At 32.3% G+C, this 56,671-nt stretch carries 66 protein-coding genes (2 of these 66 only partly in view); 29 read left to right on the top strand and 37 right to left on the bottom strand.

From position 1 onward, the window contains the following. A protein-coding gene (locus CCS77_RS10330; RefSeq protein WP_107917430.1) for a tyrosine-type recombinase/integrase crosses the window boundary here: on the top strand, positions 1-749 show its 3' portion. Its footprint begins 142 nt before the window's first position; 749 of the gene's 891 nt are visible here — the last part of the coding sequence; the start codon falls outside the window, past its left edge; it ends in the stop codon at positions 747-749. A gap of 37 nt (positions 750-786) precedes the next feature. Here CCS77_RS10330 and CCS77_RS10325 read toward each other — a convergent pair whose 3' ends face one another. The 19 genes from CCS77_RS10325 to CCS77_RS10230 form a co-directional block, all read right to left on the bottom strand. Continuing rightward, positions 787-1,239 (bottom strand): SET domain-containing protein, encoded by a 453-nt coding sequence (locus tag CCS77_RS10325; RefSeq protein ID WP_107917429.1) that lies wholly within the window; start codon positions 1,237-1,239, stop codon positions 787-789. A 16-nt stretch (positions 1,240-1,255) separates the two neighbouring features. Beyond that, positions 1,256-1,456, bottom strand: coding sequence for a hypothetical protein (locus CCS77_RS10320; protein WP_107917428.1), 201 nt, complete (start codon positions 1,454-1,456; stop codon positions 1,256-1,258). Positions 1,457-1,458: 2 nt separating this feature from the next. Then, positions 1,459-2,145, bottom strand: coding sequence for a hypothetical protein (locus tag CCS77_RS10315; RefSeq protein ID WP_107917427.1), 687 nt, complete (start codon positions 2,143-2,145; stop codon positions 1,459-1,461). A 1-nt stretch (position 2,146) separates the two neighbouring features. Further along, positions 2,147-2,530, bottom strand: a complete 384-nt coding sequence (locus CCS77_RS10310) for a hypothetical protein (protein WP_107917426.1) — start codon at positions 2,528-2,530, stop codon at positions 2,147-2,149. Between the two features lie 118 nt (positions 2,531-2,648). Continuing rightward, entirely contained in the window at positions 2,649-3,671 is a 1,023-nt protein-coding gene (locus tag CCS77_RS10305; RefSeq protein WP_161545290.1) for a replication initiation protein, read from the bottom strand. 587 nt (positions 3,672-4,258) lie between these two features. Further along, on the bottom strand, positions 4,259-4,855 hold the full coding sequence (locus tag CCS77_RS10300) for a hypothetical protein (RefSeq protein ID WP_107917424.1): 597 nt from the start codon (positions 4,853-4,855) through the stop codon (positions 4,259-4,261). A gap of 222 nt (positions 4,856-5,077) precedes the next feature. After that, positions 5,078-5,284 carry a hypothetical protein gene (locus CCS77_RS10295; protein ID WP_107917423.1) on the bottom strand — a complete coding sequence of 69 codons (207 nt, stop codon included), beginning with the start codon at positions 5,282-5,284 and terminating at the stop codon, positions 5,078-5,080. Positions 5,285-5,302: 18 nt separating this feature from the next. Further along, on the bottom strand, positions 5,303-5,719 hold the full coding sequence (locus CCS77_RS10290; RefSeq protein WP_107917422.1) for a hypothetical protein: 417 nt from the start codon (positions 5,717-5,719) through the stop codon (positions 5,303-5,305). 14 nt (positions 5,720-5,733) lie between these two features. Continuing rightward, complete coding sequence (locus tag CCS77_RS10285) at positions 5,734-7,338, bottom strand: class I SAM-dependent methyltransferase (protein WP_107917421.1); 1,605 nt, start codon at positions 7,336-7,338, stop codon at positions 5,734-5,736. A gap of 12 nt (positions 7,339-7,350) precedes the next feature. Then, the gene (locus CCS77_RS10280) at positions 7,351-7,593 is read right to left on the bottom strand and encodes a hypothetical protein (protein WP_103592742.1); all 243 of its coding nucleotides are present in this window, start codon (positions 7,591-7,593) and stop codon (positions 7,351-7,353) included. A gap of 12 nt (positions 7,594-7,605) precedes the next feature. After that, a complete protein-coding gene (locus CCS77_RS10275) occupies positions 7,606-7,887 on the bottom strand; it encodes a hypothetical protein (RefSeq protein WP_103592741.1) in 282 nt (93 codons plus the stop codon). Between the two features lie 183 nt (positions 7,888-8,070). Continuing rightward, positions 8,071-8,748 carry a hypothetical protein gene (locus CCS77_RS10270; protein WP_107917420.1) on the bottom strand — a complete coding sequence of 226 codons (678 nt, stop codon included), beginning with the start codon at positions 8,746-8,748 and terminating at the stop codon, positions 8,071-8,073. A gap of 355 nt (positions 8,749-9,103) precedes the next feature. After that, positions 9,104-10,204: an RNA-guided endonuclease InsQ/TnpB family protein gene (locus tag CCS77_RS10260; RefSeq protein ID WP_107917418.1), complete on the bottom strand. Its 1,101-nt coding sequence runs from the start codon at positions 10,202-10,204 to the stop codon at positions 9,104-9,106. 8 nt (positions 10,205-10,212) lie between these two features. Continuing rightward, complete coding sequence (locus CCS77_RS10255) at positions 10,213-10,401, bottom strand: hypothetical protein (protein ID WP_107917417.1); 189 nt, start codon at positions 10,399-10,401, stop codon at positions 10,213-10,215. Beyond that, positions 10,398-10,805 carry a YopX family protein gene (locus CCS77_RS10250; protein WP_107917416.1) on the bottom strand — a complete coding sequence of 136 codons (408 nt, stop codon included), beginning with the start codon at positions 10,803-10,805 and terminating at the stop codon, positions 10,398-10,400. Before CCS77_RS10250 ends, CCS77_RS10255 begins: the two co-directional genes overlap by 4 nt. A gap of 10 nt (positions 10,806-10,815) precedes the next feature. Next, the gene (locus tag CCS77_RS10245; RefSeq protein ID WP_107917415.1) at positions 10,816-11,040 is read right to left on the bottom strand and encodes a hypothetical protein; all 225 of its coding nucleotides are present in this window, start codon (positions 11,038-11,040) and stop codon (positions 10,816-10,818) included. Between the two features lie 24 nt (positions 11,041-11,064). Next, positions 11,065-11,355 (bottom strand): hypothetical protein, encoded by a 291-nt coding sequence (locus CCS77_RS10240; protein ID WP_107917414.1) that lies wholly within the window; start codon positions 11,353-11,355, stop codon positions 11,065-11,067. A gap of 11 nt (positions 11,356-11,366) precedes the next feature. After that, complete coding sequence (locus CCS77_RS10235) at positions 11,367-11,588, bottom strand: hypothetical protein (RefSeq protein ID WP_107917413.1); 222 nt, start codon at positions 11,586-11,588, stop codon at positions 11,367-11,369. 351 nt (positions 11,589-11,939) lie between these two features. Next, positions 11,940-13,631, bottom strand: coding sequence for an AAA family ATPase (locus tag CCS77_RS10230; protein ID WP_161545289.1), 1,692 nt, complete (start codon positions 13,629-13,631; stop codon positions 11,940-11,942). Between the two features lie 691 nt (positions 13,632-14,322). Between CCS77_RS10230 and CCS77_RS10225 the strand changes: the two genes are divergently transcribed. Together CCS77_RS10225 and CCS77_RS10220 are read left to right on the top strand one after the other, a co-directional pair. Continuing rightward, positions 14,323-16,269 (top strand): hypothetical protein, encoded by a 1,947-nt coding sequence (locus CCS77_RS10225; RefSeq protein ID WP_107917411.1) that lies wholly within the window; start codon positions 14,323-14,325, stop codon positions 16,267-16,269. Positions 16,270-16,271: 2 nt separating this feature from the next. After that, positions 16,272-18,419 carry a VWA domain-containing protein gene (locus CCS77_RS10220; protein WP_107917410.1) on the top strand — a complete coding sequence of 716 codons (2,148 nt, stop codon included), beginning with the start codon at positions 16,272-16,274 and terminating at the stop codon, positions 18,417-18,419. A gap of 6 nt (positions 18,420-18,425) precedes the next feature. On the opposite strand, the gene CCS77_RS10215 is transcribed toward CCS77_RS10220, so the two are convergent. After that, complete coding sequence (locus CCS77_RS10215) at positions 18,426-18,899, bottom strand: thermonuclease family protein (protein ID WP_107917409.1); 474 nt, start codon at positions 18,897-18,899, stop codon at positions 18,426-18,428. A gap of 130 nt (positions 18,900-19,029) precedes the next feature. Then, complete coding sequence (locus CCS77_RS10210) at positions 19,030-19,752, bottom strand: tyrosine-type recombinase/integrase (RefSeq protein WP_107917408.1); 723 nt, start codon at positions 19,750-19,752, stop codon at positions 19,030-19,032. 134 nt (positions 19,753-19,886) lie between these two features. Between CCS77_RS10210 and CCS77_RS10205 the strand changes: the two genes are divergently transcribed. Further along, positions 19,887-20,174: a DUF6378 domain-containing protein gene (locus CCS77_RS10205; RefSeq protein WP_103642921.1), complete on the top strand. Its 288-nt coding sequence runs from the start codon at positions 19,887-19,889 to the stop codon at positions 20,172-20,174. Positions 20,175-20,245: 71 nt separating this feature from the next. Continuing rightward, a complete protein-coding gene (locus tag CCS77_RS10200; RefSeq protein WP_107917407.1) occupies positions 20,246-20,866 on the top strand; it encodes a hypothetical protein in 621 nt (206 codons plus the stop codon). Positions 20,867-20,913: 47 nt separating this feature from the next. On the opposite strand, the gene CCS77_RS10195 is transcribed toward CCS77_RS10200, so the two are convergent. Next, positions 20,914-21,348 carry a hypothetical protein gene (locus CCS77_RS10195; protein ID WP_152025751.1) on the bottom strand — a complete coding sequence of 145 codons (435 nt, stop codon included), beginning with the start codon at positions 21,346-21,348 and terminating at the stop codon, positions 20,914-20,916. Next, positions 21,320-21,634 (bottom strand): hypothetical protein, encoded by a 315-nt coding sequence (locus CCS77_RS10190; protein ID WP_107917405.1) that lies wholly within the window; start codon positions 21,632-21,634, stop codon positions 21,320-21,322. Before CCS77_RS10190 ends, CCS77_RS10195 begins: the two co-directional genes overlap by 29 nt. A 167-nt stretch (positions 21,635-21,801) precedes the next feature. Here CCS77_RS10190 and CCS77_RS10185 point away from each other — a divergent pair, with 167 nt between their 5' ends. The 6 genes from CCS77_RS10185 to CCS77_RS10165 all read left to right on the top strand — a co-directional run bounded on the left by CCS77_RS10185 (position 21,802) and on the right by CCS77_RS10165 (position 25,882). Then, positions 21,802-22,320 (top strand): hypothetical protein, encoded by a 519-nt coding sequence (locus tag CCS77_RS10185; protein ID WP_107917404.1) that lies wholly within the window; start codon positions 21,802-21,804, stop codon positions 22,318-22,320. Next, positions 22,320-23,906: a hypothetical protein gene (locus tag CCS77_RS10180; protein ID WP_107917403.1), complete on the top strand. Its 1,587-nt coding sequence runs from the start codon at positions 22,320-22,322 to the stop codon at positions 23,904-23,906. The genes CCS77_RS10185 and CCS77_RS10180 overlap by 1 nt, the downstream gene beginning before the upstream one ends. Positions 23,907-24,507: 601 nt before the next feature. Beyond that, on the top strand, positions 24,508-24,678 hold the full coding sequence (locus tag CCS77_RS10425) for a hypothetical protein (protein ID WP_161545288.1): 171 nt from the start codon (positions 24,508-24,510) through the stop codon (positions 24,676-24,678). Positions 24,679-24,689: 11 nt separating this feature from the next. Beyond that, positions 24,690-25,049, top strand: coding sequence for a hypothetical protein (locus tag CCS77_RS10175; RefSeq protein ID WP_107917402.1), 360 nt, complete (start codon positions 24,690-24,692; stop codon positions 25,047-25,049). Between the two features lie 9 nt (positions 25,050-25,058). Further along, positions 25,059-25,412: a hypothetical protein gene (locus tag CCS77_RS10170; protein WP_107917401.1), complete on the top strand. Its 354-nt coding sequence runs from the start codon at positions 25,059-25,061 to the stop codon at positions 25,410-25,412. Between the two features lie 110 nt (positions 25,413-25,522). After that, a complete protein-coding gene (locus tag CCS77_RS10165) occupies positions 25,523-25,882 on the top strand; it encodes a hypothetical protein (RefSeq protein WP_107917400.1) in 360 nt (119 codons plus the stop codon). Positions 25,883-26,013: 131 nt separating this feature from the next. Here CCS77_RS10165 and CCS77_RS10160 read toward each other — a convergent pair whose 3' ends face one another. The 8 genes from CCS77_RS10160 to CCS77_RS10125 form a co-directional block, all read right to left on the bottom strand. Continuing rightward, positions 26,014-26,619, bottom strand: coding sequence for a transglycosylase SLT domain-containing protein (locus CCS77_RS10160; protein ID WP_107917399.1), 606 nt, complete (start codon positions 26,617-26,619; stop codon positions 26,014-26,016). Then, the gene (locus CCS77_RS10155) at positions 26,616-27,311 is read right to left on the bottom strand and encodes a hypothetical protein (protein ID WP_107917398.1); all 696 of its coding nucleotides are present in this window, start codon (positions 27,309-27,311) and stop codon (positions 26,616-26,618) included. The genes CCS77_RS10160 and CCS77_RS10155 overlap by 4 nt, the downstream gene beginning before the upstream one ends. Continuing rightward, positions 27,311-27,886 (bottom strand): hypothetical protein, encoded by a 576-nt coding sequence (locus tag CCS77_RS10150; RefSeq protein WP_107917397.1) that lies wholly within the window; start codon positions 27,884-27,886, stop codon positions 27,311-27,313. The genes CCS77_RS10155 and CCS77_RS10150 overlap by 1 nt, the downstream gene beginning before the upstream one ends. Positions 27,887-27,903: 17 nt before the next feature. Continuing rightward, positions 27,904-28,710, bottom strand: a complete 807-nt coding sequence (locus tag CCS77_RS10145) for a hypothetical protein (RefSeq protein WP_107917396.1) — start codon at positions 28,708-28,710, stop codon at positions 27,904-27,906. Between the two features lie 84 nt (positions 28,711-28,794). After that, positions 28,795-29,124 (bottom strand): hypothetical protein, encoded by a 330-nt coding sequence (locus CCS77_RS10140; RefSeq protein ID WP_107917395.1) that lies wholly within the window; start codon positions 29,122-29,124, stop codon positions 28,795-28,797. Further along, positions 29,121-29,525, bottom strand: a complete 405-nt coding sequence (locus tag CCS77_RS10135) for a hypothetical protein (RefSeq protein ID WP_107917394.1) — start codon at positions 29,523-29,525, stop codon at positions 29,121-29,123. Before CCS77_RS10135 ends, CCS77_RS10140 begins: the two co-directional genes overlap by 4 nt. Positions 29,526-29,534: 9 nt before the next feature. Further along, on the bottom strand, positions 29,535-30,272 hold the full coding sequence (locus CCS77_RS10130; RefSeq protein WP_103642881.1) for a hypothetical protein: 738 nt from the start codon (positions 30,270-30,272) through the stop codon (positions 29,535-29,537). A gap of 2 nt (positions 30,273-30,274) precedes the next feature. Continuing rightward, on the bottom strand, positions 30,275-31,213 hold the full coding sequence (locus tag CCS77_RS10125) for a hypothetical protein (RefSeq protein ID WP_107917393.1): 939 nt from the start codon (positions 31,211-31,213) through the stop codon (positions 30,275-30,277). Between the two features lie 163 nt (positions 31,214-31,376). On the opposite strand from CCS77_RS10125, the gene CCS77_RS10120 reads away from it, so the two are divergent. The 11 genes from CCS77_RS10120 to CCS77_RS10070 all read left to right on the top strand — a co-directional run bounded on the left by CCS77_RS10120 (position 31,377) and on the right by CCS77_RS10070 (position 41,509). Beyond that, on the top strand, positions 31,377-31,826 hold the full coding sequence (locus CCS77_RS10120) for a hypothetical protein (RefSeq protein WP_107917392.1): 450 nt from the start codon (positions 31,377-31,379) through the stop codon (positions 31,824-31,826). Between the two features lie 68 nt (positions 31,827-31,894). Then, positions 31,895-32,686, top strand: a complete 792-nt coding sequence (locus tag CCS77_RS10115) for a hypothetical protein (RefSeq protein WP_107917391.1) — start codon at positions 31,895-31,897, stop codon at positions 32,684-32,686. Then, complete coding sequence (locus CCS77_RS10110; protein ID WP_107917390.1) at positions 32,683-34,110, top strand: hypothetical protein; 1,428 nt, start codon at positions 32,683-32,685, stop codon at positions 34,108-34,110. Before CCS77_RS10115 ends, CCS77_RS10110 begins: the two co-directional genes overlap by 4 nt. Next, entirely contained in the window at positions 34,107-34,754 is a 648-nt protein-coding gene (locus CCS77_RS10105) for a hypothetical protein (protein ID WP_107917389.1), read from the top strand. The genes CCS77_RS10110 and CCS77_RS10105 overlap by 4 nt, the downstream gene beginning before the upstream one ends. A 239-nt stretch (positions 34,755-34,993) precedes the next feature. Beyond that, positions 34,994-35,446: a hypothetical protein gene (locus tag CCS77_RS10100; RefSeq protein ID WP_152025750.1), complete on the top strand. Its 453-nt coding sequence runs from the start codon at positions 34,994-34,996 to the stop codon at positions 35,444-35,446. After that, a complete protein-coding gene (locus CCS77_RS10095) occupies positions 35,430-35,816 on the top strand; it encodes a hypothetical protein (RefSeq protein WP_107917387.1) in 387 nt (128 codons plus the stop codon). The genes CCS77_RS10100 and CCS77_RS10095 overlap by 17 nt, the downstream gene beginning before the upstream one ends. Continuing rightward, positions 35,813-36,733, top strand: a complete 921-nt coding sequence (locus CCS77_RS10090) for a hypothetical protein (protein WP_107917386.1) — start codon at positions 35,813-35,815, stop codon at positions 36,731-36,733. Before CCS77_RS10095 ends, CCS77_RS10090 begins: the two co-directional genes overlap by 4 nt. A gap of 12 nt (positions 36,734-36,745) precedes the next feature. Continuing rightward, positions 36,746-37,093, top strand: a complete 348-nt coding sequence (locus CCS77_RS10085; protein ID WP_103592882.1) for a lipoprotein — start codon at positions 36,746-36,748, stop codon at positions 37,091-37,093. Continuing rightward, a complete protein-coding gene (locus CCS77_RS10080; protein WP_103642888.1) occupies positions 37,083-38,396 on the top strand; it encodes a hypothetical protein in 1,314 nt (437 codons plus the stop codon). Before CCS77_RS10085 ends, CCS77_RS10080 begins: the two co-directional genes overlap by 11 nt. Continuing rightward, positions 38,393-41,179, top strand: coding sequence for a hypothetical protein (locus tag CCS77_RS10075; RefSeq protein WP_107917385.1), 2,787 nt, complete (start codon positions 38,393-38,395; stop codon positions 41,177-41,179). The genes CCS77_RS10080 and CCS77_RS10075 overlap by 4 nt, the downstream gene beginning before the upstream one ends. A 141-nt stretch (positions 41,180-41,320) precedes the next feature. Further along, positions 41,321-41,509 (top strand): hypothetical protein, encoded by a 189-nt coding sequence (locus tag CCS77_RS10070; RefSeq protein ID WP_107917384.1) that lies wholly within the window; start codon positions 41,321-41,323, stop codon positions 41,507-41,509. A gap of 71 nt (positions 41,510-41,580) precedes the next feature. On the opposite strand, the gene CCS77_RS10065 is transcribed toward CCS77_RS10070, so the two are convergent. After that, positions 41,581-42,249, bottom strand: coding sequence for a hypothetical protein (locus tag CCS77_RS10065; protein WP_107917383.1), 669 nt, complete (start codon positions 42,247-42,249; stop codon positions 41,581-41,583). A 24-nt stretch (positions 42,250-42,273) separates the two neighbouring features. Next, positions 42,274-42,522, bottom strand: a complete 249-nt coding sequence (locus CCS77_RS10060; protein ID WP_107917382.1) for a hypothetical protein — start codon at positions 42,520-42,522, stop codon at positions 42,274-42,276. 175 nt (positions 42,523-42,697) lie between these two features. Here CCS77_RS10060 and CCS77_RS10055 point away from each other — a divergent pair, with 175 nt between their 5' ends. The 7 genes from CCS77_RS10055 (at position 42,698) to CCS77_RS10025 (ending at position 48,837) form a co-directional block, all read left to right on the top strand. Beyond that, a complete protein-coding gene (locus tag CCS77_RS10055) occupies positions 42,698-43,429 on the top strand; it encodes a hypothetical protein (protein ID WP_107917381.1) in 732 nt (243 codons plus the stop codon). Next, a complete protein-coding gene (locus CCS77_RS10050; protein WP_107917380.1) occupies positions 43,405-44,979 on the top strand; it encodes a hypothetical protein in 1,575 nt (524 codons plus the stop codon). The genes CCS77_RS10055 and CCS77_RS10050 overlap by 25 nt, the downstream gene beginning before the upstream one ends. 115 nt (positions 44,980-45,094) lie before the next feature. Continuing rightward, positions 45,095-45,394, top strand: a complete 300-nt coding sequence (locus CCS77_RS10045; protein WP_152025748.1) for a hypothetical protein — start codon at positions 45,095-45,097, stop codon at positions 45,392-45,394. 9 nt (positions 45,395-45,403) lie between these two features. After that, positions 45,404-46,960, top strand: a complete 1,557-nt coding sequence (locus tag CCS77_RS10040; RefSeq protein ID WP_107917378.1) for a hypothetical protein — start codon at positions 45,404-45,406, stop codon at positions 46,958-46,960. Then, positions 46,936-47,685, top strand: a complete 750-nt coding sequence (locus CCS77_RS10035) for a hypothetical protein (protein WP_107917377.1) — start codon at positions 46,936-46,938, stop codon at positions 47,683-47,685. Before CCS77_RS10040 ends, CCS77_RS10035 begins: the two co-directional genes overlap by 25 nt. Positions 47,686-47,702: 17 nt before the next feature. Next, the gene (locus CCS77_RS10030) at positions 47,703-48,446 is read left to right on the top strand and encodes a hypothetical protein (RefSeq protein ID WP_107917376.1); all 744 of its coding nucleotides are present in this window, start codon (positions 47,703-47,705) and stop codon (positions 48,444-48,446) included. Next, positions 48,430-48,837: a hypothetical protein gene (locus CCS77_RS10025; protein ID WP_107917375.1), complete on the top strand. Its 408-nt coding sequence runs from the start codon at positions 48,430-48,432 to the stop codon at positions 48,835-48,837. The genes CCS77_RS10030 and CCS77_RS10025 overlap by 17 nt, the downstream gene beginning before the upstream one ends. Positions 48,838-48,844: 7 nt before the next feature. On the opposite strand, the gene CCS77_RS10020 is transcribed toward CCS77_RS10025, so the two are convergent. The 4 genes in view from CCS77_RS10020 to CCS77_RS10005 are tightly spaced (at most 12 nt apart) and all read right to left on the bottom strand, a layout consistent with a single transcriptional unit that may run on beyond the window. Beyond that, positions 48,845-50,587, bottom strand: a complete 1,743-nt coding sequence (locus CCS77_RS10020; RefSeq protein ID WP_107917374.1) for a hypothetical protein — start codon at positions 50,585-50,587, stop codon at positions 48,845-48,847. A gap of 12 nt (positions 50,588-50,599) precedes the next feature. Continuing rightward, positions 50,600-53,329, bottom strand: a complete 2,730-nt coding sequence (locus CCS77_RS10015; RefSeq protein ID WP_107917373.1) for a YfbR-like 5'-deoxynucleotidase — start codon at positions 53,327-53,329, stop codon at positions 50,600-50,602. 12 nt (positions 53,330-53,341) lie between these two features. Further along, entirely contained in the window at positions 53,342-55,030 is a 1,689-nt protein-coding gene (locus CCS77_RS10010) for a DEAD/DEAH box helicase (RefSeq protein WP_107917372.1), read from the bottom strand. Further along, positions 55,027-56,671, bottom strand: the 3' portion of a protein-coding gene (locus tag CCS77_RS10005; protein WP_107917371.1) for a DHH family phosphoesterase. Its footprint extends 347 nt past the window's final position; 1,645 of the gene's 1,992 nt are visible here — the last part of the coding sequence; its start codon lies beyond the right edge, outside the window; it ends in the stop codon at positions 55,027-55,029. The genes CCS77_RS10010 and CCS77_RS10005 overlap by 4 nt, the downstream gene beginning before the upstream one ends.

Here is a 56,671-nt window from a genome sequence, read left to right as displayed (position 1 = left end):
GCTATGAAAGCAATGAAATACCTTCGTTTGACGCAATAGATAAAAAGTGTATAACTGGCTATTTAGAGTGGCTAGATGATATTTATAGAAAAAAACAAGAAAATAAACCCCTAGAGGAAATAAAAAAACTTTCCAACTTAACAAAAATAGCCCATATTGCAACGCTTAAATTTTTCTTTAGATACATATCACCTAATCAGAGTGAAGCACTAAGGATAGAGAATGTCCTATCAGAGTATAAGTTTAAAGCCAATAACAACGGCAAACAAATAGACATATATATGAACGAAAATGAACGTAAGGCTATTTTAAGCCAAGCCGAAAGAGAGCTTATTAAAAATCCTGAGCGAAAAAATAAAAAAGAATATAGAAATTCGCTACTGGTAAAGCTTGTCTTAAAAAGCGGACTTAGATTAAATGAAGCTTTACCTCTAAAATTTTGTGACTTTCAAGAGAGCGGCGAGAAAGAATTTTATGCTGTAAGCATAAAGAAAAAAGAAAATGAGTATGAAAAAATTTGCATCGCAAAGAGTATTGTTGAAGAAGATTTTGAAATACTATCAACCTTCTATAACCCCGAAGACTATATTTTTAGTAGCGGCAAAGGGGACAAGCCGATGGCTGTGGAGTCTGGTTACAATATTTTAAATAAAGCATACCAAAAATGCGAGATAGACAATATTCGTAGCAGAAAGAAAAAGGTCAAGGAATTTAATAATATACAAGGCAGCCAAGGGAAGACTGCCTAAGTTAAGGTGTTTTCGTTCTAGGAGTTGAAATTATATCTTATTTTTTTAACAAAAAGTTCTTTTCTTTATTTTCAAGATAGGTCTGTTTCAGAGGTTCTTTATTATAGTCTATAAGAATTTCATCACCTTCGCGTATATCTTTAATCGTTTCAATGCGGATAGGATTATACTTTACTTCTACGTTTGGATCACTAGAGTGATTAATATAGCTATATTTTGTTCTAAAGGCTCTAACTAAGAGCGTATTTGTATCAAGAGCATTCCATTCCATAAAAATATAGTCTTGGTATTTTCCTAAATTTATAGTCTTAGCCATCCCGTCGTAGTGATCCCAGCTTATAACTTGACCATCCAAAAAACACAAAATCGTGCCGCTGTCTAAATTTTTATCAGCAAAAAGTCCAAAGCCATCTATTCTACTTTTGGCAATATGGGTAAATTTTATGTTGTCAATAACATTTTTGTTTATAAAATTAAAATCAGTCGTCATCTGCTTTTTATCTTTTCTATGCGCTCAACATTATTTTTATAATAGATTTTTCTTTATCGCCTTTTAGATCGTCTAGTGTTAGCCTAATATATTCGCCACCACTAAATTCTTTATAAGCAATCTCTACCACTGGTTCTCGAAAAATAAATTCTATTGTAGCATCATCGTCATACATGCTAAGCAATGCTTTTAATTGCGCTATTGTTAATGTTCTCATTTTTATTCCTCATCAATCATAATCTTTACGCCTGGTCTAAAAATAATGGCCTTTGCACCATTTTTTTTAGCAAAATTCTCTACAACATTATTTAGATCTTTTATAGAGATAGAATTTATTATAACAACTGGCTCTTGTCCAGTTTCCTTTTCAACTCTACTTTTATCAAGTTCGGAGTGTATTAATGGCGAAATAACATACATGCCATAAATGGCAAATAGCCATAAAAAGGTAGGCAAAGTCGAAACTATAAAATTTATCTTTTTTTTAGCCAAAAATTCAGCTTTCTCATTATCATAAGCTTCGGATTTTTGCCTTTCATTTATTTTTTTACTAGGACCTTTTATAGTCAAAAATAGCAATGAAATTAGAACTAGGCAAAATAATAATGTTGAAATTTGAGATTTAAAAATGCCGTGATAGAGAGCATAGCTAAATTCATAATAACTTTTCACAAAATAACCATCAGGAAGCTGATTGTAAAAGTTAGTGTCAAATGCAACAAACGCTCCTGGAAGAAATACTGAAATTAATGTAATAAATGAAATTTGATAATAAAATCTTAAAAAATTTTCCATATCATTTTTGCCTTTTAAAAATATAAAAATTGATTGAATAATCGCCAATCCCAGCAAGACAAGAGATAATACTATAAAAACACCTAACGCATTTAATACCAACTCGTTCATTTTATCTATCTCCCAAAATTTCTTTTAATTCCTCAATAGTTTTATGCCTTAATAAAAACTCCAACAGCTCATCGCCACCAAAGAAACAAGGTTCATCTGCTTTTTCAGCATTTATTATACATTGCCTTAGCTCATTCACAATAGGGTCTAAATCATTGTTTATGATTTCAATATCGACCGAGCTATTATCAATAGATATTCTTGCTGCCGAATGTCCATTTTTATCTATGGCAGATAATGGCATAACCTTAACGCAAAGATCATCTAAAAACTTTTTATTTGTAATATTAATACAAAAATCATTGGTGTAATTCCAATAATCATTCATTGTTTCAATCTTATTCACATCAAAGTTAATTTGCTCTGCTTGCGGTGTTTTATACATAGAATTTCCTCGCTCAGTAACTTTTTAATTAAAAAAGTCCCAAAAAAGTGGGACACTTTTGCCACTAAGGCATTAAAATTTGTTTTTTTCTTGGGACACTTTTTATTCATCAAAGCTTCTATATAAATTTTAATGAGTTGATCATGTGCTGCAAGCTTTCAAATTTTAAGTCAAAAATTTTATTATTTTCTTGATTGATCGCTTTCGCATGAATTTTATCATCATCACCTTTCCAAACATCTTGTAACTTGCACGAGTCATATCCACCATCAAATTTATTTTTCATGCTGAAATGCCTGCCAAAATAAGGAGTTAGCTCTGTAACAATCTCACCAGTCAAAGGATTTACTTTTGGAGCTTCCTCTGGCTCTGGTTCGGTATGTTTTTTTAAACTTTTTAAATCTTTAATTTTCTCACTAAGCTCGCTTCGATCTTTCTCAGGCGTAAAATAAAATTCGATGCCTATAACCTTGCCACCACGACCACGTCCGTTAGGATCCTTGATTTTTTTATAAGTTAAATTTTCAAAAATATTTCGATTGTTATTAAAAAGATCACGCTCTCCCGATAACTCTTTAATGCAAGGCTTTAAAATTCTTTCATCAATTTTACCTTGGGCATACTCACTAGGTATCTGCATTATTTCGCAAAAATCATCCCATCTATTTCTAAAAAGTGTTACTACTCCGCTATTCCTAAATTGTTTTAAAAGCCGATAAAGAGTTTTTGCATACTTCGAGCTAATATTGATGAATTCTAGTAGTTCAAAACGCGTAAAACCAAGCTGATAATTTGTTATGAGTTCATAAAAGTCTTGTTGTGCTGTAATTTCTATGGTATTTGTTTTGTAATCAAAAACAAGCTTTTCAAAGCATACAAAGGCATAAGCTTTTGTTGCTGTTGTATATTTGATATTATAATTTAGTATTTTGTCAGATAGCCCTTTAAACATTTCAAGCATCTTATTAGTGCTTTCTTTTTCATTACGTAAGTCACTAAAAAATTCATATATATCGATCTTAACGCTTCTATCATCTGCTAGTTTAGATAAGATCTTAACAACCATATCCATCTCTCGCTCAGTTAGTTTTGGCATGGGTAAAAAGTTAAAATCGTTAGAATATTGAACCATTTCACGCATTAAAGACCTTTCTAAAAACATAATGGGATTATAATATTAAAAACCTTACGTGTCAATACATGGGCTTTAATATAGAAAATTTGTAGTTTTAATATAAATAATCTATTTTTGGGTAGAAATTTTGGGTCTTTAATATAAGTCTTTATTTACCTTGGTAGAAAATTTGGGTCTTTAATGTAGAAAATTTGTAGTCATGATAGTTTTAATGTAGTAATATCTTAATATTATATTTTGATTTAAAGACCCGATAGGCCGAACGATGTAGTTAAAATTACGGAAAATTTGAAGTTTTAAGTATTGTAGAAAATTTGTAGTCTTAATAAAAAATATCTTTTTTAAGGTAGAAAAAAAGGGTCTTTAATGTAGTAAATTTGGGTCTAAAATATAGAAAAAATGGGTCTTTAATGTAGTAAATTTGGGTCTAAAACAATTCTCTAGGCCTGCTTGCACCGAAGCCAGAAGCCCCTATAAAAGATAAGAAAAGAATTTTATAAAAAGATAAAAATCGCGTGCGCGTGCGCAAAAAAACTTTTATGTTTTTTTATTAAATTAATGGCCGTATTAAGCGTAGAGAAAAAACCAAGATACTACTCTATTTCTTCACTCATCTCTACTTCTGTATCTTTAGCAAATTTCCAGGCAGAAACAAAAACCAGATTGTCATCAGCATATTTTTCCAAAAGATGTTTAGCACAAAAATATGCAGTATTTCCTTCGGATAGAAGTTCTCTTACTTCATCTGAGTATTTTTCATATTTGCCACTCATGGTTTTATTTGGATTATCCGTCGCTTGCTCTAAAGCATTTACAACTAAAGTTCTGCTAAAAGTCTGAAACTCTGGATAAATTTGACAAAGTTTTTTATAGATCTGATTATTTGATAGACCTTCCTGCTGAAACTTTGCAATGCTTTTTAAATGCTTATAAAAAACTCTATTCAAATTTGTTCGCAGTTCATCAGGGCTTTTTAGATCGGCTTTAAAACCATTTTTTTCAAAATTATTATCTAGCTTATTTTTAATCTCAATATAGGTCTTTTCATCGATATAGCACTTTTCAAATGCTCTCTTTAATGCCTTATTTTTTTTAGCATATTTTGATCTAATAACATTTTTTAACCCGACTAGCTCAATAAACTCATCGCTTAAAATTTCATCTAATATTCCAATTTTCTTAAGTGGCATCTTACCTCCATTTCTCAATTTTGTTTTGAAATTTTATCTTTCATATACAAAATACTATATTAATTTTAGGAGCTACCTTGCGGCTATCTCTTAAAATTAATATACTTATCATAATTTTATATAATTTTTAAATAATCTTATATAATTTTATTATAACTTTAATAATTATATTGTTTTTTAAATAAAAAACAAGTATTTAACTATAATTTTATTTTTTCTTATTTATTTTTCAATATTTTTAAATGCTCCACCTGATGCGAAGCAAAATAATACGCCATACATCAAAAAAGCCCATATACAAAAGCTTGCAAAAAGAGGCTCTTCAAAGTCAAGTAAATAGCCAAAGCTAAATGCTAAAAAACCAGTCATAACAAGCAAAATTCCTAAAAGCACTCCTAGTGTAGGGGCAAAACTATTTCTTTCAAACATTTTATTCTCCTTTTTATTTTAAAAAAACTTATGTTTAATCTCGTCAGCACATTTCCAAATATTATCTAGTAGATCCTCTGCGCTCTCATATATTAAAAAATCAAAATCCAATTCTCTTTTTAAGCTGGCCACCAAATCAAATACTTGACAAAATTTCTTGTTTATAAAACTATCGATAGTATTATGAAGCTCAACGTTTGCTATATTATCAAAATGTCTAGCCAATAAACGTCCCAAAACTCCAACAATATCTGTCATGGCCTTATTTATATCATTACTATTTTCGTGATATTCCCACTCGTCAGGCTCTCTCCAACCGCTGCCTATATATTGGCCTTTTCTTACTTTATAGTCAAAATAATACAAGGGTATTGTTATACCCTTGACTACTTTATTTATCAAAATCTCAGCTCTATCTTTTGTAAGCGTTTTCATAAAAGCCCCCTATTTCATGCTACAAGCATTTTAATGCTGCTCATAGGTATCTCGACAAGTTTTCCAAAATATTGTCTTGCCTCAGCTTCTTTCATATTCAATTCAGAGCCTGCTTCAGCTGGACTTCTTAACCAGCCTAATAATCTGCCTGCCTCTATGTTGATGGCTTTTATAAGTTCTTGATCAATTTTTATGTGCATATTGCCATTTTTATAAATTTTATATTCAACCAAGATGTCGCCGTCAGTAGAATAAATATAATTTTTTTCACCTGAACATATAGGGTATTCCCTATACCCTCTTTTAAATTCTTGATTATTTACCGCAAAGCCCAAATTTCTTGCTAAGACTTGAATGTCGTTTAGAAAATCTACAGCACTATAAGACAAAAAGCAAGCTCCATAATAGTTTGTTTCCACAAATCTCTTTTGTGACAAAACTAGCCTATAATCAAGGCTTGCTCTAGCGTCTTTCTCTTTTCTTAAAAAATCTTTTAATTCATCTGATCTCATATATTTCCATTTGTCAGACGTAAATTTTATATTAGATTTATAAGCTCTAAGATTATCTTTTTCTGCCAAAAAAAGATAAAAGTCTAATAACTGCTCCGAAAAACTACCACTTGCATTTTTTAAAAACCAAATTGTTATGGCGTATATGTTCCCAATGTTAAAATCAATATTCCTACGAGAACTTAATTTTTCTAAAATAGTATTGCGATAGTTGGCAATAAATTTAGACGTTATAGGCTCATACCTATTAAATAGCTCTTGCCAATATAGATTTTTTAGTCCCTCTATTCTTGATCTTATACTTTTCCTAAGAGTTTCTTTTTTGAAGCCTATCTCTTCTAAAATCTCACTATCAAGAGAAGCAATAGCCTGAAAATTAGACATTAGCTTTTGCATATCCGCCTGGTATAGCTCAACCAGGCTTTCAAGATGATTTTTTGAATTTATCAGCTCTTTTTTGATACGCTCACGCTGTGCTTCTTGATTAAATTTAGATGTAGTATTAAATTTAAAATTTTCATCCAAAAATAGATCAAACGCTGAAACGTTATCACTGTATCTCTCATTTTCAATTTTTACAAAAACTACTTCTACCTTGGCGCGTGCGCCTCTTTCAGCATTTAAAAAATCAAATGATCCTAGAGAGTAAATTTTATTCTCTAGTTTTCTAGCCTTTAAAACTTGATTTATGATTACACTTTGTTTATATCTTTCAGGGATAACGAAATATATCCCTTTTTCAGTATTTGCTTCTTTTATTATTTTTTCGCACCAGGCTTCATATTCGCTATAAGGTGGATTACAAAAGATAAAATCCATCTCTTTGTCTATTAGGGTGTTTTGCCAAAGGTCACACCCTAAAGGGATAATATCCTTATCTTGTTTATTCCGCAGTATTTCACTTTTCTCAATGGAGTAACATAGCGTATTTTTGCCATAAGTTAATGCCTTTAATACTCTGCCATCACCAGCACCTATGTCTAGTATGCTGTAACCACCATAGGTTTGTGCATTGATGTGTTTTTTTACACAATTTATAATTTCGTCCGTAGTCGGATACCACTCAAAATCTTGGTCGTTTTCTTTTAAAATTTTCACTGTTGTCATAGTTTTTCCTTTTTATCCAAGCACTATATAGCTTGTTGGATTATTTTTAATTTCACTCGCATAGCTTTCATTTCCACAAAAATTGAACCAGTCAATCAAATCTTGATCAATATTAGTTGCTGTAAAATAGCACTCGTGATAGTTATTGCCCTCGTCATCGCTTGATAAAAGAATATTTGCTTTTCCATAACCATTTTTTGATAGTTTTTTCAAGTCTTTGATTAGCTGATTGACTGTTAATAGATTTTCTCTCATTTTACGCTCCTGCTAGTATCTTTCATTGATATTTACGACTTCTATGTCATAGCAACCAAATGTTTCAAAATCTATGTGGTCGCCATTTTTGTCTTTGTGGTAAATGCCATACTCACCTTGAACTCGGTAGTCCATACACGGCGCATATCCGCTATATAGCTCGTAACCTCGCTTTTCTACTTCATCTCTTAAGGCTTTATATGCCTTTTTCTCCGTAGAGTAGTAGCCTATTACGTTCAGGCTATCTTTAGACAGCCAAGCATCTCCAAGTGCTGCTATATAGATAGGTTTCATTCTTTATCCTTTCTAAATTTAATTTATAGAATTATAATAAAATATAGTTTAACTTTTACTTAAATATAAAAAGAAAAGACGAATTACCAGTATAAAAATAAGTAAAAAAAGCATCTATAAAAAGGTAGATTTAAAGTGGTTTTATTGGGAGCAAGATCAGCAAACACCGATCTTTTAAAAAATCTATTCTAAGCCAAGAACAAAGTTAGAATTTTTATTTGAAAAATCTAGTTTTTTCTCCTCTTTTAGGCGTGTATTCTCTATCTCTCTCTTTTGTGCATAAATAAAATCTGAAATTTCTCTTGCTACTGCTTCCTCACGAGCCTTTTTATATTCATAGATTATCTCATTTAGGGCTTGATACGATAAAGAGTTAATAAATTGATCTAAGCTAATTTGTTCATTTTTAATATAGGCATTAATAGCTTGTGCTTTTTCACAGTTACCTTCTTTTATTAGTCTAACAGCAGTTTCTTTAATATTAATATTGCTTAATGCCAAATCCACAAAGTGCGTGGTCATATCTTGTTCTAATTCTTCAAAGAAAGCATCATCTTTGCTTATATTATTTATTTTCTTTTGAAATGTTTTATCTATTGCCTTGCTGTTTTGTATAACCATAAAAATAACAAACAAGCTAGTAAAAGATGCGCATAAATACCAAAAATCAAAATTTATATTGACCACATTTTTTAGGCACAAGAGAGCGATCAGGATAAAACAAGAAGCTATTGATGTAATTTTAACTATAAGATCACTAATAGACAAGTTATCTGTTGCTTTTTTTATACGTCTTTTAAAAATTTCATCTTCTGCCTCTTGCGCATATTCAATAAATTCGTCTTTCATAATAGCAAGCATCTCTTATCCTTTTTTTATAAAAATTATTTCAAATTTTTTCAATATCTCTTTTGTTAAAAGTAAATGTCATATCGCGACATCCACGAGAAAGAAAAAAAGACAACTTTATCTTTTAATATATTATAACTTTCATTTTTTCTTAAATACAAAACGTTTTCATCGTCCATCCTGCTCTTAAATAGTATCTTTTTGCTTTTTCTATCCCTGGCCGTATATCTTAAAAATTTAGTTTCCATTTATACAAGTCCTTTATTTTCGTATTTATTACCCAAAACCTCAATTTCACAAATATCAGCAGACATAAATATGACATACTCCCCACGCATAAATGCAGGGGTTTCTAGCATCAACAAATTTAGCCTACATTCGTAGGTCTTACAAATTCTCCACTAAGAGTTGATGCCCCAACTCTAAAAATATTTAAACTAGCGTTATAATCTCTGTCTATTTTTGTATTGCAATTAGGACAATCAAATATTCTATCTTTTAGACTTAAATCATTTTTGATATATCCACAACAACTACAAGTCTTAGAACTAGGATAAAATTTATCAATCTTAACAACATTTGTCTTAGTTGATAGAATATTGATAAATTCATTAAAAGCCAAATCATTTATCTTTCTGCCCCAAATTTTAACCATAGCTTTCAAATTTAGGTCTTCAATAAAGACATTATCATATTTTTTAGCTAAATCACTTGCGAGTTTAAAAAAATAATCTTTTCTTTGATTAGCTAGTTTTATATGAAATTTGGCTAATTCTAATTTAGCTTTGGATCTATTATTTGAACCAATTTTTTTTAAGCTAAGCTTTCTTTGTTTAGTTTTTAGCTCTTTTAGAGATTTGAGATAAATTAGAGGTGAATTTATAGTTGTGCTATCGCTAAGCGTTAGAAATGTTTTAAGTCCAAAGTCTATACCCACGCTTTTACCTGTTGTGATATGATTTTTGTCTTTTGTTTCTAAACTAACACAGATATAAAAAGAACCTAGATTATCTCTTTTAATGGTTAAGGTCTTAATTTTATCATCAGCATTTATAGTTTGATTTTTGCTGAATTTAAAATCATAGCCATTAAGACAAATAACATTATCTTTTAGCTTATAGCCCACACTTCCTTTTAGAGTGAAAGATTTGTATTTAATACGCTTTTTAAAGCTAGGTAGTTCGCCTTGTTTTTTGAAGAATTTTTTATAAGCATTGTCTATTCTTTCGGTTATTTGCTGAATTGCTTGCGAACCTAAGTTATTCCATTTTTTATATTTATCTAGCTTCTTTAATTTAGTTAAGTGTTTTTGAAGTTTAACTTTGTTTAGGCTTTTATGATAAAGCTTATAGTGTCTTTTATGCAAGGCTATACAATGATTATAAATACTACAAGCTATATTTATAAGTTCATCTATATGCTTTGTCTTTTTAGACTTATAAAGCTTATATTTGTATGCTAGCAACATAGTTTTTTTCACCTTTGTTTTTGCTTAGGGCACTCGCTAATATATTGCATAAGCTCAAACTGCTCGTTTTTACCTTCTAGATCTTTTTCTGATACTATAATCTCTTGAACTGATCCGTCCCAGTTAAGACCTAGTCTATCGACATTAACTACTTTGTTGTAGTCTTTAATATAAGCTCTATATTTTAACGATCTCATTTAATAGCTCTATTCTCGTGGATGTTTCCTATGACTTCGCTTCTATCAGCTAGTCCAACATCTAACTCTTCAGGGATAGCTCCATCAAAAGCCACATCAAAACCTACTCTTAGATTGCTCAAAAAAACTTTTCCTATATTTCCATTTGAAAAATGAAGAATATCTCCATCATAAATTTTTTTATTGTTTTTATCTTTTAAGCCAGTGTCCTGCATAAGGATTACGTCTTTTATGTCGTAAGGGACAAAAGTGAATTCCGTAGGTTTTCTCTGCACAGTAGCTAATGTATATACCATAGATACTTCAAAGGTATCTAGGTAAAAGTCTAACTTAGCTACATCTTTCATAACGTATTCTTCTAAATCTGGATCATAGACCCAAGCTCTAAATCTAACATCTCTCATTTTATGCCCTTTATTTTGCTTTTGTTTTAAAAGGCTCTTTTGAAAGATTGTCTTTCATATAAGCCCTTATATCAAAGGGCATACTATCCATAAAAGCATCTATACTTTTTTTATCTTCCAAATTTGCTACCAAATATGACAGAACCTCTATCCAGTCCTCTTGCGTAATATCGCTACCCTCTTTTAGCAAAAACATATCTAGTTCTTTTCTAAATTTATCTCCAGCTTGTGTCATTGTCTTGTTCTCCTATTTATTTTTTTAAAACCATTCAACTCTTAACCAGTTGCTTTTTACTGCATAATTAAAGTTTTTGGCACCGCTAATAAGCTTCCTCATTGCTTCTTGTTTATAATCCTTTAGCGCTAAAATTTGCTCTTCGCTAACGTTTAATAAGGCATCACAATCTATTTCATCATAATCTTCAAAGCGATTGTAGCCTACTTTGCATTTATTTAGCATTTCGCTAAATCCTTCACGATCGTAATCAAAATCCAAACACGCATCATACTCGATATTAAAATCTTTTACTAAAAAAGCTCTAAAACCCATTTTGTATCCTTCTATAATGTCTTTAAAATGTAATCATATTTCCCATTGTTCCAAAACTCTACAATGGTGATTTGTTTATTTTTATATAATTCCATTAAGCTGTTATCTGATACAAAGCTTTCAACGGCAGCTATATCAACATACTTTCTCCCACTAAAAAGAACAGTAGCATCATCTTTGCTCTCTAGCTCTCTAATAAGAGCTAAAGCTTCTTGTCCTCTTAAATCTTTCATTTTGTATCCTTTATTGTTTTAATATAAATAATTATAATATAAAATATTTTAAAATTAACTTAAATTATATAGTATTATAGATAATATTTAGATATTTAAATATTATTAGCAAAGGAATAAACCAATTTTGAAAATATTGACACCTGATCTAAGAATTTATCTAATTTCTAACAAAATTTAACTAAATTGCTTAAAATCGCTTAAGAATTTATCTAATTTCCAACAAATTTATCGAATTTCTAACAAAATTTATCTAATTTCCAACAAATTTATCGAATTTCTAACATCGCCCTAAAAATATAAAAAAAAGAAATATTAAAAAATATTTCTCTCAGATACCTCTTTGGGTATTTAATCTTGATCATACGCTGTATCAAAAAGCGTAGGTTCTTTTAATGTCGGATATATATACTTGTCTTTTTTATCCGAGTAAAATTTGATCTCTTTTGGACGCTTAAAATTTATAAGTAGATCGTTCCCAAAAGGAGATATGTCAATTCCAAAATTTTCACTTAAATTTGGATTTTCCTCTAAGAGTTTCTTTTTGAGCTTAGTAAGTGTTGGTGCAGAAGCTATTTTGTCATATTGCCTCATCTTTATAAATTCCGACAGAAGAATGCTTTTGCTTTGCACGGTGAAAAGGAAGCGTATTAGATCTTGAATAATTGGATTAGATATTTGATCAATAAGATACAGCCTATCGCTATAATCAAGAAGCGATTGTTGCTTGAGCATATTAGAATACTCTGGCCTGAGATAAATTATTATATTCTTTTTAACGTTTTTACTATTGTCGCTTTCTCGCTCTAAAATGTCTGTCCTTAGTATTTGCATGTTTCTTCTTTCAAATACTATATTTTCATTGTCTTTCTCGCCGTTCAATACAATCTTAATGTTATACATAAAATTTCCAAGTTCATAGAGTTTTTCTTTAAGCCATTTATATGATCTTGGGTTTTTGCCCATTTTTTTCAAAAATTTGTATGGTTCTAATATTGCACTAAGCTGAACTTCTTCTCCATCTAGTTTTGTATTTTTTAATTTGAAACTAAAATCCCTAAGGATATAATCTAGTATAGTTCTGTGCTGTTGAGTGAGAATTTGATTTTTGATTGTAGTTTCAATATATCCACTTTCTAGTTTCTGAACAAAAGTTATTGACTTGTTATTTTTCATGAAAACGTCATAAATATTAGAGCCTATTATTCTTTCAGCTCCTAAAAATAGTATCGCTCTACACTCATTTACTGAAATATAACCCTTGTTAAATTTAATAAGTTCTGTTTGCTGCAAGGTAGTTTTTATAGGTGTTTCGCTTTTTTGGATGTTCTTTTTGTCAAAGTCCGTGATTGGCAAAATTTGAACATCTTGCTCGATAAAAGAATTTCTAATACCAAGATTTTCTTTGTCAATTTCAATATGTCTAAAACCAGTATTCTCAGTCGGGCTTATAATTTTATATACTGCACGTGGTGAATTTTTGATACTGCTTGCGCCTCTTATGTCCGTATTTCCCTTATTTGAGTGATGAATGATTAAAAATGCTGTATGGCATTCGTCACACAAATTTTTAAATTCGTTCATAATGAAATTTACTGCGCCGTTATCGTTTTCGTCTGGGGCTTTTGTGCTGCCATAAATATTTTTACACATTTCTGAGAAAAAGACAGAAAAAGTATCGATTATTATGAGGTCAAAAAAATGTATGCTAAGCTCTTTTTTTAGATCTTCAAAAAAATCTTTTTTGGGCTTGCTATATGTTACAGAAATTTTGTTTTTCTCAAATTCATAAAACGATGAAATAACATCGCATCTTTTATTGAAAGAGTCTTTGTTATCCTCAAGGCTAACATATAAAATACGCTCACCGTTATTTATTAGCTCAGCAGCACATCTTAGCGCTAAAAAAGATTTTCCACTTCCTGGCTCACCATACAAAAGAGTAATCTGTGATCTTGGCATAGGTAAAAAATTTTGACATAAAAGCGGTTTCTCTGGAAAATCATTTAAATCTTCTCCTACTTTTTCTATATTTAAAGCCATATTTGTCCTTTTATTAAATGATCCGATACTATACATAATAAATCTTTTATTTTGTATAAAATTAGTAAAAAAAAATGTATTTTTTTAACTTATATATGATACTTATTAACTTATATATGATACTTATTAACTTATATATGATACTTTACTAAAGAATTAACTTGTATATAACACTTTTTAACTTATATATGATATTTTTTAACTTATATATGATATTTTTCTAAAATTTATTGCCAATTTTATCGCTAATGTTAGAAATTAGATAAAAAATAAAAAAGTAGATATAGTAATTCTTTTTATAAGAAATATTTTTTTGGGTATAAAAAATAATTTTGTTGTATTGTTTTAATAAAAAATATACAAGTTGCTCATAGCTTGGTTATTAATAAAATTAACTCTAATACAGTAGGTTTTAACTTACGTATGATACTCTTTAACTTATATACGATATTTTTAAGTAATATGCGATGTAGAACTATAAATTTAACTTATATATGATATTTTTTAACTCGTATATGATATTTTTTTCTTTTTTTACTTGTATCTGCTAAAAATAGCCCTGCTTTCCAATAATTGTTAGAAATTAGGAAAAAAATAAAAAATAAAAATAGTAACTTTATTTATAAAAAATATTTTTTTAAAATGAAAAAAATGATTTTGTTGTATTATTTCAATAAAAAAGGATAGTGATATGGCAGAGCTTAAGTTAAAAGATTTAAATGACTACACCTTAAAGAAAATAAGTTTAAATAAGAATAGCAATCTAATAGGTATTCCTATTTGCGTAGAGTTTATAGAAAATCCTAGTCGTCCAGACACTAGGACTTTTACAGCCTTTTATGGCCTCAATCCAGCAAAATCAACCAGCGTAAGCGAGCTATATTTTGATTTAACGCTAGATGAAAATAATAATATTTCATCGCAACTAAAAGACGAGATTAGAGAATATCTGCAAAGATCAAAAGATAATATCAACTCTATCATACAAAAGAAAAATCCAAATTTATTTGACCAGGTCAATGTTATTTGTTCTAACAAAATTTCATCAAGCAATGGTGTAAGCAAAGCAATTATTAGAAATTTACTTAATTCAGAAGCCAAAAGCTTACTAATAACTGGATTAGCAGGTTATGGCAAGACAGCAGGGCTAAAAAGCGTATTTAAAGACATGCAAGGACTTTCTTTGCAAGATTTTGCCAATAAATACAATATCAGTGAAGAACAAGCTAAGAGTATAAAAAACTTCAAGCTTGAATTTATCCCTATAAACAACGAAATAAACTATGAAGATCTAATGGGACGTATGATCTTATCTCAAAACCCAAAAACTGGTGAGATGCAAACTAGCTATGAAAATGGTGCATTACTTAGCGCAATCAAAAGAAATATGTTCTTAGGTGAAAAGATTTCCATTGGTTTTGATGAACTTGCAGACAATGAAAGACTTTTTGCAAATTTCAAAGCCTTTTTAATGCCTGACATAAACAATAATTATGTTGCTACTGCGACAATGGCAAGAGATTTTTTATCTGTTAGCTCCCAAGATATAGCCTTTAGACTAAAAGACAATAAAGTTGTTGAACGAAATTTTTTTATCTTTGAGGTAGCCAAAAAATGCGATAGTATCTTTACTTGTAACGATGAAGCAATAGAGATGGATAATAAAGGGGGCTTAATAGTAGATGTAAATAAGCTTAATAACTATCAGGCTAATTGTTTTCTCAAATCAATTACTAGCGATGCGGTAGAAAAACAATTCTTCGATAAATCAATAAAAGACGAGAATAAAAAAAGTTTAGATCGCTCTGCTTTTATAAAAACAAAGATTAACACAATGAAAGAAAGCCCAGTGCCACTTTTATTAATTAGCGAAGAAGTTGCTAATAAAATTCGTGCAAATGACGCTCTTAGCAAGTTGGAGCTAAGTTCGGCCTTGCCTTATTCAGTAAGTAAAGAAACATTTAAGGTATTCGCTACTGGCAATGAAATAAATCAAGACGTAAGCAAGGCGGCACTTGATCGCTTTGAAAATATTAAAATTTTTAATATATCGTTTGACGAGCTATACCAAAATTTAGCAGTTTCAAAAATAGGCGTAAATTCAAAACTCTTTAATGAGCTAGATAATATCACGATAGACGGCAGTGCAAGGTTGGCTTTTGGTAAAGCAGTAGTTGATTTTGCAAGACTGATTTTTGAAATGCAGCGAAGTGGTGAGTTAATGATGCCAGAATATGACGGCAATAAAGAGCCAGCATATAAAGCTGGTTATTTGTCATCTCCTACATTAAATCCACGCTTGATCACTAATATAGTCAATCAATCAGAAACACCAAAAGATATTTTAGATAACTATTCACGATATGCAGAACAAATTTTAGGCATAGAAGGGTTGCCAGCTGAGTTTGAAATGAGCGAAATTGCGATGTTTGATGAAGCTCTAAAGAACAAACTCGCACCAGAAATTAATAAAATTTGTAAAAAATATGGCATTAAGAACAACATAGAGGACGATAGTCAAAACCTTTTGCTTCAGGCACTGCCAAGCATAGAGATCAAGAATTCCCAAGTAACACAGATGCCAGCACTACAAGCCAATACTGAAGACGAGAATATAACAGCAAAAATGAAGTTATAACAATGAACGAGCAATTTAAAAACCGAAATGAGCTTATTTTACTTGATGGAGTAGCAAAAGAAATTGCTAAGCAGGTCATTTCGATAAATGCAGATAGGCGTGTCAGCAATGCAGCAATAAAAGCAATGCCAATCAACACATTTGTTTTTAACCCTGCCCTGCTTTCATACGATCTCCAAAAACAGATAGAAGAACTTGATTTAAACCACTCTTTTGCTACTTTTAATGCAGAAAACGGATCGTATGAAATTTTTGTTTCTACGCTCACAAAAAAACAAGCTGACGAACTAATAAACAAAGAGGGCAGTGTAAAAATCAATGGTGACATCTTGAATTTGTCTGATGATTTTAATGGCCTTACTAAAAAGCTTGCGACTGATTTCTATAAGCACGAGCTAGCACATACTAAAATATCGTCGCTTCAAAAGCTAAGCGAAGTAGATAAAGACATACCCTTTTCGTTAATTAATGTCCTTGAAGACGTTAGGGTCAATAGTTTTTGGAATTTTGATAAAAAATATGAGCTTTTATTTAATAAAATTTATAAGGTAAATCCAGAGCTATTTCAATCTACAAAGACTGGCTATGATATATTATTTCCTATTTGTGTAACGCTCAATGATCCTAAATATACGTATTTATCACCAGATACAGAATTTTGCAAATATATCTTTGACAAAACTCAAAAAGCAAACAATATATTTGAAATTTGCCAAATAGCAAAAGAATTTTTAGAAGAGATGGAAAAACGACATCCCAAACAAGATCAAAAACAAGGCACTGGCATAAAATTAAAAGGAAGCACAGATCAGGCAGAAGACCAGCAGCAAAAACAGCCTGAAAAAAGCCTTGGGGATAACAGTTTTGACATAGATGAAAGCGAAGATGAAGATATTTCTAATGACTATGGTTATTTAGAGGATGATGATTTTTCCAATTCTTATCAAACTATACAAGATCCACAAGATAATTCCAAAGAAGAAAATAATGGGCATGGTGAAGATAATGAGCCTAGTAAAAACAAACTACTTGGGGACAAAGGCGACTTAATAGATGCTCTAAGCGACGAAGAAAAAGAGGCAATACGCCGACTTATACGCAGAATAAAAAGCGAAGCTATTAAAATAACTGACAATGGGGCAATTATTAATACTTTAGATGATGAAGAATTTATCCAACGTGTTGCTGCGGTTTATGGTAGAAAAAGAAATTTTGAAAATAATGATTTAGAAAAAATGCTACAAAAACCACTTGCTGCTATCAAAAATGGCGATATTACGCTAAATTTACCACTGATCAATAAATATTTTAACCAAGCAAAAAAAGAATTGAGTAAATTTTTCCCAAAAACAGCAGATGAAGCTAGCTCTAGGCTAAGCAAAAAACTAAATAACAAAAAGATAGCCTCACTGCCATTTAATCCAACATTAAGAGGCTTATTTAAAGAGCCTTTGAAAAAGAAGAAAGAGCCAGTGAAGCTTACATTTTTTCTTGATCTTAGTGGTTCTATGCGCGGTAAGCCAATTTTTAACTCTAAACACCTATTGGCAGTAGTTAAAAAATTACAAGATGAGCAATATATAGACGCAAGTCTAGTGCTACATAAAGGTGGTCTTGTTGATAACTGCACCATTATAAAATTTAAGGACTTTAATCAAAAGCCACTTGAAATAATTTCAGCACTAGAGGCCAGTCATGACGAGGGTATAATAAATGCAATAGATCACAGCCTAAAGACTATCAGAAAAGACTTAAAGCAATCAAGGGCCGTATTTTTCTTAACAGATGCAAATTTATTCGATAATCCAAAAGATATAAAAAAAGCAATGGCAAAAATAGATAATAAGAATATTATTGGTCTATATGCTGGCGATAGCAACAATGCAGAGCTTAGCCGATATTTTTCTAACTTTATCTCAGCAAAGAAAGAAAGCAGCGAAAGCCTAAATAATACGCTAGAAATATTGGTAAAAGCAGTTACTGAAATTGCCAACCCTGATCTAACTACAAAAAGGGCAATAGAAAGGATTGCTAAAAACCCTGAAATTTATAGCTCTTATGCGCTTGAAGGTCAAAGTAAAGCAAGAACAAGAACCAATCAAAGTGCTGAAAATGAGAGTATAGGCTCAAATCCTAAGATTAAAGCCTAGATGCCTTTATTCTTGATGACTTTTTCTAAATTCCCAAGCAGGCGTTAGATTATTCATTGACCAAATACCTATTTTTTTATTCTTTGCCCTACTCTCAGCATCAAAATACTTTTGTTCTTTGGCGTATTTTATATAAACCCAGGCCAAACCTCTCTCAACCTGCTCTAAATTAACCTCTATACCATTGCAATAGACCACACCAACCTTTCGGCCATATCGGTCTGTATCTTGCACAACTACGTTAGCATTTGTGCCATAGCACATAGAGTTTAGGGATTTTTTTGATACATTTCCAAAATCTTGGCTCTTTTCTGGCGCATCTATGCTAGCAAGCCTAATCCTAACTTGTTCTTTTGAACTTGTTAAGATAGTAAGTGTATCGCCGTCAGCAACTTTTATTACTTTGCCACTGATCTCCTCTGCATGAAGCCATAGTGCGCTAAAAAGCATTAGGCTAGATAGTAAAAATTTAGTGTTCATTTTATGCTCCTTCTGGTGGTGCTATTAGTGTTTGCTCTTTGTAATTCATTTTATTGCTTTCATAGTATGTATTAAGATACTATTTTTCATCAGTAAAGAACATCAAAAAGCTTAATAATACATAAAAATACTAATCAACGAAAGGCGTTCTTCTTAGAGTATAAGGTATCAAATTGTCTATCTTTAGCTCTTTGCCTATCTCTAGCAGGTTATATCTTAGGATCGTAGTTCCCATTAGATGTTTTTCTTTTGAAACAAATATGTAGTCATTTAAAAGATCTCTATATGGCAGCAATATCTCAAATTCTTTTTCTACAAAATAAGCCTTTATTTTTGCCTTTTTGCCATTTGCATTTATTATAAAGGTGTCTTTTTCCAAAACAAAGTCACCAAATTTTAGCTCCAGGATTTCTCCAGTTTTTAAATTTTTACAAGCAAGCAGCAGTTTAACCGCTAAAGAGTTTCTTGCATTTTCTCTTACAAAAGCGGTTTTTTCTAATAAAGATGGTAAAAATTTTAACAATCTCTTAAATTCAGCATTTGACAACCCGCCATTAATTACATTGCCGACATAATCTCTGCTAATAAAGGCATATTTTTTTAAATCCTCTTTACCAATAAATGATAGAAATTTTTTAAGGGATTGAACAGCTAAAAGCTGTGTATTGTTTGCAAAATTTTCTTGTAAATAATCGACATAAGATTTGATAACGTCAGCATTAATATCTTTTTCTGAAATACCATTTTTTTCACAAAAATTAAAAAATTTAAATATATTTATCATGTTTGTATAGACAGATGTTTCTTTTAACCCTTGGGTCTTAAGATGTTCTCTAAATTCTTGATCTCTCATCACATTGGCCTCTTGTTTAATTTATATAATTATAAATAAAAAAGGCTTAATTTAAGATTAAATACAGCATATTTTTATCTTATATTAATAATAAAAATACTATAATTATATAAATTAAATTAAAAGGTGCAACAATGAAAAATATAGATGAAATTTTAGCAGAGCGAGAGAACACACACGGCAATTTTCAGGCTTTTAGTGAGATCAACCAAAGTCTTAAAGGTGTTTTACATAATTGTAATTCTTGGGGGAATTTGAGCGCCAGCCAAAAAGAAGCTCTTGAAATGATCATGTATAAAATAGGCAGAATTATGAATGGAGATGCAAACTACGTAGATCACTGGACAGATGTAGCAGGCTATGCAACTCTTATTAAAAACGAACTAATGCAAGCACAAGAGGCTGGCGAAAAAAGAAAATAATTATATTTTGTATAAAAAATCTTTTTTTAGCACTTTCATGTTATAATAAACCAAATTTTATGGAGCAGAAAATGAAAAACAAAACCCTTCTGGCATCATTATTTTTGGTTGTAGCATTGGCAGGATGTTCAACAAAAGGTGCTATTTCAAAAAACGACCTAGAAACTCGTGGCTGCGAAGCTTTTAACTTTGATAGTTTATTATTATCAAAGGCTCACTCAGTAGAATTTGTTGATTTTAGATCGGCTGATGAACGTAATTTTCAAAATGGCCTATGGACGACAAAAGAATACTGCGATATGTCAAGATTATCCCTAACAGAACTTATAGTAAAATATGGCGAGAAAACAAGTCATACTAACATTGTGACTGTTGGCAAGGGCAAGCTTATAAAACAAGACGATTTAACTCCAACTAGAGTTGAGATACAAGGCTCAAAACTTCAGTATCAAAGACAAGAAGGCAAAAGCACGTTTAACTTTGTTGCTGCTAATGGCAAAGATGTCATAAATTTCAAAGAAGGCGAGCATATAAAACTCGATGGTGTAGGTTATAGATTTTATAACAGAAGAGAGTATAAAAATGCTAAAGAGCTTTGGCAAATAGAAGTCATTGATGACGCTGGAGCTATAAGCACAATGGATCTAAATCAAAACAAATTTATGTTTGGATCATATAAGATTATTTTTTAGTTTTAGCAGGATATGCAGGTTAGAATAATCTATAACCTGCATATTAATTATGGTTCTATGCTCTTTAAAACATTACAAAAAATTTCAAGTATTTTTTCATTATCATCTTGCAGTAATATATAGTCGGTTTTCTTGTCTTCTAACGCAAAGAATTCGAGCAATTTCCTTGTAAGTTCTTTTGAAAGGTCTTCTTTGCTTTTTAATTTATCATATCTAAACCTAAAATCTTCAATTTTTTTTCCAAGTGCATCTCGAAAACATACAGCTATTGAATATTCTTTATATATTTTTTCTTTTTTTGTTTCTTCTTCTGACAATGGAAATCTCTCAATTACAACACATATTTCACTTGCAGGTATATTTACTTTTATTTCCTTATAATCAAACAACAACTTATAGTCAAGCAATAACTTGTCATAAACTAATATTGGCTTCACTTCTTCTCCTTTTGGATTAATATGTATTTGGATATTTTTTATCATACCATTCATAAAATTTAGCGTAATTAATATCACAACCAATCTCTGCTCCAGCTGCTGCAATATGTAATCCAAGTAGCTTTAGCAATGCTTCAGTTTCTTCGATTTTGGCTGGGTTTATTGGCAAAGTTTCAATATTTTTCACCTGATCAGCAAAGTCGTCTAATGCTTGCACCATCTCTTGCTTTTTACTCTCATCAAAAATATCAGATGAAGCCATATAGTCTTTTACTGAGATAATTGAATACTTTGCCTTTTCAATTAAATGCCTATTCGGGTGATCACTCATCATCGCTCCTTATCCGAACCAAAATTTTAGAAAATGATAGGACATTTTATGCAAAATTTCAAGTATCTGGCAAGAAAAAAATAAAAAATATTATATTTTGTTAAATTACTAATTTTTACCCCAAATTTGATATAATGATTAAATCTTAAAATAAAAGGCTACAACAGATGATTTCTAGGCTGTCTAAAATAACTTTAGCTGCTCTTTGGCTCTCAACATCATTGATTGCTGAAGAACTACCAAATACAGTAACGTCTATGATTGAATACAAAACCCCAGAATATGACAATAGAGAGCCTGATAATGGCCAACCAAAACAAATATTACCAGGGCAGGGCGCTTATGTCTATTGTGGTGGAACAAATGGCGGAAATTGCTCGCAGGATATACTTGATAGTTATGGCGTCTATAACAATCGTGTCCAAGAAAATTTGCAGCGGTTAAAGAAACGCTGGAGTGGTATTTTATCTGACTATAAGGAAGTCAAACAAAAACATACTCCGCTTACTGAATTTACAATAGAGCAAGATCTAATGCTTACAGAGAATTTGACTGAAATTTATAAGAACTCTTATGAGGTTGATAAATACAATAGATTGCTTGAAAAAGAGATGGAGATGAAAAAGATATTATCTAATATGGCGATCCTAAATAATGAGCTAGACGTTATGGAGATTAAAAAATAATGGCAGGCGATAGAACTGGTGCATATTCAGAAGTAGAGTCACTCAAAAAGGGCAAACATAAAATTGCCAAGGATTATAGGCGAAACGAACTACTGCTATCGCTAGTTTTTGCCTTTATAATATGCTTCTTGTTTAATTATAATGAGCTATTTTCAAAAGATACCTTCTTTTTTAGTATCTTTGATTACGCGAAGGCTATAAATGGTGAATATAAAGGTGGCTTAAACTATTGGCTATTTTTGCCATTCATGCTATTAACTTATTTTGTAGCCTATCTATTTGTTGATGGCAAATTATTGGAGCGCTTCAAAAATATAAAAATTGTAAAATTTATATTTGATCTACCATTTAAGATCATAGGTTATATTTTTTATATCCCAAAAGACTTATATAACACTATGGGCTATGAAGCTTTTTATCTTAGGAAATTGGAAAAAAATTTTTTCTATCAGGTAGTTGAAAAAGAAGATGGCTACAAGAGGGTTGATAAGCTTACAATTTTCAATGATAGAAAATATCTATTTGGCAATGAGTATAATAGAATTTTCTCGCTCTTTCGCTCAAAAGAACATTTCGATGATCTATTCTTGATAATAGAAGGCTATCTATACAAATCTCACTTGTTCGATAAAGTGATATATAAAAACGATGAAGACATCTTCCCAGAGAGCTATATTAACAAAATTAATAGCGATCCAAAGAACAAAGGCAATACGATCCCAGAAAATAGAAACTATAAGTATTTTCAAACCTACATGCTTAGAGAGAACAAAGACGGCGTGCTAGAAGATAGTGTAGTGCTTTCATTAAATGCTATTAGAATATATATGGAAGACAAAAAAAGCCGCTTCAGAGATTTCTTAGAGAATGAAGCTTTTGATTTTAGAACAGCTGTATCAAGCCCTAAAAAAGAATTTGCCAAAAGATTTTATGCTCTAGCAAAAGACGTTCATTTTAGAGAAAAGATTACTAAGAGTTTAGATAAAGAAGAAGCACAGAGGGTATTAAAAACGCTTGACGCTACGGCATCTAAGTCAAGTGGTGGTCGCACTCGTGGCAACAACAATAAAAAGATTAGCATTTTTCAAGATAAAAAGACGCTTGGCTATCTCATTGAAATGTTAATGGCCGACTTCACTCTAATACTATTTAAAATAGTCATCAACCAGTTTATGAATGTTCCAGCTGGTATGATGGTTGTTAAGATAGAGGACTATGACACTAGAATGATCATAGAATATTACAAACAACTTTCTACAATAGAGATAGTTGAGAAAAAGAATGATGGCCAGTCTAAGCTATTTAAGTCAGATAACTACGTAAATTTATTCTTATTAATGTTTGCATACTTTATCAACGATAAAGAAAACAATGTGTTCTCAGAACTCTATTTTAGATTTAACACGGCTGAATACAATAAGCCATTAAGTTTTAGCGAACTTAAGAAGCTAATAGACAACGAGAGCGAAGAGGGTGTTCTTAAAAAACAAGAAGAGTATGACAACATACAAAAAGCAAGAAGCTCAAAGAGCATTGAGATCATTGAGCAAAACAAAAATGATTTAGACGTGAGCGCGGCATCTTAAACAATAGTGCAGGGGATAGATATTGGTCTATCCTTAATTTATATTATTTATAAAATTATCCCAATTAATTCTTACTGATCACAAAAAAAACTTTCTTTTTAAATCAGACGTGTTTTGACCTTCCAAAAAAATTTGAAAAAAATCTTTTTTTTGCTTGCCAATATACACCACCACATCTTTTAATATTTTATATGTTTATTTATGTTTATAACAATATTTTTAAATAATTTAATATATATCTTATTTTAATTATAGTAATTATATTTTATTTTATTTTTTAATAATTTATAAAAATATTTAATAAGTTTATAAATATATAATTATTTATTTTATATATTTAATTATGTTTAAAACATATAAATTATTATAATAATTTTAAATAAAGTTATTGTTTTTATATTTATTATTATTTAATTAATAGTTTTTTTATTTTATTTAATATAAAAACAAATATAATTTATATATATTTAAATAAAAAATCCTATATTTATACTATTTTTTACAAAAAAACATATATTTATCTTAAATAGTAGATAATTTAAGTTATTATTAATTTTAAACATATTACAATCGCAATAAAAGTTTAAGAAATGGGTAAAAAATGACTGACTTAGAAAAATATCAAAAACGCATAAGCGAACTGGAGTCAAAAGGCAAAGTTGTTACTCAGGCAACAAAACTAAAAAGAATAATAGCTCAAAATTTAGAGCCAAAAGCAAAGATGCCAAAAAATCCGTTTATTAAATTTTTAAACATTTTTGGTGTTTTATAAAAGGAAAGAAAATGAGAACTAAAAGCAAAACATATTCTGATCTGACTGAGATCAGGGATACCTTATTAATGATAGATGGGGTAAAACTTTATAAGATCAATAAAAGATACTTTGAGGCATTTTCTGAGTGTCTTGATAATATAGAGCAGCTAAAAATCACTGATTATAAGACTGATGAGGCCCTTTGCGACGAGGCGGCCAAGCTGGCTAATGAAATTAGGGTCTATTTTATAGATCATTTATATTTTGATGTAATAGGTGATCCTGCAAAGGCCATGAATATACAAAACGACTTTGCAAAATTTATCATCCCTAAGATGAATAGATTTGTAAATTTCTTCTACAATGAAGTTTGTTTAAAGGCAGCATAGGAGGATATGATGCAAAATTGTATGATTTGGGTAAAAAATCCAACTGGTGTTTTTTGTGGCGTGGAAGTCAAAGAAGATCAGGGTGTAGTTAAGATGGGTAAAATACTTACCTCTGGGTTTAAAATGTATAGAAAGGCGAGAGAGCTTATCTCGCTTGGAACACTTGAAAGAATTGGTAAAGACATAAATGATTGTTTTTGCTATTACGATGATAATTCAGATGATCTTGTTGTGAAAAAAACAAAGAAATTTAATGAAACATGCAGGAGAGATCCTGATATTAATCACTATTATTTCATAGACAACACATGGTATGTAAAAAAAGGATTTTTGTTTAAACAAATAAAAGATCTTCTGCACTAGCAAAAATAAGAGAAAAGAGCCAACCACAGCTCTTTTCTATATGTCACCCCCAGTGTGGGGACAAGAATTATCCAATATAAACACTTAAAGACAAGTAAAAAGGGGAAATAATGAATGATTTAGATAGAGTTATGGCAACATTGCCACGTTATGAGCTAGAAGCAATGGGGCTAATTAATAATAATGTTATTAGTAATGAAGCAGAGGAATTTTACATCTCATATAGTAATTCACGATTTTCGGTTTCAGATTATGGTTGCGACACAACAGCGTTATATGTTAATGAAACTGGTCAATTTCTTATCCTAAGAGGGGACCATCGTGATGGCTATGCAGGTCTAAATTTCAATGAAGCCATTGAGTATTTTTATAACCATATCGAAGATGCTCACAAATACTCCGATCATGGAAGAATATATATATTTGATGAAGAGGCAAATAGCTTAAACTGCGTAGCAGGCGGTTATTGATTGAAAGAGGCATAGAGAGGCCGACCAAGATCTCACTATGCCTACAACAGTGAAAAAAACTTATATTCATCCTTATCGGAATGAAACGTTTCAATAGTATTTTATAAGCACTTAAAAGCTAATAAAATAGGCTACTTTATACTTTTGTAATTTTCTAAAAATCTTGCCAAATAGGTTCTAGGAGATCTGTTTAAGTGAGATATGCTAACACCTCTATTGTAGCACTCTAAGATATTTGAGATATGAGTTTTGCTTTTTAGCATTGTATAGCAGCCACGTATGATATCAGCGCCAAAAAGCATATTCTTTTTGTAGTCCAAATAAAGCTCTTTTTCATTAGCTCCATAGCCCTTAATTGTCCTGGTATTTAATTGCATAATGCCAAAATCGTAGTCTAACACTTGTAAAAAATCATAGTTGTTTTGAATTATGTCATATGCAAATTCAGCCTCAACAACATTAATTGGATATATGGCCAAATATGGCTCATTGGCCTTGCACTTTATTTTTAATCCATCAAAGGCCAGCTTAGCCCTAGCTGTATTTCTTGTTTTTAAAAGAATAGGGTAGGGGTTAAAATCGCTTTCTGTTTTGACATAGGCTAGAATTATCTTTCTATCAATATTAAATTTGGAGTCCAAAAATTGCGCTTGATTATAAACCTCTTGGACAAAAGCAGGATTTTTGCCAAACAAGAGAGTTGCAACAAAAAATAGCCCCAATAGCCACTTGATCATTGTTTAGCCTTAAATTTACTCAATAGATCACCAACTTGGGCAGTGTCGGCTTTGAGCTGCTTTAGGCAGTAGTCAAATTCTTTGATATTTTCTGCAATCTCTCTCTTCTCTTGCTCATCATTTGCTTCACGAAATTTATTTTTTAAAAAATCTAAGGCAATATCTAGCATGTATATGGAGTTGATGCTATCCACATTCTCATTCATTGCTTCAAAGACATCATCTATATTGTATGGATAATTTATCAAGAACTGAATATCTTCAGGCTTCGTAGTATAGGAAATTTCACGCAGTATTTTTAGCACAAAGTCCTTAAAATGCTTTTCAAAAACATCATCTCCCTCAGTAACTCCAAAAATTTCTTCAGTTCGTTTGGTATCTAAAATTATTTTAGAGTATTCATATTGCAAATATAATACGCTGACTATCTCAGCTGGCAAAAACAATGGCTTAGAGTGGCCAGTTTTATTATCTATTGATCGCATAAAAACATCAATGGCCATAAGCGTTGCTATGTGACGACTTTGTAAAAATCGCTTTATAGCAATAGCTTCTCTTACCTCATTGCCGTCTATTACATCAGGGTTATCAGAGCTTTTGATTGTGCTATTGTAAGCATCTTCTATTGCCTGGGGCGAATTAATCTTTTTTATTATGCTTTCAATATATGAATATGGCTCAATATCTTGCATTAATCTACCTGCTCAGGCTCTTCATCAGCCTCCAAGTATTCTCCAAAAGGAACGCTTTGTGACTGCATAGCATAATATTCAAGCTGTTGCATATATTTTACACGTTTATATTTCTCCCAATCAGGTAGTTTCTCTATGTATTTATGAAACAGCAGTAACTGAATAAGAGTATTCTTTTCACCATATCCTTCAAAGTTTGTCTGTAAAATTTCATCGCCTTCTGCATCAAGATCCACAAAGTAATATTTTTTGTCATCCCAAGTTTTTAGTATAAATTTACGAGTAGGGAATTCTTTTTTTGCTCGATCTATGTTCTTTAAAAAATCGCCATCAGGGTTATCATAGACGATAAAGACACCTTCATACTCTCTGGTGACAATCTCGCTCTTGGTCTTATTTTTATCCCACTGGAGCTTAGCAAGCTCCCAGTTGTATTCTAAGTTATCTAAATAGACGGGGCAATAACCTTTAAGTCCATATTTTTGTTTGTATAGATCCCAATTATGCTCTACTTCATCGTAGTCGTTATCAAGTCCATCACCCCAATCCATGTTGGCAAAAATATTATCGCTCATCTTATTCTCCTTAACTCTTATTTTTTATCATAAACAGAAGTGTGAGGCACTCCACGGATACCGCTTTCAGTCAAGATCACATCCCTATAAACTTTTAGTTTTGAAATATCAATCTTTTCTTGCTCGGCACTCACCTTAGCATTTTCATCATAGTATTTATTCATGATTTTTAATTTTTCATCATTACTTTTTCCACGTCCCTCGCTTAGTATCAGCATAGATTTTACAAATGACGAGTCTGGATGAACTGGCGTAAAATAGACTTTTACATTCATCTGTTTTACTAGCTCAGGCAATTCATAAGCTAGATGTCTTCTGCAAAACGGACATTCTGGATCAGTTAAAACAATGGCATATTGCTTGCTATCTTTGTGGTTAAATTCAAGCACATATTCTTCTGGGATAGCACCGACTACCTTTTCTAACTTGGCATTTGCAGCCTCATCTTCAAGATTTTCCTTTTTGTTGTTTTTTGTTACTTCTACGATATAGTCTTTGATCTCTAAGCTTGTTTCGTCATCAGCAACAAATAATGCACCAAGACCATTAATCATCTTGCCATCTTGTGCTACAAATGCTGGTATATTTGTTCCATCGGCTGTTGTAACGGTAAGCAATATAGTGCCAGCATTTTTTAGTTGAGTGAAATTTCCAAGATTAACATTGTCTGGAAACTCCTTTAAGAGTTTTGTGAAATTCTTTTTAAATTCTGTTTTGTTGGCAATATTTAAAGCATCTATCTCTTTGCTTATATTGTTCTCATCTATTGCAAATGCACAAGTGCCAAATGCAAGCAGACTGCCTAGTAATATCTCTTTTTTCATCTTTTTTCTTGTCCTTTTAGGTGGTTTTAAAAAAATTCTAACATTTAAAAAAGCATTTTTCAATACATTTTGTTATGCAAAATTTTATTTTTTTACATCAAATATTTTTTGTTCAGCGTTGAGTATTTTTAAACTATTATTAAGAAGTTGAAAATCTAGTGTCTTTGTCGCATCATTGGTTTGTTTTTGATAAAAAGCAGCTTCTTTTTGCTTAAAAAGTAGATCTGGCTCAGTTCTGGTTGCAGTTCCTTGCGTGATGGCTAAAATACCCAACATATTACGAGATACGATGGTGTTATCAAATAACGATAGTTTAGGATCTCTGTAACTTCTCCCTTTTGGGTCAGTAACATCTTTGGCATATAGACTGCTACAAATGGCAGCTCCGCATAAAATAATAAGTGCCTTTTTCATTTTTTAACCCTTTTGTCTTTTTTCTTTTTAGGCTCTTTCTCTGCAAAAAATAACTCTGAGAAAAGAGCATCTAACATTAAAATATGCTTGTGTTCTTTATATACTCGCTTGGTATTTTTTGAAAGAAAACTAAAAATAGTTTTATCAGCTTCTTTTGAAATTTTAAATATGAAATTTAGTTTATCTTGCCTATATAACCAGTAGATAAGACCGTAAGCTCCAAGCAAGACATACAATACTACTTGTTCGCCAAATATAAAAATTATCAGAGCAGACACTAGCATTATGATCATGATCTTAAAGGATAAAATATACTGAAAAAAGCTAACCTTTCTATTTAGCTGTATATTGTATAAAAAATTTTCTACCACATCGCTGGTATTTTTATTGTTTTCTTGCATAGCGAAATCCTAATTTTTGAATATGCCAGACCAGATAGACTGCATTTGCTTCCAGAAATCAAATGAGCCATTTTCTAGTTGTAAAACAACGAATAATGAAGCAATTTTGCTATGTAGCCAACCCAAAAGAACCATGCCCACTATAAAGACAATACAAAACCACGCCTTTTCAGCATAATTCCATGTCTTACCCTGTTGGGATTGCCGCATCATCATAAATACTGGCAAGAGAAGACAAAATGGCGGATAGATAAATAGGGCTACCCATATAACAACAGTCATCATATTAATGATCACAATACTGGCCGCGACTACTTTTGTCTGTCCAGTGGATGTTGTATTGTTTGCAAGATTATTATATGTATTGACACCCTTATCGCCAAGTTTCCCCCATATTGTCCAAAAGCCACTACCATTTTGAACAACTGGTTCAGAAAAAGAACCATTTGCTGGGTTAAAGTAACCATAAAATAGGGCGGTGCCATATTTAATACTATAATTGGCTAGTGGGGCTTTTGTGCCAACAGACACATTTACCAACCAAGCAAATGCCGTAATAAATAGCAAAAGCGAAAACTGAATACCAAAGACTTTTGAAAAAATCTCTATATAGCTCTTACCAGTTTGGTTTATCTTGCCAAACTCTTTTATATACGCAACAACTGGGTAAAGCAAGATAACCATAGAGATTAAGCCCGCGATTAAAGCTGTAAATATTATGGGGGTATTTATTACATCTAATTGCATTTTTAGTTTCCTGGACGATATTCGTATGTAAAGCTCTCAGCATTAAATTTGCTCTGATTTATTTCTAGTATTGCAAAAACACCTTGTGCATCTTTGCCAATCTTTTTAATCTTAATATATGGGTATAAATTTTCGCCTTCTACAACAATGATCTCTTCACCTTTAACAGTTTTTACCACTGCGTCATCAAAGAAATTTAATTTTGCATATTTACTAAATGGGTAGAATTTCTCTATTCTATATGTTACTGGTGTGCCTATGCTTTCTACTATAAACTTTATAGACAAGAAGTCGCTTTTGTTCTTAGGGATAGTAAAAGAGATGTTAGAAATTTTTGCATCAGTGCCAGCTATCCTATATTGGTTTTGCGCTTCTTGTTTGAAATTATTAGCAATCACCGAAGGCACTTCAGCGTCCAAGATAAACTGCATTTCTTGTTCATTGTTAAAAAAAGATGCGGTTCTACGTTTCCAACTAAGCTCGTCTTGACTAAGATCTTTTTCACTGCTAGCGCTAGAGCTATTGTTACCCATATCTTTTTGAATATTTGCTACTATTTGCTCTTTTTGCTTATCAAGAGCTTCTTGCCCATCACTAGAAGATTTATCGTTGATCTCATTTTTAGGATAGTCCTCTGGTATGTTCTTTGAAATCCCAGTTTCATTAGCTTCAGTGCTACTTTTTTTAACTGGTAGTTCATCAGAAGAAGCTTTTTCTTGGGTTTGTGGAGTTTGTTGTGCTTGTTGTGGTTTTTGCTCTTGCTCTTGATTTTCTTCCACTGAATTTAATTTCATTTGTGCAAAGATACCAAATGCAATAACAGCAATAATCACTATCCATAGTGTTTTTCCGCCTTTTTTCTTTTTCTTTTTAGGGGCAGATATCTCTATGCCTTCGCTCATTCCACTGAAGTCAATTTTATCTATATTACCTTTTGCCATTGTCCAACTCTCGTTTTGAAATTTAATCTTTGGGAGCGATTGTAGCATTTTTAAAATTAAAAAACGAAAAAATTAAAATAAAAGTTAAAAAAATGTTTTTTCTATATCTTTTAAACATTTTGTGTTATAATGGCGCCGATTTAAACTCAAACTAGGAGGAAAAATGGGAAAAATCAGTTCGTTTATCAAACGTAATAATAATTTTTTTATGTTTGGTTTTGCAGTTTTAATGCTATGCGTTTTTGCACCAAATGCGCTTGCAGATGCTGGAGAGGGCTTAAAAGAGCTTAACACAGCTGGCGAAGAAGGCAGAACGACCTTCGTGAACGCAATTAAGGGGTGGAAATGGGTATTTGGTATCCTACCATTCGCCATTGCCATAGGTATTGCTTACAAGGTAAAAGACTATCTTGAGCAAAAGGACGAACAAGCAGGGGGCCAGACGGAACCGAAAGCCTCACGCTACGCTAAGATAGTTGCAGCGTTCATTGCTGGAATTATTATTATGTTCATTCTGTATGGCATTTTTGGTCTTGTTTTTGCAGGGCAAACAGAATTCTCAGCTGGTTGGAGAATATTTGTAACAGATTTCTGGAAACTTATTTTCCAATAATCCGTTCAAAAAAGAGAGAATTTCGTATTCTCTCTTTTAATATTAATTTAAGAAATAAGAAGAAAAAGATGATTAGAAAAAACATTGCGGCAAGTATTTTGTTGGTAGCTACTTTTTGTTATGCTAATTTAGATAAGCAAACCTACATAAATATAGCAGAAGGTGTTCTTGCTAAGAACAATATAGTTTCAGAAAATATTTCTATTGTTGATGTCAAACCTCTAACCCAAAACAATACTATTTTACAAATTGCTTATAAAAATACAACTACTAATGATCTCTCTATCGTATATGCCATTAGCGATGATGCCATAATAATTGGCGGTGATCTACTACAAAATGGTATTAAAAACGATACTTTTGATGAAAGTATATTGCTTAAAAGAAAATTAAATATCATTTCATCAGAGGTGCTAAAAGAGCTTTCAAAATTTGCTATTGCACTGACAGACGGAGCAAATGAGCAAAAAGAGAATTTGTTTATAGTCCTAAGCCCTAACAGCAAAGAATTCAACTTTTTATTTATTCAAGATGGCTACAAGGATCTAATAAAGAAATATAAAATTTCTCTAATCTTTGTAAATGCAGATGATAGCTTATCGCTAAGAACAGCACAGTTACTAAGAAGCAAGCTAAGTGCAAAAGAGATAAAAGAGATAATTTCTTCTAGCAGTTTGGATAAATTAAGTCCTGAAAAAATCCAAATCCTACAAGATACAAAAAAACTTTTAGATAACACAAAAACTTTAAATGGTGATGAAAAAAACGGAATTGAACCTATTTATTTCATAAAAGACGAAAGGGTTAATCCTATTTTTTTACTTGATACTAATAATACAAAACAGCAGGAAAAGAAATGAAAACTAAGCTTAGTATGATGGCATCTATTGCAATATTATTTGCCACATTTTCACAATCGCAGGCATACTTTAACGATGACCGCTTTGGAATAGCGGAGCAGCCAAGAATGGTTGAGCCAGTTAATGCTTATAGCTACTACAAAGAGGGCGTGAGTGATGTTGTATCTCAGCTAAAGAAAGAGATCAATGATAGTGCAAAGTCTAACTATGTTTCATCTGAGTTAAACAATAAAATTTTGGTAGTAAAAGAGGTTACTCCTGGCACTACAATAGAGCAGGTTGTATTCTTCAAATCGATTGGGAAAAAAATGAGTAATATTCAACCAGTGGTCTTAAAGAATATGGATACTGGCAAGGTATATGTTCTTTTTTCATTTTTTAGCCAAGAACAGCCAGCGCATGAGTTAAATGAAAAATTAAATAATTTTAATGTCGGAAGCACCATACTTCACAATAAAGAGAATAGATTTGGTTTTTATAACTACCTGCAAGAAAAAATCAATCCACAAGATGATCAGTTTATGTCAAATCCAGTTAGAGTTGTAACAATAGAGAAGATAAGATATATAAATCAATGTGAAACTCCTATTGTTAATAGCGGTAAAACTGATACTCTTAACTATAAAGTAGAAGAAATAAAACCAGCAGTAGCACCAAGGCCAAAAGCTAAACATCCAGCCAGGGTTGCCCCAGCTAGCACTAGAGCGGCACAAATGCCAAAAGCAGTTGCTCAAAAACCAAAACCTACCCAAGAGGAACTTGATAGAAGATGCCTTGGTAGTGTTGTCAAGACAATCAAGCAAAAAGCGTTATTTAATTTAGAAACATTGCAATTTAAACATAAAAATAAAATTTATGGTGTTGGAGATACCTTTGTTCATGGTGGATGTCAATTTAAAATCAAAGAGGTGTGGAGAGAGGATCTTAACTTCTTTATTAAATTTGCAGATGTCAGCAACGAGGCTTTAAATGCTAAAATAGCATTTCCACAAGGTGGCAATTTTTTAACACAAGACAAATTGTTCTTTGACCCAGCAAAGGCGGAAGAGGGTAAGACCATTATAAAAGCTACTCCTAAAGCCTCTAATGACAATGGTCAAGAAACTACACCTATTAAAGTAGTTGTAGAGCAAAGTCAGCCATCAGCTCCAACTGAACAATCTAGTCAAACCCAAGCGCAATCTGCTTCTAACTCTCATACTAATAGCGCAAAATGTGATTTTAGACCATTATCTGGCATTAGAACGCAGCTCATCAAAAAAGCTGATGGATCATATAAGACAGAACCAATATATAATTTTTATAAAGGCAAAGTATTGCCAGTTGATTACTACGAGCAAAATGGATACATAGTAGTTTTTAATCCACAATCACAAGCAATGATTATTGAAAAAGAGAATTTTGCGAGAAGTTGTAAGCTATGAAGACACTTTATATACTAATTAGCGAGTCACTTATCGGCACACACAGTAACCACAACCTTAAAGAGTGTGTGCAAAGCTTTTGTATTAATATCCCAATAAATGTAAAGCAAAGCAGTGATCAAAAAGATAGCTATATAAACAACACTTCACTTAAAGACAATGATGTTTTTATTGATGTGATGAATTGCTATAAAGAGAATAACTCTAATGGAGTTAAAGTCTATTTTATAATTGGCTTTGATGCAGACATCCAAGGTGAGTATATGGCGAACGTCTTTAAAGACGAGCTTTTAGAGGCTGGCATCGATGAAAAAATGATTTTTAGAATGCCATTTGCTGATGGTGGATATGTGGCCTTACAAGACTTTAAATCAGTCCAAGCATACATTGACTACAAAGGCTTGGAAGCTGATTTTTTAAATTTTGTTAAAAGATACAATACAAAAAACGAGGCAAATTTGCCGCTTATGAATTTTAGAAAAATTTTGGCAATAAAAGAGCTTTCACAAAACGCAGATGAAGACTTTAGCGTTGAGAACAACGACGGCAATAGCACATTTACATTTATAGTAAATACGCTGAGCAAGAATGCTACAAGCTCGAAAAAAATAGAAAAAATAAATAATGTGATTGAGGCAATATGATTAACAATTACTACTTTAGAGATATATACTCAAATACCATAGCGTATATTCCGCTTTGGAAGACCAATAATGCTATAAACATGACCTTAATGCACGAAGACAATATATGGACTTTAGAAACAAAAAACAGCAATATAGTTCTTAATAAGCTAGAGAAGCTAAAAGGCATACATAAATTTTTATTTTTTGCGGGGGATGTTTTTGCCCTAATTGCTTTAACGCTATTCTTCTCATGGGGTATGTTTTTTGGAGCAGGGATATTATCTCAGTTTGTGCTTTTTATGTCTGTAACAGCAATACTTTATATTGCGACCTATAAGCTAGGTTTGAATAAGGGCTTATTTTTTATTGGGATGTTTTTAAATTTACTGGTAACTGTATTTTTAGTTTTTAAAACCTATGGCATTGATGGTGTTTTTACCACATTCGCTTTTTACTGCGCTCTATGGGTGGTTTTAGCGATCGTAGTCCCAAAATTAATAGAGAAATACGAGCTTTATAAAAATCCAGAAGATCAAATCATGTGGTTTAGCTTGGATAGCAATCAGGGGCTTATGATGTTTTGCTATAAAAGCGATCAGATTAGTGAAGAAAAGGCTTTTAAACTAAGAAAGCAACGTGGCTTTGGAGAAAATACTAAAGGCAAACAAAACAAAAAGGGCAAAAGGCAATATGATGAAGACGATGAATAAAATTCTAACACTGATGATCTTGGCAACCTCTGCTTTACACGCAGAACAAATTGCAGAGAAACAAATCACTACTGAGTATGTCCTCCCAGCAGGCGAGTTTAAAAAAGTAAAAAATTTTGAAGATCTAAAGAAATACAAAGGATCTAAAAGCGTTGTTTATAATCAAACTGTAACTTCAGATGACGTAATCAGGGGTAAAAATATAGTTTTGGTGGGCAACAATATTGGGATTGATCCAGAAAAAACACACAATGAAATTTTGGAGCTTTTGCTTGAAAATTCAAAAAAGATAAAAAACATAGATAGCAATAAAATTAACTTCTTGATAAATACATTAAAAATTCAAGAGATACAAGAGAGTGCAAAATGAAAAGCCTTAAAACACTAATCGCCATAGCTGTTGCTACACAACTTTATGCTGTCGATAGCGATAAGATGTTCAATACGCAACAACAACAGCAGCAACAACAATATGATCAAAATGGAAATCCGATCCAGGCAATCAATCCTGCAATTCCAGTAGAAACAATTCAGGACAACCTTCGTTATGCAAACCCTCAAATACTAAAAGATAGATTTGAGCTAAATATAAACGATAACTTTGCCAAAGGTGTTGTCGATAAAAAAGATAGATATTCTAAAATTTTAACTGAAACGCTTGATCTAAATTTATTAATCGATGCAAGCGTTAAGCAACTTAAAAATACGGACGTGATCTATATTCACCCACACTTCATAACCACCATAACTCTTCCAGAAGGAACAGAAATAGTATATGTGAAGTCGTCTTCTGATATGGATACTTTCAATTTCTCTAACAACTTGCTTTTCTTGCAACCAAGCAAGGATTTTGTTAATGGTAATATGCTAATCACATTTAGAAACAATAAAAATACCTTTTACACTAATATTATTATTCAAAAATATACTCAGCAAGTCTATAAAGACGGATCTTTCAATAAATATGTGATCGACGACAACTATTTGTCACTAAACTACCGATATGTATGGAACATCAAATATAACCCATTGGATGTCATTAAAAAATACTTCCAGCTTAATGGTGATAAAATTGTATCTGCCTTTAAAAAAGATGGAGATTATGATGTAATCTTACTCAACGGCACTACTTTTTATATAACAAGAGATGCGGCCTTTGGACAAATAGACTACAAAGATGTAAGGTTTAATGTTTCTCAAAGTTATAGCTATGGCGATAGAAGTTTAAAAAATCAGAAGGTAAATTCCCTTAATGGCTTTTATCCAAGCACTGAATTTAGAAAGTAAAAAGGACTAAAAATGAAAAAAAGAATATTTCTTATAGCTGGCGCAATACTACTTCTCACTGGTTGTTCTCCAAAGACCTATGAGCAAAATATGGTTTATGGCAAGGGTATTAATAGCGGCTATATGTTTGACAACATAGATAGAGATAGAGAGCTAATCCATAAGATCGAAAGAGGCAATGCGGATTTCTTTAGTCAAAAACTTAGATATGGCGAGAATAAAATCGCTGAAATTTTAACAGCCAAAAAGAATTTTCAAGCAAAAGGCGGTGCTTTAGAGGAGCAAGAGTTGCCTGCTAAGCAAGGACTTAAAAATAACGTATTTGGTGATATAGCAAGGGATTTTAAATATGCAAAGTAAATTTATATACACACTTATTGCTACTAGCATAGTAACAGCACAAGTTTTAATTGCGGATGAAACTGGATCATCTGTTAATCAGGGGCTAGAATATGAAAGCTATAAAAATACTGGCCAAGGTTTAAATGAAAGCCGATCATACGAGCAAAGCTCTCTAATTGACCTCAATAACCAAAAAAAAGACGAAGGGCAATTTAACTACCCTGAAGTAGTATATGAGCATTTTAAAGCCTATCAAAAAATGCCAAGAAACAATGCTATAAACAATCAGCAAGCCGCACCTATTGCTGCTGGGTATGATTTCTATGGTCAAGAAATGGCCGCTCAAACAGAACGAGCATCTCAAAGGGCAGCTGCTATACAAAACGAAAAAGAACAGAGCATAAAGCCTGATATTAAATTTGTGCAAGGCTATTGTTCTTTAAGAAACGAAGTTGAAATAGCAAGAATTGCAGGCTATGCTACCTTAAGTTGTGATTTTATGGATTATGGACAAGGTCTGCTATCAGTCACGCTTACACCTGACTTTTTTTCACAAGCTCTTATAGCAACACCGCTATATGTAGAGATAAATGGTAAGAAGATGCAAGTTCAGCAAGGTGTTGTCTTGAACGGATTAAGAACATCTATCAACATAGCAACTAGCGTTAATGACTACATGATACAAAAAATTATGGCCGCTGGAGCTATCTCTTCGGCGACTGTTGCAACAAAATATGCACAAGATTACCTAGACGCACTTAAAAGTAGTAGAACAAGTCAAAGCTCAAATGTTCAATCAAGTGGTGGTGGTATTGTTGTAACACAAGATACGAAAACAGAAAAACCAAAGACTGGTGACTATATAGCAGGTGCAGTAGTTGAACTTGTTAGCTCACTAGCGAGCGTGATCGGAAATGCCTATTTAGATAGGGTAAGTTATAGCTTTAAGATCAACAAAGATACCTTGATGTTTGCCGATATGCAGGTTGATTTCAACTCCAGGGGTATGCGTGGTGTTAATTATGCTCCTAATAATTTAATCCAAACTGATGAACCACGTTTCACTGGAAATACATCTGCTTATTCAAATGGAACAAGTAGAAGTGTAGCTAAACAAGTGCCTTTAAATCCTTACGATGGCGGTATCCAGACACAACAAGATATAAATATAGCTCCACAAGGCTATTATCCACCAATACCACCACAACAGCAATATAATATGCCACCATATCCAGCAACACCGCAATATGGTCCGCAACAATATTATTATTACAATGGGCAACAACAGCCTTTATATATCAATCAAGGATCAAATAGATGATGTTGGTAAAAAGAGTATTTCTATTCTTTGCGCTCACGGCTTCATGTATATGTGTAGCTAACGCCAAACAAGCTACATGTGGGTCGGGTCGTGGAGTTGGCGCGCCTTTTAATTTTGAGTATTCATATAATGAAAATTCAAGCAAACAAAAACAAGCTACATTTAATGCAATCAACTGCCCTCAATTATCCCCAAGAGTTGCCGATAAATATGATGTTGTTTTAGATAATATTGATTTTAAATCAGGAACATACGTTTGCCAATATAATTTAAAAGAGGGCAAATCACAAGAAGAGATACAATCAGATGCAAAAAATTTAGGAGTAACTGTTTCAAACGTTGTTATGCAACAAAGTGGTTTTAGAATTCCATATAGTTTTGCTGAGTGTGTAAATGATGATCTAAAATTTATTAATGAGCAAAAAAATAACATCTCGACAATTACAGCTGCAACCATCAATGATGGTTCAGCAGAAGCTAGATATATTGGCTCTTCAAGAACAAAGTTATCTGAAATTCAAAAGGGCTTTTTCTATGACACAAAAACAAGTGTAATTTCTGAACTCGTAGTGGATTATAGTGGATTATATAAAATATTAAAAGACCTTGAAGCTAAAAAAGATGATTATTCAGTAAAACCTATTGTCTTTCAGACCAATAAAAGTGGAAATGACACCACTATTTCGGAATTTATTGTTGGTGCATTGACACTTAATGAAGACGTTTTTAAATCTTCTAATGCAATAGATCAAGCATCTGGTAAGGCTAATTTTCAAGATAACGCTATTATTACAAAAGACACAGAAGAAAAATTTAAAATGTCAGAAGCCCTTGGTTTTGTTGCTGAATGGATTGGTATTTCTATTGATCAAGAAAACGTAAAAATTGTATCTCCATTAGACAAAATAATGGATGGAAAACTATGGGGATTTTATATTTCGTTTATTGAAAATATTAGAAAAGCTGAAAGGGAGATTGTCTTATTTTTATTCTTCATTGGTTTTTGTATATATGCGTCGCCAAAAGTTATACAATTTGGCTTTAATCATTTTGGAGATAATGATAGTAGGCAAGATATTGGTTGGAAAAAAATGATGATAGCACCAGCTACTGCTGCCATCTTTTTTCTTGCTCCAGTGATACCAACAAATTTAACTATCAATGGTAGTTATTTGCACACAAGAACAGATAATGATGTAGGCATTGTTTTAAATAGTGGCTCACGAACTACTGGCGGCGCAAATAATTCAGATGAAAAATTGGATTCAACGACTTTAATACAAACAGCAATTCAATATTTTGTTAAGCAAGGAACATTGATGGCAAATAAATTTGCCGATTATGCCTTATACCCTTATCTAATCTATTTACAATCAGTAAATAATATGTCGGTGGGTAACGTAGTTGATTCTTATGCGGAAAAGCTTGATGAAACAAGGCGTAATTTTTTGATTTTGCAAAAAGAGGTTGAGTTTTATTCTGCTTTTTGTAAAACAATTTATGGTGCGGAGTCAAATACTGCTTACGATGGTATTATTATGCCAGAGGCTCTTTCTGGAACTCTAAAAACAGAGAGAGAGGCCCTAACCCAGAAATCTTATACTAATGGACAACAAACAGCATTGAAAAATAACAATATTACTACTATATCAGTAGATGCTTGTGCAGCTTTAGAGCAAAGTATAAGTAAAATTTCATCTAATACCATTGCTGATTACTATTTTACAAAGACAGCGATAAGCTCTTTAAAAGATATAAAAAATGCAAAAACATCAACGCAGACTATGCACAATGTTTCTCAAAGAATGGCAAATATGCAGGTGACAAATGGTTGGATCAACACTGTTCTTGTCCCATCATCTTTTACTCTATATAAAACGTCATTGTTGGGACAAACATTAGAAGAGAGAAAGGACGCCGCAGTTGCTTATCAAAATGCCGCAAGCGTAAATAACAACTCCATTACTACAAATAGCCCGAGTGATGACGTGAAGGCACAAGAGGCCAAAAATGATACAAGAGGTTTTTCTAAGCAAAACTTAATAGAAGCATTAACCCCATCTACTTTGTATTTTATGCTACCAAAATTTACTGATCTATATAATGGCATAGATAAGTTTTTTGGTGGATTTGTTGATATCTTAATGACTATTTGCACTACCTTGCTTGTTACGACAACTGGAGCGATGGGTATTCTTCTTTCAAAAGTGCTTGGAGTAGCTGTATCAATAGGAAAAGCTTTCTTGGTTTATACAACTTCAGTATTTTTATATAACTGGCTACTTGAAATCATTACTTTTTCAGCGATTGCTTTGATGATTATATATAGAATAGCTTTTTACTTTATTGAAGTTCTTACGTTTTTTATCGCATCCCCAGCAGTTGTTATTTGGGCAGTTATTTCTAAAAGGTTTGATGCAATAATGCACTATATTGGAAGAGGTGCTGTATTGTCTATCACACCTATTTTAATAGTGTTATCAACTTACCTATATATATTTGGTCAAGAAATTTTAAACATGATATATGCCCTTATAGTTGGAATAATTCAAACAACTTTTGTAACACCAGATGCCACTGTTGGGCAAACGATTACAGTTTTAGCATTTGTATCTATGGGCGATGCAATCATGAAAGCAGTATATGTAATAATGGGCTTTGTATGTATCATTAAATTCAATTCTTGGTTCTATCAAATGATAGGTATAAAAGAGGGTGCGATGGCAGATATGGCTCAAACAATTACAGACAAGACAAGCTCATTATACTCACCAATTAGATAAATTTCATAGCTCTAGTATTATATAAAATTACATATAATACTAGAGTTTTAATATATGGATATAAGAAAAATATAAAAAGTATTATAAAAAATATCTCTTTTTGATACAATAAGTTTTGCTAAAAAGCGGAAAGGTGTGAAAATGTTCAGAAGATTACAATTTGTTATAAGACAAAAAAGCTATAGGATATTTAGAGAAATACCATTTATTTTTTCTGCATTATCAGAAGAGGAAGGATTAGCAGAGCGATATCGTTTGCCTATTACTAGGTTAGATATTGGTCTGGCTATCGTTGGAATTATTTTACTTTTATCTTATGGTTTTAAATAGATGCAAAAAGTTATAGCATGTAAGAATTTTATTCTTACATGCTAATTCTGTTTTCAAATATCTATTTTTAATTATTTTATTTTTTCTAAAAGCCACCAGCTTGAATAACCACCGTGGATATATCGCATGTGCTTATAGTCATAAAGAACTGAATTCCACTTCTCATCGCCATTTTTCATTTTGTCGTTATACTCTTTCGTTTTTTCTTTGTCGCCTAAGTATTTATACATATCGCGCAGATCTCTACATATATAGGCACTTTTTAATTCATTGCAGCCATATTCAAGCATTTTTACATCTGCTTTTGACTCAGAAAGGGCTTTTGCATAATCAGAATAAAAAGTTTTTATAGTTTTATTATCAATATCATTTCTAACATAGTATGATAATTTTTGTTGAATTAAATCAATGGCTGGTATATTGCAAGCTGGAGCAAATTTTTTATCGTAGCAGTATTCTGGGATAGTTTTTTCGTAGAATTTTACAACCTTTTTAAGGTCTTTACTCTCTAAAGCTTCTAGTTTTTCTAGCGAAAGACAACCTAAATCATTACCTTTGTCAAAACACCAATATTTTGCATTGTCAGTGCTAATTGGTCTAGTATTTATTTCTATAAGCTTTTTATCAGCGCTATAATCATAATTTGGCTTTTCTTTACTGCTTCCTCCAAAGCCCCAAGCATATACGCTACTTGTGGCCAACACGCTGGCTAAGACTGAAGCTAAAATTTGCTTTTTCATCTTAATGGATCTCCTTTATGGTTTTTAGATTATAAATATTTTATCTGGGCTATCTCTATGAACCAACAAAACTGGCATACCTTTTTCATTGGTTTTTAGAGTGTAGTTGTCTAAATTCGTCTTTTTGGCCAATCTTCTTATTTTTAAGACTTTAAGCCAAAGCTCCATGGCATTTATTGCCTTAAAAGCAAGCTTTACTATAAAAATAATAACAATTACGCTTACTACGAAAGAAGTGATCATCTCTCTCGTAAGTTCTGGTTGTTCTATCACTTAAATACTCCTTAATTTTTATGTCCCTCAATTATACACTAAAAGTTTTTTTAAAAAAATAGTTTTTTTACTTTTTTGACACAAAAAAATAAAAATTAGTATGTTTTAAGTATAAAAAATCTTTTTTAATCTAATTTTTGTTATAATTAACGAAAATTTTTATAAGGCCGAAAAAATGAAAACAAAAATGTTGCTATTTTCAGTATGCTTCGCCAGTGCTAGCATACTAAATGCTGCTGAAAGTCCTGCTTTAAAGGACATCACTGAAATACAAAATTTCTACTACCAAAAGGGCTACAACGATGCTAGCGAGAAATTTTATAAAGCTGGCTATGAAAAAGCAGTGCTTGATCTAATCAGACAAACTCAGAAGTATAGATCAATAATTGATAGCTATGAGGCTGGTAAATACTACATGGAAAGCAATAAGATTACTTTCCCAAGAGTATATAGAACAAGAAATGCCGAGGGACAATATATTATCCAGATGGAAGCTCCAGAAGTAAAAGAAAGACTTTCAATAGAGGATATATTTATTTTACCTGAGATCGAACAAGCATCTCAGACAAACTACAATACTATAAATGGCAACAACAATGGTGTCGTCGCACCTTATAGCCCAAGCGAGATAGGAGCTGGTTCGCAAACTCAACAGCCATTATATAATTCAATATTGCCAGTGGCTGATAATTCAATAGAAGCTACAAGCCCTATATCTATTATGAAAGAAAGCTCTCAAACTTTCCCAAAAACTGAGAGAATAAAGAGAGTGCTTGACGCTTCAGGTATGAAATATGCCGAAACTCCAAGTGGATATAAGACATATTTTAAGAACGAAACAGATTATAAAACTTTTTGTAAAAGCATTTCGGGGGACGAAAGATGTTCAAATCTACTTCAAAAATAATTTTATCGGTTGCACTACTCACAACCCTTTCATCAGCTAGTATGTCAGATTGGGCAAATATGGGTAGTAGCACTATTGATAAGATAGGCAATATTGGCGGCTCAACAAGCGACATGGTAGGTAATATATTAAATGGCGTTGGTGGGCTAGGTGGCCTAGGTAGTGGCGGTATTACCAACACTATAACAAATTTACTCAATAATAGTCTAAGAAGCCAAACCACGAAATATGGCGTTGATCACCTAAAGGCTACTTGCTCTTTACCTGATTTTAATGTTGGCAATTCTGGCATTTGCGGTAGCGCAGCAGGGGCTTTGACAAGTGGAGTAAATAAGCTCTTAGGAATTTTAAATAACGGCCTTGATCTTGGAGTTTGCACCGTGTCAGCTGACTTGAACGTTTGCCAAGATAACTTCTTAACCGAATTTTGTAAGATGTTTGATGAAAAAGTTGATGAAGTAATAGGTGATGGCAAAGAAGAATTTGGTAAAATGACTGATGAAGCCAAGAATAAAGTAAAAGATGCGGTAAGAAATAGGGTTCAAGATCCATTAAATAATATTCTTACTGGATCAGACAAGTATTTCCCTATTACTGGCGGAGATATCCACACTGGTAGCGATAATACAAAATCTGACAACAAATGCTTCTTAGGCTCTGGCACCAAGAACAGAAATCAAAAAAATGCTTATGGTGAATATACTAATGAGAGCATGGATAATTTTTCTCTTATCTATTCAAATTTTATCGATGCTAAAACTGGAGAGAGTTCGGCCGCAGCTGATGTAATTGCTCAGTGTATGAAGCAGTTTCCGCTAACTGGGCTAAAAAATCTTGATGATAATAATGTAAAGCGCAAGTTGCAATACTATTATGATATATGCTCGCCTGCTAATCAGACAAGACCTACGGAGTCAGAAATTTTTGACAATAGGGTTAAAACTGCACAGCAATTATCTAAAGCAACATCGCCATCTTTTGCAAAATCAACAACAATAGAAAGTGAAATTACAAGCGATTTAGTAGCGAATACAAACTGCTACAAAGAAACATCACTTGAAAATGCTAAAAGATGTCAGCAAAGATATTTTGCTAGTCAATCAGGAAAAACTGGAAGCACAACAGCACAAAGCTTAGAGGCTAACTATGTTAAAACAGCTGAGGAAGAGGGTGCTATGATGCTAAGTGCGCTAGAAACAATCTATCCAGACAAGATTAAAGATACATCACAAAACGCGCTCAATAGATTATTGCCTTCAAAGCGTGGTTATTTTATTGCAGAAGCACAAAAGCAAGATATGAAAAATTCTCTAGTAATGTCTTACATGACCAAAATCACTGAAGCTAAAAAAGAGCTAGCAAGAATATCTTTTGCAAAAATAAAAGAGTGTTCTACACCATTTTATGCGACAGCTGCTTTGGCTGAAATAACTAATTCAGTAAAAGATGCAAGACAAGAGGCTAGTAACGTCGTAAATCAAATCTTAAATAGTGGTAGCACTGGCACTGGCACTGGCGATGTAGGTGGCGTATCAGTTCCTGGAATTTAATATGAAAAAGATTGTTCTAGTAAGTATTTTTTTGGCGAATTCATTGTTTGGTGCTTGCACTATTAATAACTATAATAGTGCAGCAACATGCGCCCAGGTGCAAACAGCATTAGAAATGGCAGTAAAACAAACAGAACAATACTTTAAGACCACAAGAAAAACAAACATAGAAACTCCAACTAGAATTCTATCAACCAAGATGGAACAATATTCAAAACTGGTTGGAGTTTTGTATAGTTACAATAATGCTATTTTGGCATTAAGGCAAAACGTAGCCTTTTTAAGAACGGCTATTAGCGACTATGCTCAAAAAGAATTTGCTGTTGAAAAGATCATATCTGATAGCAAAAAGCTAGAAGGCGAAATTTTAAGCATAGAAAACGAGTTAAATTTAATGCTTTCAAAGCAAGAATAAGGTTTTGCTTTGCTAAACACCAATAAGCCAAAATCTACTGGTAATTTTTTAGACTATTTGATCGAGCAATCATACGTTGGAGCAATAGTTAAGGACGGATTAGATTTGGCAACCCTACGAGGTAATGTTTTAAATAAATATGACGCTCAAATTGTAGGGTATTTTAAAAGTATTGGCACTAGGTCTAATACTTATCCTATTTTACTCCTATGCTTCTATATGGCACTATCTAGGGCAATAAAAATAAAAAACAATCAACTAGACACAAAAATTGCTGACGTGCAAGATAGTAATGATCAAGAAAATTTATATTACTACCTTGTGATGTTTAGACCATTTTTTTTATTCCATATAATCTATTCAAAGCTAGATGGACAAGATAATTCTGATTATAAAGCCTTTTTTGAAGAAAATTATGGCTTTATAAACGAGCTTGGAAAGGATTATTACACTATTATCTACTCCATTGCGGATTTCTTTCAAAACAAATCAGAGCTTGGCCCAAAAGACTTTATGAAAGAGCTAATAAAGATCAAAAGTCAGAAATTAGAAGAATTTGTATCTACTTTTGTAGAAACTAAGTGGGATCGTATCCTTATACAAGCCCTTAGAAAAATCAAAGAACACTCCATTAAAGACAAAAATAATGTCTTAGAAGATACAACAAATTTATTCGACAAATTGGTTGAAAAAATGACATCAAGTGATGTAAGAGCGTCGAGCAATTTGGAGAAGCTAAAAAATATCTTTAGCAGTGAGAAATATCTAAGCAACGAAAGAATTTTTATATTACCATACTTCAGCACGACCGAAAGTGGGTATTACACATCTATTGCAGCAGCCCAAGATGCAAAGGATAAATTACATTTTGCTTATTTCAAATACGGAAGAAGTTTTTGGGGTAGTAATTCTGATGCAGAACATAGCAAAAATGTATTTGGCGTTATGTCAAATTTATTTGATCTAATTATTTTTGAAGCTTTATCTAAGCAGGCACATTTTAAGCATGCTTCTGACTTTATTAGAACAATTAGAATGAATGAAATGATAGATTTTTTAATACTATATACAGAACATAAGAGCGAAGATCTAATAAAAAAGATTGATGACATATTTAAAATTATCCACAATGCACAATATAATGAAATGTCAAATGGAACTGCTTTAACTAACCTTATAGGCAATGGTAGATATTACTATGAGAGCTTAATGACTGAATACATGTTAAAGCTAATTGCCACAAAGAGAGATAAATTTAGAGATATTCTAAGAGATACCTTTGATGAGATGGAAAACCAGCGTAAGAAAAATATTGCTCCAGGTATCAGGGAATTTACAAGAGCAATAGTAAATAATATGGTGAGCGAACTAGAGAATGGATTTTATCCAATAGATTATGAATTGCTTGAAACTGGCAGCTATAAAAACGATCTAGTCAATATTTTTAATGCGGCCAACAAGCCAAGAGATTATAAAAACAACTATGAAACGCTTGTAAAAGAGTTGGGGACGTTAATCTCAGAATGTTTTGGAGAGAGAAGATGGGAAACTTTAAGCGAGAAGTAAAAAAAGCAATGAATAAGTTGCAAATAGAGTATATGAGCGGTAGCATTGATTACCCTAGGGTAGAAAATAGCTATATTAAGCCACAAAACGTCTTTGAGTTAGTCCCACATTTGCCAATGCGAATGACTACGGCTGTTTTTAGTCCTATAAAAAATAAGCAGTTGCCTCTTAACAAAAAGACGTCTTTATTATTTTTATCACAAAAAAGGCTAATCAATCCATCGCAAGCAATCAGCTATGCCGAAGTAATTGATGAATTTTTTGATGAAAAGTTAAAATTTATAAGCGATCAAAAGCAAGAAGAATTTAGACAGCTTTATAGGCTTATGCAAGAGTTCTTGTCTTCTAGGCTAAATTTACAAAATCCTAGCGAGATTGAAGAAACCCTAAAAGATAAGTATGCTGCAATATATAATGAGCCTAAAAGATCAAGCATTGGTTTTTATAAGATCGACACCCTCTTTTTTTCTACAATAAGCAATGGTAATGGTAAAAAAAGAAGAACGCCAGTTGAAGTAGCTAATAGTTATTTATATAAAAAGAACAAAAGAACAAAAGATTTAATAAACGAAAATTTTGAGAGAAGAGAATACCTGGAAGAATGCTTCGCACATTTTATGCAAAAGAGCGAAGAAAATAGACAGCAGGCGTTACTAATTAGCCAAAATGCCAACAAAACACAAAAAATAGCCTTTGATAGACTAAAGCAATATGAGATAAAATAAGGACTGAAGGAGAAAAAATGGAGATTAAAAACAAAACTTCACTTGTTGAGAAGATAAAGAATTTTTTTATGCTAAACTGGTGGCTGGTATGGCTATCTAATATAGCCATAGTAGTTTTTGTTTTTTTGGCAACTTCTGCGATGGAAGCACAAAACGAAGAGATCAAAGACCTTTTAAAAAAAGAGGTATCTGGGGTTGTCTTTTTAGGTCAAAATGGTCAAGTCATGCTTGGAGAGAAGACAAGAATTGACGCTTCAGCAAACACTAGCTTCCAAAGTGCGATCAAAAATAACCTTATGAACTATCTAATCATAGATGCTCAAAAGCTTACAAATAACTATCGTATCAAAATAAACAATGCTGACGAGCTATTTGATAGTTATGCTCCATTTAATGAATTTGGTAAAAATTTCATGGCTTTAAATAATGATAAATATCCAAATGCTTTTGGGTATTTTAAAACACTTCTTACTGGTGCGGTTCAGGCAATCAAAGAAGATACCTTGCCAGATCAAATAGTGCCTTATAATTCATCAGTCATAAACTACGAGTGGAACGACAAAGAGCAAACCTTTGAAATAACTGTAAATGCAATGGTTAATACCTTTGTTTATAACGCCGTTTTAAACAACTATGAGAAGAAAGAGGGAACTATTCAAATCAGAGCAAAAGGGTTCTTTGATCTTACACATAATTCACCTATAAACCCACTAGGAATTAAATACTATGAGCTAGGTGTTACCAATGCAAGTAAAAAATAAATTAATAGCCTTGTTGCTTCTTGTCTATTCAAGTAGCCAGGCTGCATACTATTGTCCTACTTGTGTTAATACGGACGGCGGGGGGTCACAACAAGGCTACTCCCAGTTTCAAACTATGCTTAACACAAATACACAAGAGATTAAGAAGGTGATTGAAGATACCATTAAAGAGATGGATACTATAAATCAGCTCCAAGGCACTAAAATAGTCAATACGGCTCAAATGTTAAGCAAGTATGAGCTTATGACGCATGAGCTACAAAAACAACAATATGATGCCGAAAGAACGCTAAGATATAAATGCTTAAATATGGATTATGAGATAAATATATTAAACTCTAAAATTACTAATGTTGAGATGTTGTTAATAAAATTTAAAGCCGCGCAGTGATTTTCACTCACGGCTTTAAGTGCTGTGTGTTTTCGATACTCTCGCGAAATAAGCCTGACCCCATTACTTTTTCTACAAGCTCTTCGTTGAAGTCCTTAAATTTAGGATCATTAGGCACTCCACGCTCAATATTAAAGCTTGCAAATTTTTTAAGTAATCCAGTTGTATTTTCATCTAGTGTGCTAGCGTGGTGCTTTAAAATTTGATTTGATATGACCTTAATGTCATCAAGGCTCTTGATAAGCTCTGGACGAGATAAATTAATTTTTTCTAGCAATAAATCTTTAAAAATATTTGAAATTTTAACCTCCATATCCTTGCTAAATTTATCTCCAGCTTCATCGTTGTCAAATCCAATTACAATTCTATTGTAACACTGCAAAGCTCTTTTCATATAGTTCTTCAGCGTGTCATAAAACAACTCAGATGGATGTCCAAGAGTTCCTGCTATTGTTGTTTTCTCTCTATCATAATATCCAAGCTTAATTGCGCTTGCGCCGTCTAAAACTGGATTTTCAACAATTAGAAGGGTTTGATCTGTAGTTTCTAACTTTGGAAAACTACCGACTAGGCTAATTCCTCTTTGCGAGCCTCTTCTCATTCTTTTTTCCATGTCAATAAAGCCTCGCTTAATTTGTCCGTCATCATCTTTGTATTTAATGAGCAACATTCTTGACATAACGCCATAGGCTTCATCGTTCTTTAAATCGCTTGGGATTTCCATTTTTGATAGCTTTTTAATCGTTGCTTCAAGTCTTGCATCATCTACTCTATACGTTGATTGGGTCTTATAGCTTCCTTTTTTGATATTCTCTCTTGTAATGTCAAAAAAGTCTTGTGTTAGCAAATTCATCTTTTGATCACCGATCATCTTTAGTTTGCCTCCCTCTATCGTATATGTTGGGCAAGAAATAGAGTAAGCCCCTATATTTTCATAGTGATCGCTCTCTGGCCTTACGAGTTTTATGCGACTTATACGATTGTTTTGGGGAGTATTAATATTATTAAAGCCGTCCAATAAGTCTTGTATATCACTTCGTATTTCAAGCCCCCTAGAAAACACATTGGCCTTGGCAAAAAAGTTACTCTCTCCCTCGTATCCTCTTTTCCAAATTTGATAGTTTTCGTCCCTTCTTACGCTTGCGCTTGGCAACGAATAGTCTTTACCAGCTGTTGAGCCAATGCTAAGCCCATATTTTTCCGCATTTTTTCTATCGGTCGCTATTGCTTCAAGCATTTTAATAATAGATCCGTAAGAGTAGTCCAAAAGCCTATCAGACATAAAAGAGATAATATCACCGCCCTTGTGTCCGTCCTTAAATTCTCTACGCTTTGCCTCTTTTTCTAGGCCTCTTATTTCAAGCTGTGGTGGCTCACTTGTATCCTTAACCATAAAGTATGTATAAAATTCGTAATTATCGCTCTTTTTAGGGTAATCTGTTCGTTTAATTGAGCATGTCACTACCTCGTCATTGCTACCCTTATATTGAGGATATGTCTTGCAGGATTTGCCCTTTACCTCTTCATAGCCCAATAGCTCTAATAACTCTATAAGGGATAAATTTTTTCTTATCTCGTCTTTTTTCTTTTCAAAAAAAGCTTTTTTATATTCATCTGAATTCGCTTTATCCAAAAAACTTTTCATTGCACTATAATATCTATATACGTCATCAGGCAAAGATATATCTAGTGTTTTTGCTATCTGCTTTGCATACTCTATCTGCTTGCTTGTTGGTGCATTAAATCGCATATCTTGCCTCCATCAGAATTTTATCTTGCTTGATTGTCCTTGCTCGATCTCTTGATCATCACCATAATCGTTTTCAACAATCTTATCCTTGAATAGGTGTTCTGCTTGCGCTATTATGGAGTTATTTCTATCCTCTTTGTCTAAAAATGCTAAATTTACTTCAGCAAATCTTGTTTCATCAAAGGCTTTTATAAATTTCTCTGTTGGTATGGAAATTCCAAGCTCATTAACCACACTGCTCACTTCTTCTAAAATTTCATAAGGGTTTTTGCTAAGGTTCATATCTAGCTTTGCTTCAAGATATGCTTTTGAACTTAAAATGTAGTCCTCTTTTTTGTCTAGCTTATTAAATTTGATAAACTCTCTTGTTTCAGGGTTGATCTCTTTGATATCTTTTCCATCAAGAAACTCTTTATAGCCATTAAGAATAATTATACCCATGCCCGCTTTGGCTTCCTCTGAGTTTAGTTTCATATTTTTACTGGCCACTTTTGTTATATAGTCGCCTATCATATTGCCAAGATTTTTTTGATTTTGCTCGGTAAAATGAAGCTGTATAAAAGTAGCACGCTCTTGTTTGTCTGCTAGTTTTACGATATTGTCATATTTGGTTTCTTTAAGGCCCAGTCTTTCATATAGCCCTTTTAGCATCTTATCCTCAAATTCTCTAATTTTTGGCATTTGATCTTTAAGTGGGGTTGGCAAATCACCTACTGCTATCGCCTCAACCATATCGTGCATAAGAGCCTTTAAAACAATCTCATTTTTTTGCTCATTTGTTATGCTAATGTCTTTAAGGTAATAATTTGTGATTTTTGCTACGTTGAGGCTATGCTGTAATGTGGAATACTCAACGCTGCCAAGAAAACCCCTAGAATTTAGTAAATTTGCGCACACTTTAGTGATAAAATCCTCTTTTGACAAATGGCTAGTGTCAAAGTCTTTAACGAGTTTTCCTAGCGTTAGAGAGGTAACGTCTTTTGGTTCTTTTATAAAGGCTTTAAAAACCCTCTCTTTAAAAATACTAAACATACTTTCCGCGCTATCTTTAATTTTTACGCCAATAGCATTAATATTATTTTGCAGCTGTGGCTGTTTTTCGTTTATTGCTATTAGTGCCTTTTGTGAGGCATCATAAGCAAATTTAGCCCCAGCTACGGTCGTGTTGATCATTAAATTAGCTACTCTAGTGGCAAATGTTTTTGTAAAATTCCCAAAAACCTTTAGCCCTTGTTTGAGTGGCTCTAAATCTCTCGGGATGTGTCTATCAAGTAGCGCAGCGGTTTTGTTTTTCATATCAGCCAAAAAGTCCTTTCTTATTCTTTTTTTGCCAAACATAGCAAAACTACTCTCTCTATTGTAGGCGTAATTATCCATTGCAATAGTGGTCTTTAAATCTGTGCCATATCTACTTGCCTTTGTGATCTGTTGCTTTTCTGGGTCATAGTCAATAACAAGCGTATTGTTTAAAAAACCTGCTGTTGTGGTAGAAACATAAAATTTAACAGTGCCATTGCTGTTGTGCCTTTGATACATATTTACAAATTTTTCGTTATCTTTTAGATCAACCATTTTGCCATTTATCTTGATCTTGGTCCCCTCAAAAACAACTGGCGTAACCAGTGGTGCTACATCCATTTCAACAAAAACGTCTTCTTTGATGCTTCTATTTTTAACAATTTCATCTGCAATGTAGTTGAGTTTATTTGCAATATCAACGCTATATGGATCACTTTTGCTAAAAAGCTTGGCGTGCTTTTTAAATTTATTAGCAATATTAGCAATAGTAAAAGTATTTTTTGTCTTATTTGCGATCTCGGCAATGTTTGCATATAAATTTCGTTGGTAATCTCTATCCAATGTTTGTTGATGATCTTCTATGCTATCTAGTAAATCAGATAGATACTCCTCAATCAGTCTTTGTTTATCCTGCTCTGTGGTATCTAGTAAGCTAAGTGCTGCCAAATGCCCTAAGATATTGTCTTTTCTCTCTTGGCTTTCAAAAGGGTTTTTAGATAGCGTTGAAACGTTATTGTAGATAAAGTCGCTTTTCAGGATATTATTTAAATCCTGCGAAATTTGCTCTGTTAATTTATCAAATCCAAGCGCATCTCCAGCTATTTTCTTATTATTAAACCAATCTTGGCGTAGCATAGAGTAAATTTCATCAAAATTTTTAATAGTTCCACCATTGGTTATTTTGCCTTCATCCTCTTTTTTTAAAACGGCGTATGGTTCTTGATCACCAAAAGTTCCCATTTCAATACCAGCGTATCCAGCTTGACTAAGAGCCTCTATCATTAATGGGCTTTTAAGAATTAGCTCAGCCTTTGTGGTATTGGTGTCCGCAATAGCCTTTGTTATTTTAGGCAACATAATTTTGTTTATAAAATCGTTTTGCTCTTCATTGTTAATGATGCTTTTAATGCTGTTTATATATGTTTCGCTGTTGCTGGTCTTGCTTTTAAATTTGTTTCTAACATCTTTAATTGTTTCTTCTGGTGTATCGGCGACTTCATAATAAATTTTTTTGCCATTCATATTTTCTACACCATCAGCATTTACTAATAAGTCTGCAACGTCTTCCAGGTCTTGCACAGTATTTTCAACCTTATTGCCATTATATGAATAAATTGTTTCGGAGTCTTCTATGCTCTGCTCAACGATCTTAATGCCTACAAATTTTTCACCTATCACTTGATTTTTTTCTTTAGAAAGAATTTCTTTTAAATTTTCTGACATTTTATGTCCTTTTTAGTGATTTTTAATCGTCCTGCTATTAAATAGATCTGCTTCATTTTGAATGAAATTTCTATTATTTAAATTTGCTAAATAGTCTTTGCCGTTCTCATAAGTATTGATACATATTGGGTGCAAGTTGTTACTGATGATACTTAAAATTTCATCTCGCCTATTACTAAAGTCCCTCGTAAAGGCATCAAAAATTATGATTTCGCTCTTCTCTTTGTTGTTACTTGGTCTAATTGCACGTCCGATTAATTGCTCTAAAGAGTAGATGGAATTTATTGGATTAAAGACTGGGGACAGAGAATAGACTAAATTTATGCTAGGCAAATCTATACCCTCTTTAATTAGGCTTGTCGTAGATACCAGAATAAAATTTTTGTCATTACTTGCTTTTCTGATTGCCTCAAATGTATCTTGCTTATCAATAGAGCTACCATCAAGATACAAAATAGGCATTTTGAAGTTCTTATTGAGTATCTTATATGCTTTTTTTGCAAACTCTATTGTGTTGGTAAGCACTAAAGCCTTGACGTTGCTCTTTTTTGATAAATCGGTCATTGTAGTATTTAAAACACTTACTTGCCTAGAGTAGTCATTGTCAATAAATTTTTTTAAAAAACCTACCTTCATGCCTATATTTTCCCAATTAGATGGTAAAGAAGCAGGATTTTTACCCAAAAAGTCATTGGCATAAAGCTCACATAGCCTTCTTGCATAATTTAACATATCTCGCTCTGACTTTGACGAAAAGTAAGATGGAAACAATGAGCCAAATTTAAAATCCAACATAATTTGTTTGGCCAGCTCCATTTTTCTGCTATTTTCGTCCTCTATCTCTTTGAGTGCATTCGCGAAAGTATTTCTAATAGTTGTTACATCATAGCTAGTTATTGGCTTAATAGCTCCATTGGGAGTATCTTTAAAAATTTGATAAGAAGCATACTTGGACTGGCTTAATAATTTATCGATAGTAAAATACATAGGGGCTGTTAGCTTTATAACAAAATCGTTGTAGCTACTGCTCTCTTTTATTTTTTTTAACAAACTATTTTTCATAAAATTTTCAGTTGCTAGCTGGTTTAGTCCATAATTGAAGGTTTTTATAATATTAATATGAGGTCTAACTAAAAAATTTTGTTCGTATAGTTCCTCTACGCTTACTTGATGCAGAATTTTTCCACCAAAAAGACTAAGCATTTTTGCATTATCGCTCTCTTGGCTCCTATATGGTGTGGCACTTACTCCATATAGATTTTTGCAGTATGGCTTTAAATTTGAGATTATATTAGACAATACGCTTGCTGAAGAGTGGTGGCATTCATCAATTATCAGCATATCATACTTACCTTTTACGTTATCCAGTAGATCTTTACGTTTAAGTGATTGCCAGGTAGATATCAAGATGTCTTTTTGTGTTTGAGCTTTTTTATTTCTTGTTTCACCATCAATAGCACCTATTTGGGCATCGCTACCAAACATTACTACAAACCTATTTTTTGTCTGCTCTACTAGATCGACAGCTGGGACTATGATCAGCGTTCGCAGCTGAAGCTCGTTTATAATATACGCCATAATATTAGTTTTGCCAGAGCCAGTTGGAGCGTGAATTAACCCTATATTGTTATTTTTTGTAGCATTGACACACTCTTGCTGATATGGCCGTGGCGGAAACTTATCATTTAGCTCAATTTTCATATTTTAATGCTCGTTGCTACTTTTTGCTCTTGAACGTTGTTTTTTTTAATCTTTTCTAAGAAATTTTCAGGGATTAGCTGCTCTTTAAATACGATCTTACCAGAGAAAGTATCCTTGCTAAAATCAAAATTATTGTTTGACAGCTCCATTAAAAAAATAGGCAATTTATTGTTTTTAGAAACATTTTCGCTATTTTCTATTAAGTCAAGCGCATTTTTACCAGGGCATATAAAATCTATACTCTCTGTTTTGTCATTAATTGGGTCAGTCACTGCCAGCTTTAAAAGCACAAAGTCTTTCTGCTTTGCCTTGCCCATAATTGCATCTTTATTTAAGATCATGTCTGAAGTAATAATCACTGGTGCCAGAAAATTCTTGCTATAAGGGATAGCTCCAGTAATTTTTGTTAGATGTTTAGAAAGTTCATTGTATTCAAACAAAGATACTGGCTTTTCAAGAATATTGAAACTATCTTTTGCTAAATCAAGCTCAGTTGTATTTTTATTAGATATAAATATATTGCTAGCAAGGGCTTCTTTTAAAAGCTCATTAAATCTTGTATGATCTTTTATAGAGCCACCAAGCGCCTTTAAGTGTCCGCCAAAAGAGAAAATATCTTTAGCCTCTAGTTTAAAATTCATTAGCCTGGTTAGATTATCAAATACATTGTTGCCACGTCCGCTAAAGATTATCTTACCATTGACGTCTGTGCCTACTATAACATCTGCACCAGTATTGTCAAAAATCCTTTGTGCAATCAATCCACAAAGTCCTATTTTTGTATTTTCAACATATACAAAAATTAGCGGATCTTTTTCAAGCCCTTTTTCTTTTACAGCCTGAAGAGCATTTTTTGTAGCCTCAAAAGCAAGCTCTTTTCTTTTATTGTTAAGTCCATTTAAAATATATATACCACTATTAAGCATATTATTATTTGCTTCGTTTTCTTGCTTAATTTGAAGCATCTTTACTAAAAAGTTGCTATTTGCTTCTAGTCTATTCAAGGCATTTATTAAAGGGATAGCAGAAAATGATAGATCCTTTGTGGTTATATTTTCTCTATTTTGAAAAAGCTTTTTATAAAATGGTCTTGTAAGATTGGCAAGCTCTAAAATTTGACCTTGCTTTTCATTTAACTTTTCAATTTTAGCAATATTTTTGTAGGCCTTTTCTGTATCATTTTGCCTTATTTGGCTTACAACTTTCTCTCCTAACTTGTCTATCTCTTTGCTGGCGTTGGTGTAGCTTATGCCAGCGTTGTTGATGATATTTAAACCCTGCTCTATTATATCCCTATTACTATCAAGAGAAGCAACGTCTGCTACTGCCGTAAAGGCTGCAAGATCGGCTAAATTTGGTAACTCTATTTTTTTTCTACTAGATAGCTTTTCAAAAAATCGGTATAGCAAAATACCAGTTGAAATTTCGACTTTGCCGTCTGTATTTGGATTTAGTATATTGTCATAATTACCAAAATCCCCATTTGCATGGTGATCAAATACAAATACCTTATTTTTGTAGTTTTCATCGGTCACGATCGGAACAACGCTTTTTTGAGTGCCGTTATCACAAGTAATAATATAGTCAATAATATTTGATTTCAAGGCTGCTTTGATATAGTCAGCACTTATTCCGTAGCCC

This window comes from Campylobacter concisus (genome assembly GCF_003048375.1).
Classification (GTDB): Bacteria; Campylobacterota; Campylobacteria; order Campylobacterales; family Campylobacteraceae; genus Campylobacter_A; species Campylobacter_A concisus_T.
This window is presented reverse-complemented; position numbering and strand designations above follow the sequence as displayed.

Coding starts and splice junctions, on each gene's coding strand:
- CCS77_RS10055 (WP_107917381.1), top strand. CDS start 42,698: ATGAAAACAAAAATGTTGCTATTTTCAGTATGCTTCGCCAGTGCTAGC.
- CCS77_RS10240 (WP_107917414.1), bottom strand. CDS start 11,355: ATGGGTTTTAGAGCTTTTTTAGTAAAAGATTTTAATATCGAGTATGAT.
- CCS77_RS10230 (WP_161545289.1), bottom strand. CDS start 13,631: ATGGCTTTAAATATAGAAAAAGTAGGAGAAGATTTAAATGATTTTCCA.
- CCS77_RS10035 (WP_107917377.1), top strand. CDS start 46,936: ATGGGAAACTTTAAGCGAGAAGTAAAAAAAGCAATGAATAAGTTGCAA.
- CCS77_RS10310 (WP_107917426.1), bottom strand. CDS start 2,530: ATGTATAAAACACCGCAAGCAGAGCAAATTAACTTTGATGTGAATAAG.
- CCS77_RS10110 (WP_107917390.1), top strand. CDS start 32,683: ATGAAAACTAAGCTTAGTATGATGGCATCTATTGCAATATTATTTGCC.
- CCS77_RS10045 (WP_152025748.1), top strand. CDS start 45,095: ATGGCAGTAAAACAAACAGAACAATACTTTAAGACCACAAGAAAAACA.
- CCS77_RS10300 (WP_107917424.1), bottom strand. CDS start 4,855: ATGCCACTTAAGAAAATTGGAATATTAGATGAAATTTTAAGCGATGAG.
- CCS77_RS10210 (WP_107917408.1), bottom strand. CDS start 19,752: ATGAGAGATCAAGAATTTAGAGAACATCTTAAGACCCAAGGGTTAAAA.
- CCS77_RS10160 (WP_107917399.1), bottom strand. CDS start 26,619: ATGATCAAGTGGCTATTGGGGCTATTTTTTGTTGCAACTCTCTTGTTT.
- CCS77_RS10115 (WP_107917391.1), top strand. CDS start 31,895: ATGATTAGAAAAAACATTGCGGCAAGTATTTTGTTGGTAGCTACTTTT.
- CCS77_RS10105 (WP_107917389.1), top strand. CDS start 34,107: ATGAAGACACTTTATATACTAATTAGCGAGTCACTTATCGGCACACAC.
- CCS77_RS10015 (WP_107917373.1), bottom strand. CDS start 53,329: ATGTCAGAAAATTTAAAAGAAATTCTTTCTAAAGAAAAAAATCAAGTG.
- CCS77_RS10280 (WP_103592742.1), bottom strand. CDS start 7,593: ATGAGAGAAAATCTATTAACAGTCAATCAGCTAATCAAAGACTTGAAA.
- CCS77_RS10190 (WP_107917405.1), bottom strand. CDS start 21,634: ATGAGTGATCACCCGAATAGGCATTTAATTGAAAAGGCAAAGTATTCA.
- CCS77_RS10225 (WP_107917411.1), top strand. CDS start 14,323: ATGGCAGAGCTTAAGTTAAAAGATTTAAATGACTACACCTTAAAGAAA.
- CCS77_RS10165 (WP_107917400.1), top strand. CDS start 25,523: ATGAATGATTTAGATAGAGTTATGGCAACATTGCCACGTTATGAGCTA.
- CCS77_RS10030 (WP_107917376.1), top strand. CDS start 47,703: ATGGAGATTAAAAACAAAACTTCACTTGTTGAGAAGATAAAGAATTTT.
- CCS77_RS10175 (WP_107917402.1), top strand. CDS start 24,690: ATGAGAACTAAAAGCAAAACATATTCTGATCTGACTGAGATCAGGGAT.
- CCS77_RS10325 (WP_107917429.1), bottom strand. CDS start 1,239: ATGACGACTGATTTTAATTTTATAAACAAAAATGTTATTGACAACATA.
- CCS77_RS10025 (WP_107917375.1), top strand. CDS start 48,430: ATGCAAGTAAAAAATAAATTAATAGCCTTGTTGCTTCTTGTCTATTCA.
- CCS77_RS10075 (WP_107917385.1), top strand. CDS start 38,393: ATGATGTTGGTAAAAAGAGTATTTCTATTCTTTGCGCTCACGGCTTCA.
- CCS77_RS10180 (WP_107917403.1), top strand. CDS start 22,320: ATGGCAGGCGATAGAACTGGTGCATATTCAGAAGTAGAGTCACTCAAA.
- CCS77_RS10245 (WP_107917415.1), bottom strand. CDS start 11,040: ATGACACAAGCTGGAGATAAATTTAGAAAAGAACTAGATATGTTTTTG.
- CCS77_RS10070 (WP_107917384.1), top strand. CDS start 41,321: ATGTTCAGAAGATTACAATTTGTTATAAGACAAAAAAGCTATAGGATA.
- CCS77_RS10130 (WP_103642881.1), bottom strand. CDS start 30,272: ATGCAATTAGATGTAATAAATACCCCCATAATATTTACAGCTTTAATC.
- CCS77_RS10185 (WP_107917404.1), top strand. CDS start 21,802: ATGATTTCTAGGCTGTCTAAAATAACTTTAGCTGCTCTTTGGCTCTCA.
- CCS77_RS10090 (WP_107917386.1), top strand. CDS start 35,813: ATGAAAAGCCTTAAAACACTAATCGCCATAGCTGTTGCTACACAACTT.
- CCS77_RS10220 (WP_107917410.1), top strand. CDS start 16,272: ATGAACGAGCAATTTAAAAACCGAAATGAGCTTATTTTACTTGATGGA.
- CCS77_RS10010 (WP_107917372.1), bottom strand. CDS start 55,030: ATGAAAATTGAGCTAAATGATAAGTTTCCGCCACGGCCATATCAGCAA.
- CCS77_RS10155 (WP_107917398.1), bottom strand. CDS start 27,311: ATGCAAGATATTGAGCCATATTCATATATTGAAAGCATAATAAAAAAG.
- CCS77_RS10135 (WP_107917394.1), bottom strand. CDS start 29,525: ATGCAAGAAAACAATAAAAATACCAGCGATGTGGTAGAAAATTTTTTA.
- CCS77_RS10145 (WP_107917396.1), bottom strand. CDS start 28,710: ATGAAAAAAGAGATATTACTAGGCAGTCTGCTTGCATTTGGCACTTGT.
- CCS77_RS10120 (WP_107917392.1), top strand. CDS start 31,377: ATGGGAAAAATCAGTTCGTTTATCAAACGTAATAATAATTTTTTTATG.
- CCS77_RS10260 (WP_107917418.1), bottom strand. CDS start 10,204: ATGTTGCTAGCATACAAATATAAGCTTTATAAGTCTAAAAAGACAAAG.
- CCS77_RS10195 (WP_152025751.1), bottom strand. CDS start 21,348: ATGATAAAAAATATCCAAATACATATTAATCCAAAAGGAGAAGAAGTG.
- CCS77_RS10305 (WP_161545290.1), bottom strand. CDS start 3,671: ATGCGTGAAATGGTTCAATATTCTAACGATTTTAACTTTTTACCCATG.
- CCS77_RS10080 (WP_103642888.1), top strand. CDS start 37,083: ATGCAAAGTAAATTTATATACACACTTATTGCTACTAGCATAGTAACA.
- CCS77_RS10270 (WP_107917420.1), bottom strand. CDS start 8,748: ATGCTTGCTATTATGAAAGACGAATTTATTGAATATGCGCAAGAGGCA.
- CCS77_RS10215 (WP_107917409.1), bottom strand. CDS start 18,899: ATGAACACTAAATTTTTACTATCTAGCCTAATGCTTTTTAGCGCACTA.
- CCS77_RS10100 (WP_152025750.1), top strand. CDS start 34,994: ATGTTTTTTGGAGCAGGGATATTATCTCAGTTTGTGCTTTTTATGTCT.
- CCS77_RS10315 (WP_107917427.1), bottom strand. CDS start 2,145: ATGAACGAGTTGGTATTAAATGCGTTAGGTGTTTTTATAGTATTATCT.
- CCS77_RS10085 (WP_103592882.1), top strand. CDS start 36,746: ATGAAAAAAAGAATATTTCTTATAGCTGGCGCAATACTACTTCTCACT.
- CCS77_RS10200 (WP_107917407.1), top strand. CDS start 20,246: ATGAAAAACAAAACCCTTCTGGCATCATTATTTTTGGTTGTAGCATTG.
- CCS77_RS10425 (WP_161545288.1), top strand. CDS start 24,508: ATGACTGACTTAGAAAAATATCAAAAACGCATAAGCGAACTGGAGTCA.
- CCS77_RS10065 (WP_107917383.1), bottom strand. CDS start 42,249: ATGAAAAAGCAAATTTTAGCTTCAGTCTTAGCCAGCGTGTTGGCCACA.
- CCS77_RS10255 (WP_107917417.1), bottom strand. CDS start 10,401: ATGAGATCGTTAAAATATAGAGCTTATATTAAAGACTACAACAAAGTA.
- CCS77_RS10320 (WP_107917428.1), bottom strand. CDS start 1,456: ATGAGAACATTAACAATAGCGCAATTAAAAGCATTGCTTAGCATGTAT.
- CCS77_RS10095 (WP_107917387.1), top strand. CDS start 35,430: ATGAAGACGATGAATAAAATTCTAACACTGATGATCTTGGCAACCTCT.
- CCS77_RS10205 (WP_103642921.1), top strand. CDS start 19,887: ATGAAAAATATAGATGAAATTTTAGCAGAGCGAGAGAACACACACGGC.
- CCS77_RS10050 (WP_107917380.1), top strand. CDS start 43,405: ATGTTCAAATCTACTTCAAAAATAATTTTATCGGTTGCACTACTCACA.
- CCS77_RS10250 (WP_107917416.1), bottom strand. CDS start 10,805: ATGAGAGATGTTAGATTTAGAGCTTGGGTCTATGATCCAGATTTAGAA.
- CCS77_RS10020 (WP_107917374.1), bottom strand. CDS start 50,587: ATGCGATTTAATGCACCAACAAGCAAGCAGATAGAGTATGCAAAGCAG.
- CCS77_RS10150 (WP_107917397.1), bottom strand. CDS start 27,886: ATGAGCGATAATATTTTTGCCAACATGGATTGGGGTGATGGACTTGAT.
- CCS77_RS10275 (WP_103592741.1), bottom strand. CDS start 7,887: ATGAAACCTATCTATATAGCAGCACTTGGAGATGCTTGGCTGTCTAAA.
- CCS77_RS10290 (WP_107917422.1), bottom strand. CDS start 5,719: ATGAAAACGCTTACAAAAGATAGAGCTGAGATTTTGATAAATAAAGTA.
- CCS77_RS10285 (WP_107917421.1), bottom strand. CDS start 7,338: ATGACAACAGTGAAAATTTTAAAAGAAAACGACCAAGATTTTGAGTGG.
- CCS77_RS10295 (WP_107917423.1), bottom strand. CDS start 5,284: ATGTTTGAAAGAAATAGTTTTGCCCCTACACTAGGAGTGCTTTTAGGA.
- CCS77_RS10170 (WP_107917401.1), top strand. CDS start 25,059: ATGCAAAATTGTATGATTTGGGTAAAAAATCCAACTGGTGTTTTTTGT.
- CCS77_RS10140 (WP_107917395.1), bottom strand. CDS start 29,124: ATGAAAAAGGCACTTATTATTTTATGCGGAGCTGCCATTTGTAGCAGT.
- CCS77_RS10125 (WP_107917393.1), bottom strand. CDS start 31,213: ATGGCAAAAGGTAATATAGATAAAATTGACTTCAGTGGAATGAGCGAA.
- CCS77_RS10235 (WP_107917413.1), bottom strand. CDS start 11,588: ATGAAAGATTTAAGAGGACAAGAAGCTTTAGCTCTTATTAGAGAGCTA.